Consider the following 57,671-nt stretch of genomic DNA (forward strand, 5'->3'; position numbering starts at 1 on the left):
GCCCCCGGCGCCCCGGCGCAACCCCCCCGGCGGGGGGCGGGGGGGTGTCGGTAGCCGGGACCGGGGCCGGGGGGGGCCCCGGGGGTTTGCCCCGGGGGGCCCCTCGCCGTACCCGGTACCTCAGCCGCGCTGCCGGAGCAACCTGCGGGTGGCGGCGGACCAGCGGACGGAGACCTCGTTGCCGAAGCCCTCCAGCCGGCCGGTCACCCGCGACCAGCGGTCCTGCGCAGCCCAGATCACCCGGACGGACGAGCGCGGCAGCAGCAGCGCCCGCAGATGCTCGCCCCGTGTAGCCAGGGCGGCCAGGCCCGTGCGCACCTGCGTCACCTCACCGGCCGGATCCGGAGCCGGGCGCGGATCGGGCGCGTACAGCACCTGCTCCACGGCCCGGGCCACCCGGTGCACCGCGTCCGCCGGATCGCCCTGCAGATGGCCCAGGCGCACGATCCGCGCCGCCGCCTTGCGCAGGGTCAGCGACTCGTCCGGCGTGATGCCGTAGTCCCACGCCGTGTCGACCAGCTCCCGCCAGGCCGCCAGCGTCCGCCCGGCCGCGTCCCCGGACGTGTCCGCCGGACCGGCGGCCAGCCGCCCGGCCCGTACTCTCGCCCGCCACAGCAGCGGCAGCGCGAGGAGCGCGAGCAGCGCCGCCACCCCCAGCGCGATCCACACCGCCAGGAGCCAGACCGGCGTCCCGCCGTCCGCCGCCCGGTCCGCCTCCGTCTGCTCGGGCCGGCCGCACTCGCCCTGTCGCTGCAGCTGCGGCGAGCAGCCGGCCGAGGCCTTCGGCGGCGCCGGCGCCAGGGCCGACTCGCTCGCCGTCGGCTCCGCGGGCCCGCTCGACGGGCCCGACGGCGTGTCCGGCCGGGTGTACGGCGGCACCGTGCCGCGCTGCGGCGTCGGCTCGAAGCGGGTCCAGCCCACGCCCTCGAAGTACAGCTCCGGCCAGGCGTGCGCGTCCCGAATGCCGACCGAGATCCGCCCGTCCAGCTGCGTGGTGCCCGGCATGAAGCCGACCGCGACCCGCGCCGGGATGCCCAGCGTCCGGGCCATCGCCGCCATGGAGAAGGAGAAGTGGACGCAGAAGCCCTCCTTCCGCTGCAGGAAGCGGGTGATCGCCTCCGCGCCGGTCCCCGAGGAGACCGTCGTGTCGTAGCGGAAGCCGCCGGACCGGGTGAACCACTCCTGCAGCGCCACGGCCTGCTCGTACGCGTTGTCGGCCTTCCCCGCCACCCGCCGGGCCGTCGCGGCCACCTCGGCGGGCAGCGACGCCGGCACCTTCGTGTACTCGCGGCGCAGCGCCTCCGGGGCCTCGGGCGCGTTCGCCAGCTGCCGGGCCGTCGGCTCCACCCGCAGGCTGGAGACCGTGTACCGGACACCCCGGGTGCTCTGCTTCTCGTCGCCGACGAGCATCCGCCCGGTCGGCTCGTACCGCCAGCGCCCGCCGATCTCGACCTGGGTCGCCGGGAACGGCATCGGCAGCCACTTCTGCTCGTACGACTCCGAGGCCACGAAGTTGCCGGTCACCTCGGTGCGGGCGACGGCGTCGCCCAGGCCCTGCGGCTCCGGCAGCCGGTCGGGCACGTCCTGGACCGACCGCTTGGAGGACTTCCACGAGGTGCCGTCGAACTGGTCGAGCGCCACCAGACGCAGATACAGGTCCGAGGTCTCGGTCGCGTTGGTCCGGTAGCTGAGCACCTCGCGGTCCTCGGGCTGGTTCAGGTTGTCCTGCAGCGAGACCAGCGGGTTCACCGCCGAGATCGTCCCGCCGCGGCCGCCGCCCGACCCGGTCCCCGGGCCAGGACCGCCGAACATGCCGCCGCTCATCGCCGGCAGCGCCGCCGGCACGGCGAGCGCCACGCCCATCGCGACCACGCCGATGCGCCGGCCCGTGCGGGTGGGGGAGGACGCGGTGCCGTCGGGCTCGAGGCCGGCCGCCCGGCCGGCGGACCGCGGCACCCCGCCGAACACCCGGCCCCACTGGGACAGCCGGTCGCGGCCCTCCGCGAGCAGGAGCAGCAGATAGCCGGTGGCGGCGAGCAGGAACCACGCCCAGCTCGCGTTGCCGCCGGACAGCCCGGCGGCCACCGAGTACAGCGCCAGCAGCGGCAGGCCCGCCGGGGCGGCGAGGCGGAACGTCACGGCGAGCGCGTCCACCACCAGGCCGATCACCAGCACTCCGCCGACCAGCATCAGCCGGATGCCGTCGGTGGCCGGCGCGGGGCTGGCGTACCGGCCGACGTCCGCCGCGCCCGCCTCGAACAGCGCCGCGAACGCCGTGAACGCCTGCGGCCCCGGCAGGAAGCCGAGCACCGCCTGCTCACGGACGAAGACCAGCGTCAGCGCCAGCAGTGCCGCCAGGGCCTGCGCGCCGATCGTCAGCGGACGCGCCAGCGGCACCCGCCGGGTCAGCGCGCCCACGCCGCTCAGGACCGCCAGCAGCACGGCGGCCGTCACGATCCACGACGACGGCTGGACCAGCGGGATCAGCGCCCCCGCCGCCATCAGCGTCGCGGCGTACGCGCACAGCGTCAGCCTGGCCCGGCCGCTCATGACCGTCCCCCCGGGTGGTTCGTCGTACCGAAGCGCGCGCCGGCCGCAGGGGCGGCGCTCGCGCCCGCGCCGGCGGCCTGCTGCCACAGCGCGGTCAGCGAGGTGCCGGGCCGGACCGGCACCGCGGTCCAGCCGGCGTCGCGCAGCGTGCGGAGCCGGGCGTCGACCGCGCCGGACACGGCGCCGCCGGTCAGCCAGTCCCCGGAGTCCAGCACGAAGGCCACGGCCGCGCCGCCGTGGCGCCGCATCCGGCCCAGAAGCCTCGCCTGCTCCTCGTCCAGGTCGCCGAGGAACGCGATCAGCAGCCCGCTGTCGGTGCCGCGCAGCACGTCGGACGCGCGGGAGAGCCCCGCGCCGTCCGAGTGGTCCACGACCGCGAGGGCGTCCATCAGCAGGCCCGCGGCCTCGGCGGAGTCCGCGGCGGCCGAGGCCGCGAAGCCGTCGCCGCCCTCGCTCGGCACGGCGGTGCCGTCGTCGGTGAGCAGCCGGACCGAGAAGCCCCGCTCCAGCATGTGCACCAGCACGGACGCCGCGCCGGACACCGCCCACTCGAAGGCCGAGTCCGGGCCCGCGCCCTGGAAGGCGCTCCGGCGGGTGTCGAGCAGCACCGTGCAGCGGGCCCGCTGCGGCTGCTCCTCGCGGCGGACCATCAGCTCGCCGTAGCGGGCGGTGGACCGCCAGTGGACCCGGCGCAGGTCGTCGCCGTGCCGGTAGACGCGCGGGATCACGTCGTCGTCGCCGGCCAGCGCCACCGAGCGCTGCAGCCCGTCGCCGTACCCGGCGCCCTCGCCGCCGAGCCGCACCGGCGGCAGCGGCTCGGTCCGCGGGATCACCGTGAGCGTGTCGTACGCGCTGAACGAGCGGGTGAGCTCGCACATCCCGAACGGGTCGCTCAGCCGCAGCTGCAGCGGCCCCAGCGGGAACCGACCGCGCAGATCGGAGCGGACCTTGTACGAGACCTCCCGGCGCCCGCCCGCCTCGACCCGGTCGAGCACGAAGCGGGGCCGCGGGCCGAGCATGTACGGCACGTGGTCCTGGAGCATCAGCAGCCCGGTGGGCAGCCGCGACACGTTGTCCATCCGCAGGTGCACCCGGGCCTCGGAGCCCGCGGGCACCCGAAGCGGCGTCAGCCGGCGGCTGCCCGCGACCCGGTAGCGGGTGCGGTACAGCACGAGCACGCAGATCAGCGGCAGCACGGCGAGCAGCAGCCCGACGCGCAGCAGATCGCCCTGGCCGAGCACGTACGCGCAGACGCCCGCGGCGACCCCGGCGGCGAGGAAGGACCGGCCGCGGGTGGTCAGGCCGGACAGGGCGGCCCGCAGGCCGCCCCGCTCCTCGCCCTGCCGCCCGCCGTCGCGTCGTCCGCCGTCCGGTCCGCCGTCCGGCGCGCCGCTCTGTGCCGCGGCGGGTCCGGCGGCCGCCATCACAGCCGCCGGGCGCCGGGCTGCTGCTGGCCGTACAGCGGGCCGGCAGGCGGCGCGGTCTGCGGCGCGGCCTGCGGGACCGGGGTGCGCTGGAGGATGTCGAGGACGACCTGCTCGGCGCTGCGCCGGTTCAGCTGGGCCTGTGCGGTCGGCAGCAGCCGGTGCGCCAGGACCGGGCCGGCCAGGGCCTGCACGTCGTCGGGGAGCACGTAGTCGCGGCCGCTGAGCGCGGCGGAGGCCTTGGCGGCCCGCAGCAGATGCAGCGTGGCCCGCGGCGAGGCGCCGAGCCGCAGGTCCGGGTGGTTGCGGGTGGCCGAGACGAGCTCGACCGCGTACCGGCGTACCGCCTCGGCGACGTGCACGGTCCGCACCGCGTCGATCAGCTTCAGCACGTCATGGGCGTGCGCGACCGGCTGCAGTTCGTCCAGCGGGGAGACGGAGCCGTGCACGTCCAGCATCGCCAGCTCGGCCTCGGGGCTCGGGTACCCCATGGAGACGCGGGCCATGAAGCGGTCCCGCTGCGCCTCGGGCAGCGGGTAGGTGCCCTCCATCTCCACCGGGTTCTGGGTGGCGACCACCATGAAGGGGCTGGGCAGCTCGTAGCTCTGCCCGTCGATGGTGACCTGTCGCTCCTCCATCGACTCCAGGAGCGCCGACTGCGTCTTCGGCGAGGCGCGGTTGATCTCGTCGCCGATGACGATCTGCGCGAAGATCGCGCCCGGCTTGAACTCGAAGTCCCGCCGCTGCTGGTCGTAGATCGAGACGCCGGTGATGTCCGAGGGGAGCAGGTCCGGCGTGAACTGGATGCGCCGCACCGAGCAGTCGACCGACTGCGCCAGCGTCTTCGCCAGCATCGTCTTGCCGACGCCCGGTACGTCCTCGATCAGCAGATGTCCCTCGGCGAGCAGGACGGTCAGGGCGAGTCGTACGACCTCGGGCTTGCCCTCGATCACGCTCTCCACCGACCGGCGGATCCTGTCCGCCACGGTCGTCAGATCTGAGAGGCTCGCTCGCTCGTCATAGGTCGTCACCCCGGCCCTCCTCGCCGAACAGGACACCGGGTCCCCAGTCGTTCCGAGGGGGTGTCACCCGAGCATTCTTGTCAGGGCCGACGCGTCATGTCACTTGCGCGTGGACAAGAGCCTCGAATATGCCGGGGTTTGCCGGTTTCCGCCCGGGATCCGGGCGGGGTCCGGGCGGCGATCCGGGCGCGGACTCAGGCCGGGTCGATCTCGCGCAGCAGCCCGGAGTGCACGTCGAAGACGAAACCGCGGACGTCGTCGGTGTGCAGCAGGAACGGGGAGGTGCGCACCCGCTGCATCGACTGCCGCACGTCCTGGTCGACGTCGCGGAAGGCCTCGACGGCCCAGGCCGGCCGCTGGCCGACCTCCATCTCCAGCTCGTGCCGGAACTCCTCGGTGAGGGATTCCAGACCGCAGCCGGTGTGGTGGATCAGGACCACGCTGCGCGTGCCCAGGGCCCGCTGGCTGATGGTGAGGGAGCGGATCACGTCGTCGGTGACCACACCGCCCGCGTTGCGGATGGTGTGGCAGTCGCCGAGCTCGAGACCGAGCGCGGCGTGCAGGTCCAGACGGGCGTCCATACAGGCGACGACGGCGACGTTCAGGACGGGGCGGGCGTCCATTCCGGGGTCGGTGAAGCCGGCGGCGTAGCGCTCGTTCGCCTGGACGAGACGGTCGGTGACCGTCCCGACGGTGCGTATGGCGTCGGCGGTGTCGGCAGAGGGGTGCGCGGAGGTCGACATGTCTACGACGGTAGTGGTCACGCCTCTCCTCGGCCCGCTGTGAGAGTGGACAAAGAACGTCAATGCGGCTTGTTGTGAGGTACTCCACAGGGGGCGAAACGCGGCGCTGACCGGTTGATTGACCGGGCCTGCCCGTGGACTAGAGTTGCGCGCAGTTCACGGAGACATTGCGCGATTTCAGTGGTTTCTGTGGTTTCTCCCCGCGTGGGCGGCGGCTGCGTACGGGGGCCCGGCTGTGACCCGACCCGTACGGAGCGCCGCTCCGGATTCTGAGAGGGCGGCATTGAGCAACGACCGACACGTCCCGGTGATGCTCCAGCGGTGCCTGGACATGTTGGCCCCGGCGCTGCGCCGGCCGGGAGCGGTCGTCGTCGACTGCACGCTCGGCCTCGGCGGACACAGCGAGGAACTGCTCAAGCAGTTCCCCGAGGTGCGGCTGATCGCCCTTGACCGGGACACGGAGGCGCTGCGCCTGTCCGGCGAGCGGCTCGCCCCGTACGGCGAGCGCGCCACCCTCGTCCACGCCGTGTACGACGAGCTTCCCGAGGTCCTCGACCGGCTCGGCGTCCCCCGCGTCGACGGCGTCCTGTTCGACCTGGGCGTCTCCTCCATGCAGCTGGACGAGGCCGGCCGCGGCTTCGCCTACGCCCAGGACGCCCCGCTCGACATGCGCATGGACCAGACGACCGGGATCAGCGCCGCCGAGGTGCTCAACACCTACCCGGCCGGCGAGCTGGTGCGGATCCTTCGTGCGTACGGCGAGGAGAAGCAGGCCAAGCGGATCGTCTCGGCGATCGTGCGGGCGCGCGAGAAGGAGCCCTTCAGCAACAGCGCCCGGCTCGTCGAGCTGATCCGCGACGCGCTGCCGCAGGCCGCCAAGCGCACCGGCGGCAACCCGGCCAAGCGCACCTTCCAGGCGCTGCGGATCGAGGTGAACCGCGAGCTGGAGGCGGTCGAGAACGCGATCCCGGCGGCCGTGAAGGCGGTCCGCGTCGGCGGCCGCGTGGTCGTGCTCTCGTACCAGTCGCTGGAGGACCGCATCGTCAAGCAGGTCTTCGCGGCCGGCGCGGCCAACACCGCCCCGGCCGGACTGCCGGTGGTGCCGGAGAAGTACCAGCCGCGGCTGAAGCTGCTGACCCGCGGAGCCGAACTGCCCACCGAGGAGGAGGTCGCGGAGAACCGGCGCGCGGCCCCGGCCCGGCTGCGGGGCGCGGAGCGGATCCGGGAGGACGAGCCTTCGTGAGGAACGGGGACGCACGGTGACGAAGCAGGGGCCGCTGAAGGGCCGCGCCGCCCGCCTGGGACGGCTCATGCCGTCGGGGCCGAGCACGGCCGCCCGCACCCCCTTCGTCCTGCTGGTCGTCGTGCTGCTCGGCGGCGGCCTGATCACCCTGCTGCTGCTGAACTCCGCCCTCAACCAGGGCTCCTTCAAGCTGCGCGACCTCAAGGCCCGGACCACCGAGCTCACCGACGAGGAACAGGCCCTCCAGCGCGACGTGGACGACTACTCGGCCCCGGACGCGCTGGAGCGCCGGGCCCGTGAGCTGGGCATGGTGCCCGGCGGCAGCCCGGCCTTCCTCGACCCGGACGGCAAGGTCCGCGGCGAGCGCTCGGTGGCCTCCGCGCCGCCGGAGCCGTCCCCGAGCCCGACGCCCCCGCGCACCCCCGCCGGCCCCGGGACGAACACCTCTCAGAACCCGCCGCAGAGCACCGCACAGAACGCCCCGCAGCAGAACGCCCAGCAGTCCCCTGCGGCGCCCCCGTCCGCACCCCCGTCCGCGACCGCACCGACGACCTCCGGCAGGTGACGCCGTGCCCCCCAAGGAACCCCCGGGCCGCCGGGTCCCCGGCCCCGCGCGCCCGAGGCCCTCGTCCTCCGCCGCCCCGCGCAAGCCCGCCCCCGCACGTCAGGCCCCCGCGCGCCGCCCGGCCGGTGCCCGGCCCGCCGCCCGGCCGCGCCCCAGGGCCCGCACCATCAAGCTCGGCCGCCCCAAGCCCCGGCTGCGCCTGGTCTCGGTCGGCCTGACCCTCGTCATGCTGGCCTTCGTCGTCCGGCTGCTGCAGGTCCAGGCCGTCGACGCCGCCGCGTACGCGGCCAAGGCCGAGAAGCACCGCTACCAGGAGTACACGCTCTCCGCCGACCGCGGCGAGATCACCGACCGGGCCGGCATCGCGCTGGCCGCCAGCGTCGACGCGTACGACATCACCGCCGACCCGAAGCTCTTCACGCCCGAGGAGAGCAAGCGGACCGACGCCCCCGAGCAGGCCGCCGCCCTTCTCGCGCCGATCCTCGGCAAGCAGCCCGCCGAGCTGGCCAAGAAGCTGCGCACCCCCAAGTCCCGCTACGCGCTGCTGGCCCGCAAGCAGACCCCGCAGGTCTGGAACCAGATCAAGGACCTGAAGAAGGTCTACGCCCAGAAGTCCCGCCCCTCCCAGGGCGGCAACGGGATCAACCTGCTCGGCGGCATCCTGTCCGAGCGCAGCACCAAGCGGGTGTACCCGAACGGCGAACTCGCCGCCGGGATACTGGGCTACGTCAACGCCGAGGGCCGCGGCGCGGGCGGCGTGGAGTCCATGCTCGACAAGGACCTGGCCGGCCAGGACGGCAAGATCCGCTATGCCCAGTCCGGCGGCCGCGAGGTACCGACGGCCGGCTCCCGCGGCACCCCCGCCGTGCCCGGCGCCGACATCGAGCTGACCATCGACCGGGACATCCAGTGGGCCGCCCAGCAGGCCATCACCGAGCAGGTGAAGAAGTCCAGGGCCGACCGCGGCTACGTGATAGTGCAGGACATCAAGACCGGGGAGGTGCTGGCCATGGCCAACGCCCCCGGCTTCGACCCGAACGACCTCAGCCAGGCCAACGCCGCCGCCATGGGCAACGCCGCCCTCCAGGACGCGTACGAGCCCGGCTCCACCAGCAAGGTCATGTCCATGGCCGCGGTGTTGGAGGAGGGCGTGGCCGCCCCCGACACCCATGTCACCGTGCCCAACCGGCTGCACCGCGGCGACCGGCTGTTCAAGGACGACATCGACCACCCCACCTGGTACCTGACGCTCAACGGCGTCCTCGCCAAGTCCAGCAACATCGGCACCATCCTGGCCACCGGCCAGCTCGGGGACACCCAGGCCGAGTCCAACAAGGTCCTCCACTCGTACCTGCGCAAGTTCGGCATCGGCAGCCCGACCGGCCTCGACTACCCCGGCGAGACCCCCGGCATCCTCGCCCCGCCGCAGAAGTGGTCGACCTCGCAGCAGTACACGATCCCCTTCGGCCAGGGCCTGTCCGTCAACGCCATGCAGGCCGCCTCCGTCTACTCGACCATCGCCAACGGCGGTGTACGCATCGAGCCGACGCTGGTCCGCGGCACCAAGGGACCCGACGGCGGCTTCACCCCGGCCGCCGAGCCCGAGCAGACCCGGGTGATCAGCGAGAAGACCGCGAAGACCCTCGCGCGGATGCTGGAGTCCGTGGTCGGCGACGAGGAGGGCACCGGCACCAAGGCGGCCATCCCCGGCTACCGGGTCGCCGGCAAGACCGGCACCGCCAACCGCGTCGACCCCGAACTCGGCCGGTACAAGGGCTACACGGCGTCCTTCGCCGGCTTCGCGCCCGCCGACAAGCCCCGCATCACCGTCTACTGCGCCATCCAGAACCCCACCAAGGGCAGCCACTTCGGCGGACAGATCTGCGGACCCATCTACAAGAAGGTCATGGAGTTCGCCCTCAAGACCCTGCACGTCGCCCCGACCGGCGCCGAACCTCCCCGGATGCCGGTCGCCTTCACCCCCTGAACCGGCGGGAGCACCACCAGTGAGAACGATCACCCCGGAACCCGGGAACCGGACGCCCGACGACCGCACCCCCGCGGGCTCATTTAGCCCTGCGCAGGGTGCGCCCGGTACGCTCACCGCCGTGCCACAAGCTGATCAGTACCGAAGCGCCCCGCCCCGCCCGGCGCAGCCCTCCCCGACCCCGCTCGGCGAGCTCGCCGCCCGGCTGGGTGTCGAGACCCAGGGCCGGGCCGAGGTGACCGGGATCACCCACGACTCGCGGGCGGTACGCCCCGGGGACGTGTACGCGGCCCTGCCCGGCGCCCGGCTGCACGGCGCCGACTTCGCCGCCCAGGCCGCCGGCCTCGGCGCGGTCGCGATCCTCACCGACCCGAGCGGCGCCGAGCGCGCCGCCGCGACCGGACTGCCGGTCCTCGCGGTCGGGGACCCTCGCGGCAGGATGGGCGAACTCGCCGCCGAGATCTACGGCCGGCCCGGCGACGGACTGCTGCAGCTCGGCATCACCGGCACCTCCGGCAAGACGACCACGGCCTACCTCGTGGAAGGGGGCCTGCGCGCAGCGCTGTCGACCAAGGGTGGTGGTGGGCGACGGGAGGGAGGCCTGCGGGCGGCCGGCCGGCGGACCGGGCTGATCGGCACCGTCGAGATGCGGATCGGCGACGAGCGCATCAAGTCCGAGCGCACCACCCCCGAGGCCACCGACCTCCAGGCGCTGTTCGCGGTCATGCGCGAACGCGGCGTCGAGGCGGTCGCCATGGAGGTCTCCAGCCACGCCCTCGTGCTCGGCCGGGTCGACGGCTGCGTCTTCGACGTCGCCGTCTTCAACAACCTCAGCCCGGAACACATGGAGTTCCACTCCGACATGGAGGACTACTTCCGGGCCAAGGCGCAGCTGTTCACGCCGAAACGCAGCAAACAGGGCGTCGTGAACCTGGACGACGCGTACGGCCGCCGGCTGGTGCAGGAGGCCGGCGTCCCGCTGGTCACCTTCTCCGCCGCCGGCGACCCGGCCGCCGACTGGCGCGCCGAGGACGTCGTCCTGGGCGCCGCCGACTCGACGTTCACCGCCGTCGGCCCGAAGGGCGAGCGGATCACCGCCACCGCCCCGCTGCCCGGCCCGTTCAACGTCGCCAACACCCTCGCCGCGATCGTCACCCTGGCCGTCGCCGGGCTCGACCCGCAGACCGCCGCCGACGGCGTGGCCGCCGTGCCCGGCGTGCCCGGCCGCCTGGAGCGCGTCGACGCCGGCCAGCCGTACCTCGCCGTCGTCGACTACGCGCACAAGACCGACGCCGTCGAGTCGGTGCTGCGCTCGCTGCGCGAGGTCACCGAGGGCCGGCTGCACGTCGTCATCGGCTGCGGCGGCGACCGCGACGCCACCAAGCGCGGCCCGATGGGCGCCGCCGCGGCCCGGCTGGCCGACACCGCCGTACTGACCTCCGACAACCCCCGCTCCGAGGACCCGCTGGCGATCCTGCTCGCGATGCTCGCGGGCGCCGCCGGGGTGCCGGCCGGGGAGCGCGGCGACGTCCTGGTCGAGCCCGACCGGGCCGCCGCGATCGCCGCGGCCGTGGCCCGTGCGGAGCCCGGCGACACCGTCCTCGTCGCCGGCAAGGGCCATGAGCAGGGCCAGGACGTCGCCGGCGTGATCCGCCCCTTCGACGACCGCGAGGTCCTGCGCGACGCGATCGACCACCGTCACAAGAACAGTCAGGGATGAAGCAGTGATCGCCCTCTCCCTCGCCGAGATCGCCGAAATCGTCGGCGGGCAGGCGTACGACATACCGGATCCGTCCGTGCGGGTCACCGGTCCCGTCGTCATCGACTCCCGCGAGGTGCAGGCCGGCAGCCTCTTCGCCGCCTTCGCCGGCGAGCAGGTCGACGGCCACGACTACGCGGTGCGCGCGGTCGAGGCGGGCGCGGCAGCCGTTCTGGCCGCCCGCCCCGTCGGCGTGCCCGCGATCGTCGTGGACGACGTCCAGGCGGCGCTCGGCGCGCTCGCCCGCGCCGTCGTCGAACGGCTCGGCACCGACGTCGTCGCGCTCACCGGCTCCGCCGGCAAGACCTCCACCAAGGACCTGATCGCCCAGGTCCTGCAGAAGCACGCGCCGACCGTGTGGACGCCCGGCTCGCTCAACAACGAGATCGGGCTGCCGCTCACCGCGCTGCGCGCCACCGAGGACACCCAGCACCTGGTCCTGGAGATGGGCGCGCGCGGCATCGGCCACATCCGCTACCTCACCGGCCTGACCCCGCCGCGCATCGGTCTGGTCCTCAACGTCGGCACCGCCCACATCGGCGAGTTCGGCGGCCGCGAGCAGATCGCCCAGGCCAAGGGCGAGCTCGTGGAGAACCTGCCCGAGGACGGCGGCGTCGCCGTCCTGAACGCCGACGATCCGCTCGTCCGCGCCATGGCGAGCCGCACCAAGGCGCGCGTCGTCCTCTTCGGAGAGGCCCCGGACGCGGCCGTGCGTGCCGTGAATGTCCGGCTCATGGAGAACGGACAACCCTCTTTCAGTCTTCACACACCCACCGGGTGCAGTGACGTGACCTTGCGCCTGTACGGTGAGCACCACGTGTCGAACGCGCTCGCCGCGGCCGCCGTCGCCCATGAGCTGGGCATGCCTGTCGAGGAGATCGCCACCGCGCTCTCCGAGGCCGGCACCCTGTCGCGCTGGCGCATGGAGGTCACCGAGCGTTCGGACGGCGTCACGATCGTCAACGACGCCTACAACGCGAATCCCGAGTCCATGCGAGCCGCCCTGCGCGCGCTCGCGGCCATGGGCAGGGCCGCTCAGGCCAGGGGGGCGCGGACGTGGGCGGTGCTCGGCAAGATGGCCGAGCTCGGCGACGACTCGCTCGCCGAGCACGACGCGGTCGGGCGGCTCGCCGTCCGGCTCAACGTCAGCAAGCTCGTCGCGGTCGGGGACAGGGAAGCGTCCTGGCTGCAACTGGGCGCATATAACGAGGGTTCGTGGGGTGAGGAGTCGGTGCACGTGTCCGACGCGCAGGCGGCGGTCGACCTGTTGCGCAGAGAACTGCGTCCGGGGGACGTCGTGCTGGTGAAGGCGTCCCGGTCGGTGGGGCTGGAGCAGGTGGCCCTGGCGCTGCTCGACTCGGGGAGCGAGGTCGCCGGCCGATGAGGCAGATCCTCTTCGCGGGAGCCATCGGGCTCTTCCTGACCCTGATCGGCACCCCGCTGCTCATCAAGCTGCTGGCCCGCAAGGGATACGGGCAGTTCATCCGGGACGACGGCCCGCGCACCCACGGCAGCAAGAAGGGCACGCCCACCATGGGCGGTATCTCCTTCATCCTGGCCACGCTCATCGCGTACGCGCTCGCCAAGGTCATCACCGGCGAGGACCCGACGTACTCGGGCGTCCTGGTGCTGTTCCTGATGGCCGGCATGGGCCTGGTCGGCTTCCTCGACGACTACATCAAGATCGTCAAGCAGCGCTCGCTGGGTCTGCGGGCCAAGGCGAAGATGGCCGGCCAGCTGATCGTCGGCATCGCCTTCGCCGTGCTGTCGCTGCAGTTCGCCGATCTGCGCGGACTGACCCCGGCCTCCACCAAGATCTCCTTCATCACCGACTTCGGCTGGGCCATCGGCCCGGTGCTGTTCGTGGTCTGGGCGCTGTTCATGATCCTGGCCATGTCCAACGGCGTGAACCTGACCGACGGTCTGGACGGACTGGCCACCGGCGCCTCGGTGATGGTCTTCGGCGCGTACACCTTCATCGGTCTGTGGCAGTTCCAGGAGTCCTGCGCCAACGCGCTCGAACTCACCAACCCGAACGCCTGCTTCGAGGTCCGCGACCCGCTCGATCTCGCGGTCGTCGCCTCCGCCCTGATGGGCGCCTGCTTCGGCTTCCTGTGGTGGAACACCTCGCCGGCCAAGATCTTCATGGGCGACACCGGTTCGCTGGCCCTCGGCGGCGCGCTCGCCGGTCTCGCGATCTGCTCCCGCACCGAGCTGCTGCTCGCGCTGCTCGGCGGCCTGTTCGTGATGATCACGATGTCCGTGGTCATCCAGGTCGGCTCGTTCAAGATGACTGGTAAGCGGGTCTTCCGGATGGCTCCGCTGCAGCACCACTTCGAGCTCAAGGGCTGGTCCGAGGTGCTCGTCGTGGTCCGTTTCTGGATCATCCAGGGCATGTGCGTCATCGTGGGTCTGGGCCTCTTCTACGCGGGATGGGCATCCGAGAAGTGAGCGAGACGGTGGACTGGAAGGGCAAGCGGGTCACGGTCGCGGGACTCGGCGTCAGCGGAATCCCCGCGGCCCGCGTCCTGCACGGCCTCGGCGCGGTCGTGACCGTCGTCAACGACGGCGACGACGAGCGCGCCCGGGCCCAGGCCGCGGAGCTGGAGGCGGAGGGGATCACCGTTCGGCTCGGCGACGGGGCGACGCTGCCCGAGGGCACCGAGCTGATCGTCACCGCCCCCGGCTGGCGGCCCGACAAGCCGCTCTTCCAGGCCGCCGCCGAGGCGGGCGTCGAGGTCTGGGGCGACGTCGAGCTCGCCTGGCGCCTCCGTGGCCCCGACGCCGCTCCCTGGCTCGCGGTCACCGGCACCAACGGCAAGACCACGACCGTGCGGATGCTCGCCTCCATCCTGGAGGCGGCCGGTCTGAAGACCGCCGCCGTCGGCAACATCGGGGTCTCGCTGCTCGACGCCGTCCTCGGCGACGAGCGGTACGACGTGCTCGCCGTCGAGCTCTCCAGCTACCAGCTGCACTGGGCGCCGTCCCTGCGGGCCCACTCCGCGGCCGTGCTCAACCTCGCGCCGGACCACCTCGACTGGCACGGCTCCATGGAGGCGTACGCCGCCGACAAGGGCCGGATCTACGAGGGCAACCAGGTCGCCTGCGTGTACAACGCCGCCGATCCGGCCACCGAGCGGCTCGTCGAGGACGCCGACGTGGTCGAGGGCTGCCGCGCGATCGGCTTCACCCTCGGCACCCCCGGTCCGTCCCAGCTCGGCGTCGTCGAGGGGATCCTCGTCGACCGGGCCTTCGTCGAGAACCGGCAGAAGAACGCCCAGGAGCTCGCCGAGGTCTCCGACGTCCGGCCGCCGGCCCCGCACAACATCGCCAACGCCCTCGCCGCGGCGGCCCTCGCCCGCGCCTTCGGCGTCGAGCCGAAGGCCGTACGCGACGGGCTGCGGGCCTTCCGCCCCGACGCGCACCGCATCGAGCACGTCCAGGACGTCGACGGCGTCGCGTACGTCGACGACTCCAAGGCCACCAACACCCATGCCGCGGAAGCCTCGTTGGCGGCGTACGAGCCGATCGTCTGGATCGCCGGCGGCCTCGCCAAGGGTGCGACCTTCGACGAGCTCGTGCAGAAGTCGGCGAAGCGGCTGCGCGGCGTGGTGCTGATCGGCCAGGACCGGCGGCTCATCGCCGAAGCCCTCGCGCGACACGCCCCCGAAGTCCCGGTGGTCGACCTCGACCGGACCGACACTGGGGCGATGTCGGCGGCGGTCCAGGAGGCGGCCCGGCTCGCCCGGCCCGGAGACACCGTCCTGCTGGCCCCGGCCTGTGCCTCCATGGACATGTTCGTCAACTACAACAAGCGCGGCGAGGCGTTCGCGGACGCCGTCCGTGCCCTCGCCGGCGCCGGGCCCGTCTGACCTGACCAGCCTCAGGTCCGGCGCGGCCGCGCCGGACTCGACTGGAGGGGACAGCGACTGATGCCGACCAGGATCGCCGGAGCGCGCCGGCCCTCCGCCGTACGCGGCGGGGGGCGGGCCCCCGCATCCCCGCGGCGCCCCCGCGGCGGCCTGCGGCGGAGCTACGAACGGGCCCGGCGGGCCTGGGACCGGCCGCTCACCGCGTACTACGTGATCATGGGCGCCGGCCTGCTGATCACCACGCTCGGCCTGGTGATGGTCTACTCGGCGTCGATGATCACGGCGCTGAAGTACGACCTGCCCGCCTCGTACTTCTTCGGCAAGCAGTTCCTCGCCGCGCTCATCGGCGGCGGACTGCTCCTGCTGGCCTCCCGGATGCCGGTCAAACTGCACCGCGCGCTGGCATACCCGCTGCTGATGGGCACCGTCTTCCTGATGGTGCTGGTGCAGATCCCCGGGATAGGGCACTCCGTCAACGGCAACCAGAACTGGATCTACCTGGGCGGCCCGTTCCAGCTCCAGCCCAGCGAGTTCGGCAAGCTGGCGCTGATCCTGTGGGGCGCGGACCTGCTGGCCCGCAAGCACGACATGAAGCTGCTGACCCAGTGGAAGCACATGCTGGTGCCGCTGGTTCCAGGAACGTTCATGCTGCTGGGGCTGATCATGCTCGGCGGTGACATGGGCACCTCCATCGTGCTCGCCGCGATCCTGTTCGGCCTGCTGTGGACCGCGGGCGCGCCCACCCGGCTGTTCGCCGGAGTGCTCGCGGTCGCCGGGCTGATCGGTCTGATCCTCATCAAGACCAGCCCGAACCGGATGAAGCGGTTCGCCTGCATCGGGGCCAGCGACCCCGGCGGGGAGGGGGACCCGTGCTGGCAGGCCGCGCACGGTATCTATGCTCTGGCATCAGGCGGATGGTTCGGTTCCGGTCTGGGTGCCAGTGTGGAAAAATGGGGCCAACTGCCTGAAGCGCACACCGACTTCATCTTCGCCGTCACCGGGGAGGAACTGGGGCTGGCGGGGACGCTGTCGGTACTCGCCCTGTTCGCGGCTCTAGGCTATGCGGGTATCCGCGTGGCCGGACGCACGGAGGACCCCTTCGTCAGGTTTGCCGCGGGAGGCGTGACCACCTGGATCACGGCGCAGGCCGTGATCAACATCGGTGCGGTGCTCGGTCTGCTGCCGATCGCCGGAGTCCCGCTCCCGCTGTTCTCGTACGGAGGGTCGGCCCTGCTGCCGACCATGTTCGCCGTCGGGTTGCTGATCGCCTTCGCGCGACAGGAGCCCAGCGCGAAAGCGGCCCTGGCCATGCGCCGCCCCGGCTGGGGCAAGCGGGCCGGGGTGAGATGGAAGTCGATGCGACGGCGCGTCAAGAAGCGTCCGTCCGGAGAGCGGTGAATTTCGGTGCATGTCGTACTCGCCGGTGGGGGGACCGCCGGCCACATCGAGCCCGCGCTCGCCCTCGCGGACGCCCTGCGCAGGCAGGACCCCAGCGTGGGGATCACGGCGCTGGGCACGGAGAAGGGTCTGGAGACCCGGCTCGTGCCCGAGCGGGGCTACGAGTTGGCGCTCATCCCCGCCGTGCCGCTGCCGCGCAAACCCACCCCCGAGCTGATCACCGTCCCCGGGCGGCTGCGCGGCACGATCAAGGCCGCCGAGCAGGTCCTGGAGCGCACCAAGGCCGACTGCGTCGTCGGCTTCGGCGGCTATGTGGCCCTGCCCGGCTATCTGGCCGCCAAGCGGCTCGGCGTGCCGATCGTGGTGCACGAGGCCAACGCCCGGCCCGGCCTGGCCAACAAGATCGGCTCGCGGTACGCGGCCGGGGTCGGCGTCTCCACCCCCGACTCCAAGCTCCGGAACGCCCGCTACATCGGCATCCCGCTGCGGCACACCATCGCCACCCTCGACCGCGCCCGGGTGCGTCCCGAGGCGCGCGCCGCCTTCGGCCTCGACCCCAACCTGCCGACCCTGCTGGTCTCCGGCGGTTCGCAGGGCGCGCGCCGGCTCAACGAGGTCGTCCAGCAGATCGCCCCGGTGCTCCAGCGCTCCGGCATCCAGATCCTGCACGCGGTCGGCCCGAAGAACGAACTGCCGCGCGTCGACAACATGCCCGGAATGCCGCCCTACGTGCCGGTACCGTACGTGGACCGGATGGATCTCGCGTACGCCGCGGCCGACATGATGCTCTGCCGCGCGGGCGCGATGACCGTCGCCGAGCTCTCCGCCGTCGGGCTCCCGGCCGCGTACGTGCCGCTGCCCATCGGCAACGGCGAACAGCGGCTCAACGCCCAGCCGGTGGTCAAGGCGGGCGGCGGACTCCTCGTCGACGACGCGGAGCTGACCCCGCAGTGGGTGCAGGGCAACGTCCTGCCCGTACTGTCCGATCCGCACCGGCTGTACGAGATGTCCCGCGCTGCCGCCGAGTTCGGCCGCCGGGACGCCGACGACCTGCTCGTCGGCATGGTGTACGAGGCGATCGCCGCCCACCGTCAGCGGTAGGGCGGCCGGAGGGAGACCCCAGGTGGCAGCCGGACCGACGACCGCAGAGCAGCGCGCCCCGCGCGCACCGAAGGACCCGTCGGCCCGGCCGCCCGGCCCCCCGGGGGGCTCCGGCCCCCTCGCCCGGCTGCGCGGTCCGCGCGGTCTGATCGCCGCGGCGGCCGCCCTCGTCCTCGGCGCCGGCGGGATCTGGGCGTTCTACGGCTCGTCCTGGCTCCGTGCGGAACATGTGAAGACTTCGGGCGCGAAGGTCCTCACCCGGGCCGAAGTGGAAGCCGCCGCGGCGGTCCCGCTGGGCTCCCCGCTCGCCTCCGTGGACACCGCCGCCATCGAGGCCCGGCTGCTCGACCGGCTGCCCCGGATCGACGCGGTGGAGGTCTCCCGGTCCTGGCCGCACGGAATCGATCTGAAAGTGACGGAACGAAAGCCCGTCCTGCTGGTCGAAAAAGGCGGAAAGTTCATCGAAGTGGACTCCGTCGGCTTCCGTTTCGCCACCGTCGACCGGCCGCCGGCCGGCGTCCCCCGGCTCGTCCTGAACGCCTCCCGCTCGCCCAGCCTGCGCCGCTTCGACGCGGACCGGCTGCTCATGGAAGCGGTCCGCGTGACGGGCGAACTCCCGCGGAAAATCGCCCGGGACGTCCGTGTCGTCAAGGTCGCCTCGTACGACTCCGTCACCCTGGAGCTCGGAGGGGGCCGCACCGTGTTCTGGGGGAGCGGCGAGGAGGGTGCCGCGAAGGCCCGGGTGCTCACCGCGCTGATGAAAGCGGAACCCGAAGCGGGACACTTCGACGTCAGCGCTCCCACGGCCCCTGCGGCCTCGCGGAGTTGACGTGCATCACCGCTGGCCAGCACCCTGGTTGGCCAGCGCTACGGGTGATCACATAGGGTGAAAAGAAAAACGGGAGGTTCGGCGTGTTCGTTGAACGTGCGCCACTTGTCGACTTAGTGTCCTGTTCGGAAGAGTCCAGAGAACAGAGACACTGGTAACCCTAAACTTCAACGTTAGGGTTCGGGTCGGCATTTCGGACCGTCCCAATCGGCATCCGTCGTCGTGACGCGACTACCACCGCGCAGCGGCGACACGTAACTCGAGGCGAGAGGCCTTCGACGTGGCAGCACCGCAGAACTACCTCGCAGTCATCAAGGTCATCGGTGTCGGCGGCGGTGGTGTCAATGCCATCAACCGAATGATCGAGGTCGGTCTCAAGGGCGTCGAGTTCATCGCCATCAACACCGACGCACAGGCGCTGTTGATGAGCGACGCCGACGTCAAGCTCGACGTCGGCCGCGAACTCACCCGGGGTCTCGGGGCCGGGGCCAACCCGGCAGTCGGCCGCAAGGCGGCAGAGGACCACCGCGAGGAGATCGAGGAGGTCCTCAAGGGGGCCGACATGGTCTTCGTCACCGCCGGCGAAGGCGGCGGCACCGGCACCGGCGGCGCGCCCGTCGTCGCCAACATCGCGCGCTCGCTGGGCGCCCTCACCATCGGCGTGGTCACCCGCCCGTTCACGTTCGAGGGCCGGCGCCGCGCCAACCAGGCGGAGGACGGCATCGCCGAGCTCCGCGAAGAGGTCGACACCCTCATCGTCATCCCGAACGACCGGCTGCTCTCCATCTCGGACCGCCAGGTCTCGGTGCTGGACGCCTTCAAGTCCGCCGACCAGGTGCTGCTGAGCGGTGTCCAGGGCATCACCGACCTCATCACCACCCCGGGTCTGATCAACCTCGACTTCGCCGACGTCAAGTCGGTCATGTCCGAGGCCGGTTCGGCGCTCATGGGCATCGGCTCGGCGCGCGGCGACGACCGCGCGGTGGCCGCCGCCGAGATGGCGATCTCCTCGCCGCTCCTCGAGGCGTCCATCGACGGCGCCCGCGGCGTGCTGCTCTCCATCTCCGGCGGCTCGGACCTCGGTCTCTTCGAGATCAACGAGGCCGCGCAGCTGGTCAGCGAGGCGGCCCACCCCGAGGCCAACATCATCTTCGGCGCCGTCATCGACGACGCCCTCGGCGACGAGGTCCGGGTCACCGTCATCGCTGCCGGCTTCGACGGCGGTCAGCCGCCGGCCCGGCGCGACAACATCCTCGGCTCGGCCTCGGCCAAGCGCGAGGAGCCGGCCCCCGCGCCCCGCGCCACCGAGACCCCCCGCAGCATCGGCGGCCTCGGCACCGTGAGCCCGCGCGAGGACGCCCCGGCCCAGGCCGAGCCGGTCCCGGCGGCGAGCGAGGCCCCGCTGCAGCCGGCCACCCCGCCGGTGGTCCCGCCGGCCCGCCCGTACCCGGACACCCAGGCCGAAGAGCTGGACGTTCCGGACTTCCTGAAGTGATAGGGCAGCACGACCTGACGAGCGGCGCGCACTTCGCCTTCACCGATCGGTGGGGCGGGGTGAGCGCCGCTCCGTACGAGGAGCTCAACCTCGGCGGCGCCGTGGGCGACGACCCGGACGCGGTCCGGGCCAACCGGGCCCGCGCCGCCGGAGCGCTGGGGCTCGACCCGGCGCATGTGGTGTGGATGAACCAGGTGCACGGCGCGGACGTCGCGGTGATCGGCCCCGACTGGGCGCCGGGCGCCGAGCTTCCCCCGGTGGACGCCCTGGTCACCGACCGGCGGGACGTCGCGCTCGGGGTGCTCACCGCGGACTGCGTCCCGGTCCTGCTCGCCGACCCGGTCGCCGGGGTGGCGGCCGCCGCCCACGCGGGGCGGCCGGGGATGGTCGCCGGAGTCGTCCCCGCCGCGGTCGCGGCGATGGTGGAACTCGGCGCCGAACCCTCCCGGATCACCGCCCGCACGGGCCCGTCCGTCTGCGGCCGGTGCTACGAAGTGCCGGAGCAGATGCGCGACGAGGTCGCGGCGGTACAGCCGGAGGCCCGCGCCGAGACCAGCTGGGGCACCCCGGCGGTCGACGTCGCGGCCGGTGTGCACGCGCAGTTGGCGGCCCTCGGGGTCCGCGACCGGCAGGCGTCCGCGGTCTGCACCCTGGAGTCGGGCGACCACTACTCGTACCGCAGGGACCGCACGACGGGGCGACTCGCGGGATTTGTCTGGTTGGACAGTTAGGCAGAGAGATGACGGACCGCAGAACCCAACTCGCCGAGAACCTGGCCGGGGTGGAGGAACGTATCTCTGCCGCCTGCGCGGCGGCCGGCCGCAAGCGGGAGGACGTGACCCTCATCGTGGTCACCAAGACCTACCCCGCGAGCGACGTGAGGATCCTGCACGGACTCGGTGTGCGCCATGTCGCCGAGAACCGTGACCAGGACGCGGCGCCGAAGGCCGCCGCCTGTGCGGATCTGGATCTGACCTGGCACTTCGTGGGCCAGTTGCAGACCAATAAGGTCCGTTCCGTGGTGGGTTATGCGGATGTGGTGCAGTCCGTCGACCGTTTGAAGCTCGTCTCCTCTCTCTCCGCGGCCGCGGAGAACGCGGGGCGGGAGGTCGGCTGCCTGGTCCAGGTCGCGCTCGACGCCGAGTCGGACCAGCGGGGCGCCCGCGGCGGCGTCGGACCGGACGGCGTCGAGGAGTTGGCCGCCGCGGTCGAGGCGGCGCCGGGTCTGCGGTTCGACGGACTGATGACGGTCGCGCCGCTGGCCGGTCCCTACGAGGGCCGCCCGCGTGCGGCGTTCGATCGGCTGATGGATTTGTCGACTGCCCTGCGCGCGACCCGTCCGGCTGCGAACATGGTGTCCGCTGGGATGAGCGCGGACCTGGAAGAGGCCGTGGCGGCCGGAGCGACACACGTACGCATCGGCAGCGCGGTACTCGGAGACCGCCCCCGGCTCGGGTAACGTCGCGAAGCAAGTCAAACCACAGCAGAAAATATGGTCATTCCCGCAGACAGCGGGCGGACCCCGTGGATCGTTGACGCGCTTGGCGGCGCTGTGACATGCAGGGCAAGGGCGATCCATCACAGAGCGGAGGACTCGGAGAATGGCCGGCGCAATGCGCAAGATGGCGGTCTACCTCGGCCTCGTGGAGGACGATGGGTACGACGGCCGGGGATTCGACCCCGACGACGATTTCGAACCCGAGCTGGAGCCGGAGCCGGAGCGCCGGCACCAGCCGCCCCGCCAGCTGGAGCGCGAGGAACCGGTGAGGATCGCGGCGCCCCCGGCGCAGCGCGAGCCGGTGCACGTGCCTGCGGCGCTGTCCGCCGAGAGCGGCCGGCCGGCGCGCATCGCCCCCGTGTCATCCATCACACCAGAACGCCCGAGCCTGGAGAAGAGCGCACCGGTGATCATGCCAAAGGTCGTGTCCGAGCGGGAGCCGTACCGCATCACCACGCTGCACCCGCGGACCTACAACGAGGCCCGCACCATCGGGGAACACTTCCGCGAGGGCACGCCGGTGATCATGAACCTCACCGAGATGGACGACACGGACGCGAAGCGACTTGTCGACTTTGCCGCCGGTCTCGTCTTCGGGCTCCATGGCAGCATTGAGCGCGTGACGCAGAAGGTGTTCCTGTTGTCGCCTGCTAACGTCGATGTCACGGCGGAGGACAAGGCCCGCATCGCAGAGGGCGGATTCTTCAACCAGAGCTGAGTACACGACCGAGTACGAACCGGCCGCGAGGCCGGTGGGAAAACGCGAGAGCACGGGAAACAGGGGAGAGGGACGCGCGGGATGAGCGTGGCACTACATGTGATCTACATCGCGCTGACGTGCTTCCTCGTCGTGCTGATCTTCCGGCTGGTCATGGACTACGTCTTCCAGTTCGCACGTTCATGGCAACCCGGCAAGGCGATGGTGGTGGTCCTGGAGGCCACCTACACTGTCACCGATCCACCGCTCAAGCTTCTGCGGCGGTTCATCCCGCCGTTGCGTCTCGGGGGCGTGGCACTCGACCTGTCCTTCTTCGTTCTGATGATCATCGTCTACATCCTGATCTCGGTGGTGAGCAGCGCGAGGTGAATGTGGACGATACGGTCTTGCCGACTGCCGACGACTACGTAGAGGTGAAGAAGAGATGCCGCTGACCCCCGAGGACGTGCGGAACAAGCAGTTCACGACCGTCCGCCTTCGAGAAGGCTATGACGAGGACGAGGTCGATGCCTTCCTCGACGAGGTCGAAGCCGAACTGACTCGTCTGCTCCGCGAGAACGAGGACCTGCGCGCCAAGCTGGCCGCGGCGACGCGTGCCGCCGCGCAGAACCAGCAGCAGGGCATGCGCAAGCCCCCGGAACCCCAGGACCGCCCCGGTGGTCCGGGCGCGCCGGTGCCCGCCGCCATATCCGGTCCGCCGGTGCAGCAGCAGCCCCCGATGGGTCCGCCGCAGCTGCCGTCCGGCGCCCCTCAGCTTCCCCCCGGCCCCGGCGGACACGGCCCCATGCAGGGCGGCCCCATGGGCCCCGGCCCGATGCAGGGCGGCCCCATGGGCGGTCCGATGGGCGGCCCCATGGGTCACCCGCAGCAGCAGATGCAGCAGCCCGGTCAGGGCCCCGGCGGCGACAGCGCCGCGCGTGTCCTGTCGCTGGCCCAGCAGACCGCCGACCAGGCGATCGCCGAGGCCCGCTCCGAGGCGAACAAGATCGTCGGCGAGGCGCGCTCCCGCGCCGAGGGCCTGGAGCGGGACGCCCGCGCCAAGGCGGACGCTCTTGAGCGGGACGCGCAGGAGAAGCACCGCGTCGCGATGGGCTCCCTGGAGTCCGCCCGCGCCACGCTGGAGCGCAAGGTCGAGGACCTGCGCGGCTTCGAGCGCGAGTACCGGACCCGTCTGAAGTCGTACCTGGAGTCCCAGCTGCGTCAGCTGGAGACCCAGGCGGACGACTCGCTGGCCCCGCCGCGGACGCCGTCGGCCCCGTCGCTGCCGCCGTCCCCGTCGATGGCCCCGGCCGGCGCGAGCGCGCCGTCGTACGGTGGCAACGGTGGGATGGGCGCAGCCCCGTCGTACGGCGGCCAGCAGCAGATGTCCCCGGCGATGACCCAGCCGATGGCTCCGGTCCGCCCGCAGGCCCCGCAGCCGATGCAGCAGGCTCCGGCGCCGATGCGCGGCTTCCTGATCGACGAGGACGACAACTGAGGCGGCACGCGCTGAGCGCGTAGCCGGGTCGGCAGTCGAGGGCCGGGCCCCTGGTCAAAACCAGGGGCCCGGCCCTTTGCCGTGGGCGTGGGCGGTTGGGGGTGCGCCTGGCGGGGTGGGGAAAGCCAGAAGGCCCGGCCCCCTCGGGGGCCGGGCCTTCTGGTTGTGTCCTACGCCTTGCGGAGGCGGAAGGTGAGGGCGAGGGACTCGTCCTCGAAGGGGGCGCCGTACGTGTCGTCGGCCTCCCCGCTCGCGCAGTCCGTAGCCAGGACCTCGTCCGCGATCAGGGACTCGTGGGCCGTGAGGGCCTCCGTGACCTCCGGGTCCTTGGACGTCCAGCGCAGGGCGATGCGGTCCGCCACGTCCAGGCCGCTGTTCTTGCGGGCCTCCTGGATCAGCCGGATCGCGTCACGGGCCAGGCCCGCCCGCCGCAGCTCCGGCGTGATCTCCAGGTCCAGGGCGACCGTCGCGCCCTGGTCGGAGGCCACCGACCAGCCCTCGCGCGGGGTCTCCGTGATGATGATCTCTTCCGGGGTGACGGTGATCGTCTCGCCGTTCACCTCCAGCTGGGCCTCGCCGCCGCGCAGCGCCAGCGACAGTGCCGCCGCGTCGGCCGCCGCCACCGCCTTCGCCACGTCCTGGACGCCCTTGCCGAAGCGCTTGCCCAGCGCGCGGAAGTTCGCCTTCGCCGTGGTGTCCACGAGGGACCCGCCGACCTCGGAGAGCGAGGCCAGGGAACTGACGTTCAGCTCCTCGGTGATCTGCTGCTGCAGCTCCTCCGACAGCGCCGCGAAGCCCGTCGCCGCCACCAGCGCCCGCGACAGCGGCTGCCGCGTCTTCACGCCCGACTCCGCACGCGTCGCGCGGCCCAGCTCCACCAGGCGCCGGACCAGCAGCATCTGCTCCGACAGCGCCGGGTCGATCAGCGCCGCGTCCGCCTCCGGCCACGTCGACAGGTGCACCGACTCCGGCGCGTCCGGCGTCACCGGGACGACCAGGTCCTGCCACACCCGCTCGGTGATGAACGGGGTCAGCGGGGCCATCAGGCGCGTGACCGTCTCGACGACCTCGTGCAGGGTGCGCAGGGCCGCCTTGTCGCCCTGCCAGAACCGGCGGCGCGACCGGCGCACGTACCAGTTCGACAGGTCGTCGACGAACGCCGAGAGCAGCTTGCCGGCGCGCTGCGTGTCGTACGCCTCCATCGCCTCGGTGACCTGCACCACCAGCGTGTTCAGCTCGCCGAGCAGCCAGCGGTCCAGGACCGTGCGCTCGGCCGGCGCCGGGTCCGCCGCGCTCGGCGCCCAGCCCGACGTACGGGCGTACAGGGCCTGGAAGGCCACCGTGTTCCAGTACGTGAGGAGCGTCTTGCGGACGACCTCCTGGATCGTGCCGTGGCCCACGCGCCGCGCCGCCCACGGCGAACCGCCCGCGGCCATGAACCAGCGCACCGCGTCCGCGCCGTGCTGGTCCATGAGCGGGATCGGCTGCAGGATGTTGCCCAGGTGCTTGGACATCTTGCGGCCGTCCTCGGCGAGGATGTGGCCCAGGCAGACCACGTTCTCGTACGACGACTTGTCGAAGACCAGGGTGCCGACCGCCATCAGCGTGTAGAACCACCCGCGCGTCTGGTCGATCGCCTCGGAGATGAACTGCGCCGGGTAGCGGCTCTCGAACAGTTCCTTGTTCTTGTACGGGTAGCCCCACTGCGCGAACGGCATCGAGCCCGAGTCGTACCAGGCGTCGATGACCTCCGGCACGCGGACGGCCTCCAGCGAGCAGCCCTCGGCGGTGCAGCGGAAGGTCACGTCGTCGATGTACGGGCGGTGCGGGTCAAGGTCCGACTGGTCCGTGCCCGTCAGCTCCGTCAGCTCGGCGCGCGAGCCCACGCACGTCAGGTGGCCGTCATCGCAGCGCCAGATCGGCAGCGGGGTGCCCCAGTACCGGTTGCGGGACAGCGCCCAGTCGATGTTGTTGTTCAGCCAGTCGCCGAAGCGGCCGTGCTTCACCGAGTCCGGGAACCAGTTCGTCTTCTGGTTCTCCTCCAGGAGCCGGTCCTTCACCGCGGTCGTGCGGATGTACCAGGACGGCTGCGCGTAGTACAGCAGCGCCGTGTGGCAGCGCCAGCAGTGCGGGTAGCTGTGCTCGTACGGGATGTGCCGGAACAGCAGGCCGCGTGCCTGGAGGTCCGCGGTGAGCTGCTCGTCGGCCTTCTTGAAGAAGACCCCGCCGACCAGCGGCACGTCCTCCTCGAAGGTGCCGTCGGGGCGGACCGGGTTCACGACCGGCAGGCCGTACGCGCGGCAGACCTTGAGGTCGTCCTCACCGAACGCGGGGGACTGGTGGACCAGACCCGTGCCGTCCTCGGTGGTGACGTACTCCGCGTTGACCACGTAGTGGGCCTCCGCCGGGAACTCCACGAGCTCGAACGGGCGCTGGTACGTCCAGCGCTCCATCTCCGCGCCGGTGAACGACTCGCCCGTGGTCACCCAGCCCTCGCCGAGCGCCTTGTCGACCAGCGGCTCGGCGACGACGAGCTTCTCCTCGCCGTCCGTCGCCACGACGTACGTGACCTCGGGGTGCGCCGCCACCGCCGTGTTCGACACGAGCGTCCACGGGGTCGTCGTCCACACCAGCAGCGCGGCCCGGCCCGCGAGCGGGCCGGAGGTCAGCGGGAAGCGGACGAACACCGACGGGTCGACGACCGTCTCGTAGCCCTGCGCCAGCTCGTGGTCCGACAGGCCGGTGCCGCAGCGCGGGCACCACGGGGCGACGCGGTGGTCCTGGACCAGCAGGCCCTTGTCGAAGATCTGCTTCAGCGACCACCAGACCGACTCGATGTACGCGGGGTCCATCGTCCGGTACGCGTCGTCCAGGTCGACCCAGTAGCCCATCCGGGTCGTGAGCTCGGCGAACGCGTCCGTGTGCCGGGTCACCGACTCGCGGCACTTGTCGTTGAAGGCGGCGATGCCGTACGCCTCGATGTCCTTCTTGCCGGAGAAGCCGAGCTCCTTCTCGACGGCCAGCTCCACCGGGAGGCCGTGGCAGTCCCAGCCGGCCTTGCGGGCGACGTGGTAGCCGCGCATGGTGCGGAAGCGCGGGAAGACGTCCTTGAAGACGCGGGCCTCGATGTGGTGCGCGCCGGGCATGCCGTTCGCGGTGGGCGGGCCCTCGTAGAACACCCACTCGGGGCGGCCCTCGGACTGCTCCAGGGTCTTGGCGAAGACCTTGCTCTCGCGCCAGAAATCGAGCACGGCGTGCTCGAGCGCGGGCAGGTCGACCTGGGCGGGCACCTGGCGGTACTGCGTCATCGATCTTCCTCCGGCGGACTGTTCCTCTTCCGTCCGGAGGGACGAGAGGCCCGCGCGTGCGCGGCTCCCGCGGTACCACCCTCCTTGGCCCCGGGCGCGAACGCCCCGAGCCCCCTCATTGGGGTCGCGATGCCGGTTCTACTGGCCGCGGGGTGTCCACGGCGTTCTTCCGGCGGCTCCGGGGTGATGCTTCACATCGGGCTCGCCCCCGGGCTCTCACCGTCCCCGGGTCGCTCATGGCTGCGTGCGACGCTACTCGTCCCCATCCAAGCCTTTCGCTGGAGCCCAGTGTACGGGGCCTCAGCGGCCCCGGCGGACCGGTTTTCCGCATGCGCTCCGAAGGGGCCGGACGTGACCCGAATGGCCATACGGGGCGGCGCGGACTTCCGGGGGGCCCGCGCGGCGGATTACGGGGCGGGGAGCTGGGCACAACGGATGCAGGCTCGTCGCATGCGCGCACGGGGAGGGTGCGAACGGCGGCGTGCCCCGTTGCCGCGGGGCTGGTGTCGATTTATCGTCCCAGCACGATTCGCGAGCAAGATCACAATATGTGAAGGGGCCGCGACATGGCGCCGAAGAAGACCGCCGAGACCGCCGGGAAGAGGGCGGCGACGGCACGTTCCGCCGCCGCCTCCGAGGCGGCGGCGAAGGACGTGTCAGGGAAGAAGTCGGCGGTCGGGAAGAAGGCGGCGGCCGGCACGGCCACGAAGACAGCCGCGAGGACAGGAGCGAAGAGAGCCACGAAGACGGCAACGAAGGCGGCTGCGAAGACCAACGCGAAGGACGCCGCGGCGAAGGACGCCACGAAGGTCGCCGACAAGGAGACCGCCGCGACCAAGGCCAAGGCGGCCGTCAGGAAGACCGCGGCCAGGAAGACCGCCGCCAAGAAGGCGGCGGCCAGGAAGACCAGGGCCGCGACCGCGGCGGAGCAGACGGGAGTCGGGACGGTGGCAGCGAAGAAGACCGTGGGGAGTACGACGGTGACGGAGGGCGCGGCCGACGCGGGCGCGGTGCCCGCGGCCCGGCCCGGCGAGCTCGCCGTCCGCCCCGGAGAGGACCCCTGGACCGCGGCGGAGGTCTCGGAGGCCCGTACCGAGCTGATGAGCGAGGTGCTCCGGCTCCGGGCGGAGATCCAGTCCTCCGAGGACGCGCTCAGCGGACTCATGCGGGACTCCGGGGACGGCGCCGGCGACGACCAGGCCGACACCGGCACCAAGAACATCACCCGCGAGCACGAGCTGGCCCTCGCCGCCAACGCCCGCGAGATGCTGGAGCAGAGCGAGCACGCCCTGGAGCGTCTCGACGCCGGCACCTACGGTCTGTGCGAGGCGTGCGGCAAGCCCATCGGCAAGGCCAGGATGCAGGCCTTCCCGCGCGCCACGCTCTGTGTGGAGGACAAGCAGAAGCAGGAACGCCGGGGCTGAGCCCGCACGTGTGTGCCGTACCCTCGTGGGCAGTCAGGCACCTAGGGTTGAGGGACTCACGTGGCAGAGGCGGAGCGCATCATCGGTACGCCGGATTCGGAAGGGGCCGAAGGGGCCGACGAGGCTGCGGCGCAGCCCGCCGAGCAGCCCCGCGGCAGGCGGAGGATCCTCGCGCTCTTCCTCGTCGCGCTCTTCGCCTACCTCCTCGACCTCGGCAGCAAGATCCTGGTCGTGGAGAAGCTGGAGGGCCACGAGCCGATCCGGGTCATCGGCGACCTGCTGAAGTTCGAGGCGATCCGGAACCCCGGCGCGGCCTTCGGCATGGGCGAGGCCTTCACGATCATCTTCACCTGCATCGCGACGGTGGTGATCATCGTGATCGTGCGGCTGGCGCGGAAGCTCTACAGCCTGCCGTGGGCGATCGCGCTGGGCCTGCTGCTCGGCGGTGCGCTGGGCAACCTCACCGACCGGATCTTCCGGTCGCCGGGCGTCTTCGAGGGCGCGGTGGTCGACTTCATCGCGCCCGCGCACTTCGCGGTCTTCAACCTCGCGGACTCGGCGATCGTGGTCGGCGGCTTCCTCATCGTGATCCTGTCGTTCCGCGGGCTGGACCCCGACGGCACCGTCCACAAGGACTGACAAGGCATACTCGACGGGTGAGCACGAGTCCCGAGATCCGCACCCTGCCCGTACCCGATGGCCTGGAGGGCGAGCGCGTCGACGCCGCCATCGCCCGTATGTTCGGGTTCTCCCGTACGAAGGCGGCCGAGCTGGCCGCCGCAGGGAAGGTCCTGGTCGACGGCTCCGTCGTCGGCAAGTCCGAGCGGGTCAGCGGCGGTGCGTGGCTCGAGGTCGAGATGCCGGGCGCCCAGGCCCCGGTGCAGATCGTGGCGGAGCCCGTCGAGGGCATGGAGATCGTCCACGACGACGACGACATCGTGGTGATCGTGAAGCCGGTGGGCGTCGCCGCCCACCCCAGCCCCGGCTGGACCGGCACCACCGTGATCGGCGGCCTCGCCGCCGCCGGCTACCGGATCTCGACGTCCGGCGCGGCCGAGCGCCAGGGCATCGTCCACCGGCTCGACGTCGGCACCTCCGGCCTCATGGTCGTGGCCAAGTCGGAGCGGGCGTACACGCTGCTCAAGGCCCAGTTCCGGGAGCGCGTGGTGGACAAGCGCTACCACGCCCTGGTGCAGGGCCACCCGGACCCGCTGAGCGGCACCATCGACGCGCCCATCGGCCGGCACCCGAACCACGACTACAAGTGGGCCGTGACCGCCGACGGCAAGCCCTCGGTGACCCACTACGACCTCCTGGAGGCGTTCCGGGCGGCCTCGCTGCTCGACATCAAGCTGGAGACCGGCCGCACCCACCAGATCCGGGTGCACATGTCCGCGCACCGGCACCCCTGCGTCGGCGACCTCACCTACGGCGCCGACCCCACCCTGGCCAAGCGGCTCAAGATCACCCGGCAGTGGCTGCACGCGGTGCGGCTCGGCTTCGAGCACCCGTCGGACGGCCGCTGGGTCGAGTTCGAGAGCTCGTACCCGGCAGACCTTCAGCACGCCCTGGACACGATCGCGGCGGAGAGCGCGTGACCGCCGAGGCCTACGAGGTCCGCGAGGCGCACGCCCACGACGACCGGGACGCCTGCTTCGCGGTCCGCCACGAGGTCTTCGTCGTCGAGCAGAACGTGCCGCAGGACATCGAGTACGACGCGTACGACGAGACGGCCGTGCACGTCCTCGCGGTGCGCGCGGACGGGCTGCCGCTGGGCACCGGCCGGCTGCTGTTCGGGGACGACGCCCTGGGCAAGACCGGCGGCGACGCCTCCGTCGGCTCGCTGGGCCGGCTCGCGGTCTCGAAGGCGGCCCGCGGTCTCGGCGTCGGCGCGGCGCTGGTCCGGGCCATCGAGGACGCGGCGCGCGAGCGCGGGCTGACCGCCGTCGACCTGCACGCGCAGACCCACGCGCTGGGCTTCTACGAGCGCCTCGGCTACGCGGCCTACGGCCCCGAGTTCCCGGACGCGGGCATTCCGCACCGGGCGATGCGCCGCGTGCTCTGAGGCCCGGAGCACGGTCCGCCCGTACACGTGCACGTGGTGCCTTCCGGGCGAATCGCCGGGCGAGTGGCAGGGTTGAGCCCTCCGTCGACCCACCGGAAGGCACGAGGGGCGCCCCGTGGACCAGTTGGCCCTGCTGTTCCTGCTGTTGCTCGGCGCGCTGCTGACCGTGCCTCTCGGGGACCGCCTCGGACTGCCCGCGCCGGTCCTGATGACCCTCTTCGGGATGGTCCTGGCGCTGCTGCCTCTCGTGCCCGACGTCGAGGTCCCGCCCGAGCTGATCCTGCCGCTGGTGCTGCCCCCGCTGCTGTACGCCACCGTGCAGCGCACCTCCTGGCGGCAGTTCACCGCCAACATCCGGCCCATCCTGCTGCTCGCCGTCGCCCTGGTCTTCGTCACCACGGCCGCCGTCGGCTTCGTCGCCGACTCCATGGTCCCGGGGCTGCCGCTGGCCGCCGCGCTCGCCCTCGGGGCGCTGGTCGCCCCGCCCGACCCGGTCGCCGCGACCGCCGTCGCCGGCTCGCTCGGGCTGCCGCGCCGGCTGGTGTCGATCCTGGAGGGCGAGGGCCTGTTCAACGACGTCACCGCGATCGTGCTGTACCACGTCGCCATCGCGGCCGTGGTCAGCGGCTCCTTCTCCTGGCCCGAGGCGCTGCTCGCCCTGTTCCTCTCGGCGGTCGTCGCCCTCGCCGTCGGGCTGACCATCGGCTGGCTCGCCAACCGGCTCATCGAACTCCTCGGCGACGCCACCCTGCAGACCGGGCTCACCCTCCTCGTGCCGTTCGTCAGCTACCTGCTCGCCGAGGAGCTGCACGGCTCCGGCGTCCTCGCGGTGCTGGTGACCGCGCTGTTCCTCGCCGAGTTCGCCAGCGACGCCGACGACGTGATGGGCCGGCTCGCCGGGCAGACCTTCTGGCAGGTCGTCGACACCCTCGTCACCGGCATCGCCTTCGGGCTCATCGGCCTCGAACTCGTCCATGTCTTCGGGGTGTCGGCCGGACGGGTGGGGACGATGCTCGGCTGGGGCGCGGCGGTGCTCGGCGTCGTGGTCGTCGTCCGGCTGCTGTGGCTGCTGCCCGCCGCCTGGGTGGCGAAGAGACTGCACACGCTGCGGGACGTGGACGAGGAGATCCCGACCAGCTGGCGCGAGTCGGTCGTCATGTGGTGGTCGGGGATGCGTGGGGTGGCCTCGGTGGCGCTGGCGCTCGCCATCCCGCTGCGCACCGACGCGGGCGAGCCGTTCCCCGCGCGGGAGGAGCTCGTGTTCATCGCCTTCTGCGTGATCCTGGGGACCCTCGTCGTCCAGGGGCTGACCCTGCCGTGGCTGGTGAAGCGGCTCGGCGTGGAGGCGGACGCGGACGCCGAGCGCAGTCTGGAGCGGGAGCTGGCGATCCGCGCCGCCAAGGCCGCCAGGCGGCGGCTGACGCAGATCGAGGAGGTCGAGGACCTCCCGGAGGAGGTCCAGGAGCGGCTGCTGCGCGGCGCGTACGACATCGGGGCCCGGATCAGCCCGGACATGCTGGGCGAGGAGCGGCGCGACGCGCTGGTGCGGCGGGCCGAGCGGCTGAAGGAAGTGCACCGGATCCAGCGGGAGATGATGTCGGCCGCCCGGCACGCGGTGCTGGCCGCCCGCAGCGAGCCCGGCGCGGACCCGGAGGTCGTGGACCGGGTGCTGCGCCAGCTGGACGTGCGCAGTATGCGGTAGCGCTTCGCCGGCAGGGGACGGTGGTCACACGGGCGTACGTCGTGGCTGGTCGCGCGGTTCCCGGCGCCCCTGTGGGGCGCTGCCGACCGTGCCCCCGCGGGTGGCAGGATGGCCGTATGGACATCATGCTCTTCCACTCCGTGTACGGACTGCGTCCCGCCGTGGAGGCCGCGGCCGAACGGCTCCGGGAGGCCGGGCACCAGGTGTGGACGCCGGACCTCTTCGACGGCCGGACCGCCGACTCGACCGAGGAGGGCATGGCGCTCAAGGACGGGATCGGCAAGGACGAGCTGCTGAAGCGTGCCGTCCTCGCGGCCGCGCCGTACTCCGACCGCGGACTGGTGTACGCGGGCTTCTCGTTCGGCGCGTCGGTCGCGCAGACGCTGGCGCTCGGCGACGAGAAGGCGCGCGGGCTGCTGCTGCTCCACGGCACCTCGGACCTCGCGCCGAACGTCTCCGTCGACGACCTGCCGGTCCAGCTGCACGTCGCCGAGCCGGACCCGTTCGAGCCGGACGACTGGCTGTCGGCCTGGTACCTCCAGATGCGCAAGGCCGGGGCGGACGTGGAGATCTACCGCTACGCGGGGGCCGGGCACCTGTACACCGACCCGGACCTGCCGGACTACGACGCGGAGGCCGCGGAGCGGACCTGGGCCATCGCGCTGGCCTTCCTGGAGAGCCTGTAACCGCCCGCGCCGCGGCCGGGTACGCGCAAGGGCGCGGCGGGAGCCTCCCGCCGCGCCCTCATCGCGTCATGCGGCTGTTCAGCCGGCGCGGTACGCGGTCCACATGTTGCTCATCCGCGCGACCTGGCCCGCGGTGAACTGGTACATGCAGTTGTCGTACGTGTAGTCCATGAAGTTGTGGATCGGGTCCACGCCCGCCTTGGAGGCGCAGGAGTCACGGCCGGTGGGGCACTCGTACGCCGGGGACTTCTCGGCCGGGGTGTCGGAGACGGAGTCACCGGCTCCGTTGCAGCCGCCCTGGAACGTGTGGTACAGGCCCAGCCAGTGGCCGACCTCGTGGGTGGCGGTGTCGCCCTCGTTGTAGTTGGCGGCGGAGCCGCCCGGCAGCGAGGAGTCGAGCACGACCACGCCGTCCATGGACGGCTGGGAGTTGTACGAGGACGGGAAGGTCGCCCAGCCGAGCAGGCCGCCGCCGAGCTTGGCGGTGTAGAAGTTCAGCGCGCCGGCGCCGCCCTTGCGCAGGGTGGACTTCATGTCCTTCTCGGCCTGGGAGCCGGAGGACAGGTTGTACCAGGTGGCGTTGTCCGTGTAGTCGGTCGAGGCCAGCGTGAACTGGAAGTTGCTGTTCACGTTGCCGGTGCCCTGGCCGCCGTAGGCCGCGTTGAGCACTGCCAGCTGGTTGTTGACGGCCGTGGCGGAAAGCTTGCCCTGGGTGCCGCTGTGGATGACGTGGAAGTAGACCGGGATGTTGACCACGGCGGCAGCGGAGAGGCTGCCCTGGGCGCGGCCGTTCGCACGGACGGCTTCCAGTCTCTTCTGCAGGTCCGCGTCCATGGCCTTGGCCTGGGCGGCGGAGATCTCGTTGGGCTCGGCCGCGTGGTTGGCGTGGCCGGGCTTGGCCTCACGGGCGCCGGAGACGGCGGCGGAGCCGTCCGCGCACTCCTCGGCGGAGGCGAGCGCCGCATCGGTGGAGGCGGCCGCGCCGGTGGGCGCGGAGAGGGGGGCCAGGGCCAGGGTTCCGGCCATGGCGACAGCGCCGAGCAGACGACGTGACATACGCGGCGATATACGAACAAGAGCACGCACTGGTGACTCCTCGCGGGGGGTTGTGGAGAGGTACTTCCTCGCCACTCGCGGGGAGATTACGCGTCCATGTCAGAGGCGGATGAGCGTTGAACAAGCCCATTGTTTCGGTGGGCAATTCAGGACATCGGGAAGAAATTTTCCTGCGGCGCCCGGAGTTTGAGACGTGGACGTAACGAAAGGAGTGCCGACGACGGGTGGTGTGTCCGGATTCGATCTCCGTGACTCACCACCCGTCGCGATGATGTGATCTTCAGTTAACAGAAGCGCGTGTGGCTGAAAATCGACCCTCAGCGGACCGGCGCGTACACCCGCTCGACCTTCTGCGTTCCCGTGCGCGTCCGGTAGGAGCGCGTCCAGGAAGAGACCGCGTCCTGACGGGTCTTGTCGGAGACCGTGTAGTAGTCCATCTGCGACTGCTCGGACGTCACGTCGAGCACGCCGTAGCCGTGGCGGTCCATGTCCACCCACTTCACATGGCGGTTGGCCGCCTTGATCGCTCCGGCCGCGACCAGGGACAGGGTGCCCGGGGCGACCTTGAGGAGGTCGTCGAGGTTGTCCGAGGTCACCGAGGTGACCACGAACTCCGTGGCCGCCGAGGCCGAGAAGGGGTACGTGGAGGCCTTCACCGGCACGTCGTTCGCCCAGGCCATGTGGATGTCACCGGTCAGGAAGACGGTGTTCCGGACGGACTGCTGCGCCAGGTGGTTCAGCAGCTCCTTGCGGTCGTCCGTGTAGCCGTCCCACTGGTCGACGTTGACGGCCAGGCCCTCCTTCGGCAGGCCCATCAGCTCGGCCAGCGGCTCCAGGAGATCCGCGGAGACCGAGCCGAAGGCGACCGGCGAGATCATCACCGACGTGCCGACCAGCTTCCAGGCGGCGTCCGAACCGGACAGGCCGGCCTTCAGCCAGTCGAGCTGGGCGCGGCCGGTGATGGTCCGCTCCGGGTCGTCCACCTTGCCGCTGCCGACGCTCGCCTGCTCGGAGCGGAACGAGCGCAGGTCGAGCAGATGCAGATCGGCCAGCTTGCCGAAGCGCAGCCGGCGGTAGACCGTGCCCTCCGTGGAGGCGCGGACCGGCATCCACTCGAAGTACGCCTGCTTGGCGGCGGCGACCCGGGCCGCCCACTCGCCCTCGGCGCCCGGCGTGTGGTTCTCCGCCCCGCCCGACCAGGCGTCGTTGGCGACCTCGTGGTCGTCCCAGATCGCCACGACCGCGTGCGCCGCGTGCATCGCCTGCAGGTCGGCGTCCGTCTTGTAGTTGCCGTGCCGGGTGCGGTAGTCGGCGAGCGAGACGATCTCGTGGGCCGGCTGGTGGCGGCGCACGACCTGGTCCTCGGCCGGGTAGGCGCCGCTGGCGTACTCGTAGATGTAGTCGCCGAGGTGCAGCACCGCGTCCAGGTCGGCCCGGGCGGCGAGGTGGCGGTACGCGGAGAAGTAGCCGGACTCCCAGTTGGCGCAGGAGACCACGCCGAAGCGGACGTTGGGCGCGGCGGCGTCGACCGCCGGGGTGGTACGGGTCCGGCCGACCGGGGAAACCGTCCCGCCCACGGCGAAGCGGTAGTAGTAGCGGGTCGCCGGGCGCAGGCCGCGGACGTCCGCCTTCACGGTGTGGTCGGCGGCCGCGGTCGCTCTGGCGATGCCGCGGGCCACGGTGCGGGCGAACTCGCGGTCCTCGGCGACCTCCCAGGTCACCGTGGTGTCGGGGCCCTTGCCGGAGCCCGGCACGGCGTCGGGGGTCGGGGTGACGCGCGTCCAGAGCAGGACGCCGTCGGGCAGCGGGTCGCCGGAGGCGACGCCGTGCAGGAAGGCGGGTGCGGAGGAGTCCGCGGATGCGGGGGAGGCGGCGCCCGCGAGTGCGGGGACGGCGACGGCCGTGACGGCGGCGGCCTTGACGACGGAGCGGCGGCTGGGCGCAGAGGATATGAGACTGGTCACGGGGCGTCAGATTACTGACGAGTACGTCACATCCGTAGGCGAAATCCGGAAAGTTCGCCGAATCTTCCGCCCGAAGACGCCCGGCCCCGCCCCCTTCGCGGGGGCGGGGCCGGCAATCGCTTCCGACGGGGTGTCAGCCCTTGAGGGCCTTCTCGACCGCCGCGGTGTACTCGGCAACCGTCATCGGGGCGTTCTCGCTGCCCGCCGCCGTGACCGCCTTGCCGTCCATCTTCAGCGTCGGCGTGCCCTTCACACCGCTCTCGTCGAAGGACGCCGACATCTTCATCGCCCAGGCGTCGAAGGTGCCGTCCTCGACGTTCTTCCGGAACTGCTCGTTGCCCTTCAGGGCCGTCACCGAGTCCGCGACCTCCAGGAGGTACGAGTCCTTGGCGAACTTGTCGTCGTTCTCCTCCGGGTGGAACTTCGCCGAGTACAGCGCCGCCTTGTACTGGAGGAACGCCTCCTGGCTCACGTTCAGCGCCGCGCCCAGCGCCGACAGGGCGTTCTTCGAGCCCTCGCCGCGGGTGGCGTTGTCGATGAAGGTGGCGCCCACGTACCGCACCTTGTACTTGCCGGCGTCGACGTCCTTCTTCAGCGTCTCGCCGACCGCCTGCTCGAAGCTGGCGCAGACCGGGCAGCGGGAGTCCTCGTACAGCTCCAGCGTCTTCTTCGCGGTCGACTTGCCGATGACGACGGTCGTGCCGTTCTCACCGGTCGTGTTCTGCGGCGCGGTGACGTTCTTGGCGTCCTTCGCGGCCTCCCACTGGGTGGGCTTGTTGGCCTGGACGACGGCGTAGCCGATGCCGCCCGCGATCGCCAGGACGGCCACCGCGGACACACCGACGACCACCTGCCGGCGGACCTTGTCCTTCTTGGCCTGGCGCTCGCGCTCCAGACGCAGCCGCTCGCGGGCCGCCGCCTTGTTGGCCTGGCTGTTGCGTGCACTCATGATCGTGATCTCCGTACGGGAAAGAAAAGGGAAAGGGGACTGCGGTGCTCAGGCGAGGACGAAGCCCGGGCACGGCGGTCCACGCCGTCCGACGGAGTGCACGAGAAGACCGGGCACGGACCCGCGCGGCCGGTCCGCCGGACGCGCGCCGCGGCGCGCCGCCCGGCGCGGGACGCGGGCCAGCGCCGCCACCAGCAGCAGCGGCCGGAACGCGGCGGCGGCCGCCGCTCCGACCAGCCGGGCCACCGCCCGCTCGCCGTGCCGCAGCCAGGCCGCCGCGCCGAGCCCGACCGCCACATGGGCGGCCAGCAGCAGCCACGGCAGGGCCGGATCGGAGGAGGTCAGCAGCGCGGCCGCCGCGCCGGTCTCGGGGGCGGCCACGCCCGGCAGCGGCGCGCCCACCGCGCCGCCGCAGAACACGTCCACCCCGACGGCCTTCAGCGAACCGGCGACCGGGCCGCCGGCAGGGCCGTAACAGACGTGCTGGCCCGAGGTGAAGACCGTGTCGGCCGCCAGCTCCAGCGGCACGAGCAGCCCCGCGATCGGGGCGAAGCCCCGCTCCCGGCCGGCCAGCGCGTACGCCACGGCGAACACGCCACCGGCGATCGCGACGAGCGTCAGCAGGGGGAGCGGGACCCGGGACAGCAGCACATGGGAGCCGGCGGACAGCGTCACGACCATCGCCGTGAAGACCGCCGCCCGCAGGCCCCGGAGCCGCGTCCCTGTTTTGTCCATAGCGCAGAGAGTGTGCCATGCCTTCCTGTAAGACCGTCCTAAGAACCCGATGAGAACGGGCCCCGACGCCGGGGGAAGGCCGGAACGGACCCCTTACAGCCCCGGGATCCGGCCGTTGCGGAACAGGTCGACGAAGATCTGGTGGTCCGCCCGCGCCCGCGCCCCGTACGCGTGCGCGAAGTCCACCAGCAGCTCCGCGAAGCCCTCCTCGTCCGCCGCGATGGCCGCGTCGATGGCCCGCTCCGTGGAGAACGGCACCAGCGAGTGGCCGCTCTCGTCGTCCGCCGCCGCGTGCATCGTCGCCGTCGCCCGGCCCAGGTCGGCGACCGTGGCCGCGATGTCCTGCGGGTCGTCGATGTCCGACCAGTCCAGGTCCACCGCGTACGGCGACACCTCGGCCACCAGCTGGCCCGCCCCGTCCAGCTCCGTCCAGCCCAGCCACGGGTCGGCGTGGTCCTGCAGCGCCCGCTGCGAGATCACCGTGCGGTGCCCCTCGTGCCGGAAGTAGCCCCGCACCGCCGGGTCCGTCACATGGCGCGACACCGCCGGCGTCTGCGCCTGCTTCATGTAGATGACGACGTCGTTCTCGAGGGCGTCGCTGTTGCCCTCCAGGAGGATGTTGTACGAGGGCAGGCCCGCCGAGCCGATGCCGATGCCGCGCCGCCCGACCACGTCCTTCACCCGGTACGAGTCCGGGCGGGCCAGCGAGGACTCCGGCAGCGTCTCCAGGTAGCCGTCGAAGGCCGCCAGCACCTTGTACCGCGTCGCCGCGTCCAGCTCGATCGAGCCGCCGCCGGGCGCGAAGCGCCGCTCGAAGTCGCGGATCTCCGTCATCGAGTCGAGCAGCCCGAACCGGGTCAGCGACCGGGCGTCGCGCAGCGCGCCGAGCAGCGCGCCGTCGGCCGTGTCCAGCGTGAAGGGCGGCACCTCCTCGTTCTTCGCGCCGGAGGCCAGGGCGTGGATCCGCTCCCGGTAGGAGGCGGCGTAGATCCGGACCAGATGGGAGATCTGCTCGTCGCTGAGCGCCTTGGTGTAGCCGATCAGGGCGAGCGAGGCGGAGAGCCGCTTCAGGTCCCAGGTGAAGGGGCCGACGTACGCCTCGTCGAAGTCGTTGACGTTGAAGATCAGCCGGCCGGTGGCGTCCATGTACGTGCCGAAGTTCTCGGCGTGCAGATCGCCGTGGATCCAGACCCGGCCGGTCCGCTCGTCCAGGAACGGGCCGCTCGAGGCCTCCTCCTCCAGGTCCTTGTAGAACAGGCACGCCGTGCCCCGGTAGAAGGCGAAGGCGGAGCCGGCCATCTTGCGGAACTTGACCCGGAAGGCCGCCGGGTCCGCGGCCAGGAGCTGCCCGAAGGCGGTGTCGAAGACGGTGAGGATCTGCTCACCACGCTCGGCGGCGGTGGGCTGCGGGACCGACATCGAAGGTGCCTCCTGGTGCATGACAAATGGGACGGGTCGTCCGCTCTCTCAACGCGCGACGGTACTCCCGAGTGCCCGCCCGCCCGTCACCCGACCACCACCCCCCAACGAGGGGCTTCGCCCCGCAGTATCCATCCCGGTGTCAGTCCGGAGACGTAGACTTCCACGCTGTCCCCCCAGGAATTCATCGGAGGCCTCCCACCGTGACCAAGCCGCCCTTCACGCACCTCCACGTCCACACCCAGTACTCGCTGCTGGACGGTGCCGCGCGGCTGAAGGACATGTTCAACGCGTGCAACGAGATGGGCATGACCCATATCGCGATGTCCGACCACGGCAACCTGCACGGCGCCTACGACTTCTTCCACACGGCCAAGAAGGCCGGCGTCACCCCGATCATCGGCATCGAGGCGTACGTGGCGCCCGAGTCCCGGCGGAACAAGCGGAAGATCCAGTGGGGCCAGCCGCACCAGAAGCGGGACGACGTCTCCGGCTCCGGCGGTTACACCCACAAGACCATCTGGGCGGCGAACTCCACCGGACTGCACAACCTCTTCCGGCTCTCCTCCGACGCCTACGCCGAGGGCTGGCTGCAGAAGTGGCCCCGGATGGACAAGGAGACCATCTCGCAGTGGTCGGAGGGCCTGATCGCCTCCACCGGCTGCCCCTCCGGCGAGCTGCAGACCCGGCTGCGCCTCGGCCAGTTCGACGAGGCCCTGAAGGCCGCCTCCGAGTACCAGGACATCTTCGGCAAGGACCGGTACTTCCTGGAGCTGATGGACCACGGCATCGAGATCGAGCGCCGGGTCCGCGACGGGCTCCTGGAGATCGGCAAGAAGCTCGGCATCCCGCCGCTGGTCACCAACGACTCGCACTACACGTACGCGCACGAGGCCACCGCCCACGACGCCCTGCTGTGCATCCAGACCGGCAAGAACCTCTCCGACCCGGACCGCTTCAAGTTCGACGGCACCGGCTACTACCTGAAGTCCACGGACGAGATGTACGCCGTCGACTCCTCGGACGCCTGGCAGGAGGGCTGCCGCAACACCCTCCTGGTGGCCGAGCAGATCGACACCACCGGCATGTTCGAGCCGCGCGACCTCATGCCGAAGTTCGACATCCCGGAAGAGGGCTACACCAACACCACCTGGTTCAAGGAGGAAGTGCGGCGCGGCATGATCCGCCGCTACCCGGACGGCGTCCCCGAGGACCGGCAGAAGCAGGCCGAGTACGAGATGGACGTCATCATCCAGATGGGGTTCCCGGGCTACTTCCTCGTCGTCGCCGACTTCATCATGTGGGCCAAGAAGCAGGGCATCGCGGTCGGCCCCGGCCGAGGCTCCGCGGCCGGCTCGATCGTCGCGTACGCCATGGGCATCACCGACCTCGACCCCATCCCGCACGGACTGATCTTCGAGCGCTTCCTCAACCCCGAGCGCGTCTCCATGCCCGATGTCGACATCGACTTCGACGAGCGTCGGCGCGTCGAGGTGATCCGGTATGTGACCGAGAAGTACGGCGCCGACAAGGTCGCCATGATCGGCACGTACGGCAAGATCAAGGCCAAGAACGCGATCAAGGACTCCGCCCGCGTGCTCGGCTACCCGTACGCGATGGGCGACCGGCTCACCAAGGCCATGCCCGCCGACGTCCTCGGCAAGGGCATCGACCTCAACGGCATCACCGACCCCTCGCACCCGCGCTACAGCGAGGCGGGCGAGATCCGGGCGATGTACGAGAACGAGCCCGACGTGAAGAAGGTCATCGACACCGCCAAGGGCGTCGAGGGCCTGGTCCGGCAGATGGGCGTGCACGCGGCCGGCGTGATCATGTCCAGCGAGCCCATCGTCGACCACGCCCCCGTCTGGGTGCGGCACACGGACAACGTCACCATCACGCAGTGGGACTACCCCCAGTGCGAGTCGCTCGGCCTGATCAAGATGGACTTCCTGGGCCTCAGGAACCTCACGATCATGGACGACGCCGTCAAGATGGTGAAGGCCAACAAGGGCATCGACCTCGACCTGCTCGCCCTGCCGCTGGACGACCCGACGACCTTCGAACTGCTCCAGCGCGGCGACACCCTCGGCGTCTTCCAGTTCGACGGCGGCCCCATGCGGTCCCTGCTGCGGCTGATGAAGCCCGACAACTTCGAAGACATCTCCGCCGTGTCCGCGCTCTACCGCCCGGGCCCGATGGGCATGAACTCGCACACGAACTACGCCCTGCGCAAGAACAAGCAGCAGGAGATCACGCCGATCCACCCGGAGCTGGAGGAGCCCCTCCGGGAGGTCCTCGACGTCACCTACGGCCTGATCGTGTACCAGGAGCAGGTGCAGAAGGCCGCCCAGATCATCGCCGGCTACTCGCTCGGCGAGGCCGACATCCTCCGCCGCGTGATGGGCAAGAAGAAGCCCGACGAGCTGGCGAAGAACTTCACCATCTTCCAGACCGGCGCCAAGAAGAAGGGCTTCAGCGACGAGGCCATCCAGGCCCTGTGGGACGTGCTGGTCCCCTTCGCCGGCTACGCCTTCAACAAGGCGCACTCCGCCGCGTACGGACTGGTCTCCTACTGGACCGCCTACCTCAAGGCGAACTACCCCGCCGAGTACATGGCGGGCCTGCTGACCTCGGTCAAGGACGACAAGGACAAGTCCGCGGTCTACCTGAACGAGTGCCGCCGCATGGGCATCAAGGTGCTCCCGCCGAACGTGAACGAGTCGCAGTCGAACTTCGCCGCGCAGGGCGACGACGTGATCCTCTTCGGCCTCACCGCCGTCCGCAACGTGGGCTCCAACGTCGTCGAGTCGATCATCAAGAGCCGCAAGAGCAAGGGGAAGTACAGCTCCTTCCCCGACTTCCTGGACAAGGTCGAGGCGGTCGTCTGCAACAAGCGCACCGTCGAGTCGCTGATCAAGGCCGGTGCCTTCGACACCATGGGCCACACCCGCAAGGGCCTGGTCGCCCAGCACGAGCCGATGATCGACAACGTGGTGGCGGTCAAGCGCAAGGAGGCCGAGGGACAGTTCGACCTGTTCGGCGGCATGGGCGAGGAGGAGACCAGCGAGCCCGGCTTCGGTCTCGACGTCACCTTCACCGAGGACGAGTGGGAGAAGTCCTACCTGCTCGCGCAGGAGCGCGAGATGCTCGGCCTGTACGTCTCCGACCACCCGCTCTTCGGCCTGGAGCACGTGCTCTCCGACAAGACGGACGCCGGCATCCAGCAGCTCACCGGCGGCGAGCACGCGGACGGCGCGGTCGTCACCATCGGCGGCATCATCTCCGGCCTCCAGCGCAAGATGACCAAGCAGGGCAACGCCTGGGCCATCGCCACCGTGGAGGACCTCGCCGGCTCGATCGAGTGCATGTTCTTCCCGGCCACCTACCAGCTGGTCTCCACCCAGCTCGTCGAGGACGCGGTCGTCTTCGTCAAGGGCCGCCTGGACAAGCGGGAGGACGTGCCCCGGCTCGTCGCCATGGAGCTGATGGTCCCCGACCTGTCGAACGCCGGGACCAACGCGCCGGTGATCCTCACCATCCCCGCCCTGAAGGTCACCCCACCGATGGTCAGCCGCCTCGGCGAGATCCTCAGCCACCACAAGGGCAACACCGAGGTGCGGATCAAGCTCCAGGGCCCCCGGAGCACCACCGTGCTCCGGCTCGACCGGCACCGCGTCCAGCCGGACCCGGCGCTGTTCGGCGACCTGAAGGTGCTGCTCGGCCCGTCCTGCCTGGCCGGCTGAGCCCCCTCGCCCGTACGCGGGAGGCACGCGGGAGGCACGCGGTACACACGCGTTAGGGGCGCGCCCGTCGTCACGGGCGCGCCCCTTTTGCCTACGGCTTCAGGCCACGTCAGTTGTGGCCGAAGCGCTTCTGCCGGCCCTTGCGGGCGATGTCGCTCGGCGTGACCTGCGAGGCGCGGTTCTGCGCCTCGGACTCCAGCGACATCTGCTGGGCCTGCTGGGCGCCGCGCTCGGCCGGCGAAGCGGACTGCTGACTGCGGTTCTGCTTGCGGTTCTTGGCCATGGGAGTGATGCCTCCTCGAAGGGGTCTGGGGGCCAGGGCCGCTGTCAGACTCACACAGGGGGAGAAGCGTCGCATTTTGGATCATTACGGACCGTAATCGCGGCACGCCGGGAAAACCGAGTGACTTCCGCCACGCCGATGATCCAGTTCCCGCTGTCTGCGCAGCGACGGTCGGGCAGACTCGAAGGAACCCGAAGCACTTCCGATCCCGAGGTTCCCGAAAGAGGGTGGAACACGTGGACCGCTGCGTCGTTCTGGTGGACGCCGGCTATCTGCTGGGCGCCGCCGCGAGCCTGCTCGCCGGGGAACCGGCCCGCTCCCGCATCACGGTCGACCACGCCGCCCTCATCCAGGGCCTGCGCGAACGCGCCGAGGCCGACACCGCCCAGCCGCTGCTGCGCATCTACTGGTTCGACGGCGCCCCCGACCGGGTCCCCCAGCCGGAGCACCGCCGGCTGCGCGTGATGCCCCGGGTCACCGTGCGGCTGGGCGCGCTGACCCGCAGCGACGGCCGCTGGGCGCAGAAGGGCGTCGACGCGGCCATGCACGCCGAGCTCACCGAACTGGCCAGAAACCGCGCCTGCTCGGACGTCGTCCTGGTCACCGGCGACGGCGATCTGCTGCCCGGCCTGATGTCCGCCAAGGAACACGGCGTCGCCGTCCACCTCTGGGCCGTCCAGGCCGCCGACGGCGACTACAACCAGTCCGAGGACCTCGTCGCCGAGGCCGACGAACGCCGGGTCCTGGACCGCGAGTGGATCACCCGGGCCGTCCGCGCCAAGGACCTCACCGGCGTCTGCGCCCCGCCGCCCGCCCCGCGCCCCGAGATCGCCGCCATCCTCTCCGCCCCGCTGCCCGAGGCCGCGCTCGCCGCCTCCGCCGAACGGGCCGCCGAAGCCGCCGCCGCGGCAGCGGCCGCGGCGGCCGCCAACGGTGCGGAGGCCCCCGCGGCCGACAGCCCGGCCGCCCCGCCCACCGGAACCGAAGAGCCGGCCGCCCCCGCCCCCGGCGGCAAGTCCGTGCCCACCCCCAAGGACCTCGCCGGACTGCGCGGCCCCGGCAGCCACCCTCCCGCCCCTCCCGTCGGCGCGACCCTGCGCTGGTCCTCCGACCGCGGCTGGATCGACCGCTCCGGCGGCCCGCTCGGCGAGCCCGCCGAGACCGCCTCGCTGCCCACCCTCGCCCAGCTCACCAGCGCCGAGCAGCGCTGGGCCGACCGCGAGGAGGACATCACCACGGTCGGCGGCGACCCCTTCGAGGTCGGCCAGGTGTTCGCCCGCCGCTGGATGGAGCGGCTCCCGGAGCAGAGTCACGTCCAGCGCCTCGCCGGCATGTACCCGCGCGTCCCGCACCGCATCGACGGCGAACTGCTGAGGTACGCGGCCCGGTTCGGCCTGCTCGCGCACAAGGACGACCAGATCGACGAGCACGACAGGTACGCGATCCGGGCCGGCTTCTGGCGCGAGATCGACGTGCGCGCGGCCGCAGAACACGCCCCCGCGCCCGAGCAGAGCCGGGGACCGGCGTAGGCTCCTCCCTCGTGAGTACGGTGTGCGTGGTGCGGGATCTGGTCAAGACGTACCCCGCCACGCGCGGCAGCCGGGGGACCCCGGCAACGCCCGAGGTGCGCGCCACCGACGGCATCAGCCTCGACGTGCGCGGCGGCGAGATCTTCGGCCTGCTCGGACCCAACGGCGCCGGCAAGTCCACCCTGGTCCGCCAGCTCACCGGTCTGATGCGCCCCGACTCCGGCACCGTCCGGCTGCTCGGCCACGACCTCGTACGCCACCCCGAGCGCGCCGCCCGGCTCGTCGGCTACCTCGGCCAGGAGTCCACCGCCCTCGACGAGCTGACCGTCTCCCTCGCCGGCGAGACCACCGGCCGGCTGCGCGGACTGACCGCCCCCGCCGCCCGCGCCGAGCGGGACGCCGTCCTCGACGAGCTCGGGCTGACCGAACTGGCCGGGCGGCCGCTGAAGAAGCTCTCCGGCGGCCAGCGTCGGCTCGCCTGCTTCGCCGCCGCCCTCGTCGGCGAGCGGCCGGTGCTCGTCCTCGACGAGCCCACCACCGGCATGGACCCGGTCGCCCGCCGCGCCGTCTGGGCCGCCGTCGACCGCCGCCGCGCCGAGCACGGCGCCACCGTCCTGCTCGTCACCCACAACGTCATCGAGGCGGAGACCGTCCTCGACCGGGTCGCCGTCCTCGACCGCGGCCGGGTGATCGCCTGCGACACGCCCGCCGGACTCAAGGAACGCGTCGCCGGCGAGGTCCGCGTCGAACTGGTCTGGCGCGACCGGCCCCCGCTGGACGTCCCCGAGGTCGCCGCGCTGCAGCCCTCCGCCGCCGAGTCCGGCCGGCGCTGGGTGCTCCGGCTGGCCCCCGAGGAGGCCCGGGCGGCCGTCGCCGCGGTCACCGGCGGGGCGGCCTTCGCCGCCCTCGACGACTTCACCCTCGCCACCCCCAGCCTGGAGGACGTCTACCTCTCCCTCGGCGGGGCGACGAAGGGCCTGGTGAAGGCGTGAGTCCCAGCGGCACGCGGAACGCAGGCAGTGGAATCGGACAGGAGCAGCGTCAGGTGAGCATCGTGCCCGCGGAGGCCACGTCCACGACGGGCCGCGCCCCCGCGTGGGACGAGACGGGGGACCCCGTTCCGCTCGCCCCACGCGCCCGGCTGCTGCCGGCGCTCGCCGCGGTCTACCGGGCCCAGCTGTCGAGGGCCCGGGTGGCCCGGATCCCGCTGCTGTTCGTGGCGACCTTCCAGTCCGTCGGGATCATGGTCCTGATGCGTGGGGTCGTCGACGGCGGCCCGGAGGCCCGCGCCGTCGTGGCCGGCTCCGCCGTCCTCGTCGTCGCGTTCGTCGCGCTCAACCTGCTCGCCCAGTACTTCGGGCAGCTGCGGGCCGGCGGCGGACTCGACCACTACGCCACGCTGCCGGTGCCGCCCGCCTCGGTCGTGCTCGGCGCGGCGGCCGCGTACGCCTCCTTCACCGTGCCCGGCACGGTCGTCACCGCGGTGGCCGGCTCCCTGCTCTACGGGCTGCCGCTGACCCACCTGTGGATCCTCGCCGCCGTGGTGCCGCTGGCCGGCGCGGCGCTCTCCGGGCTCGGCGCGGCCCTCGGCCTGCTCGCGCCCCGGCAGGAGCTGGCCACCCTGCTCGGCCAGCTCGGCATGTCGGCCGCGCTGCTGCTCGGCGTGCTGCCGGCGGAGCGGCTGCCCGGCGTGATCGGGTACGCCCGGGACCTGCTGCCGTCCACGTACGGCGTCGAGGCCCTGGCCCGTACCTTCGACCCGCACCCGGACTGGGCCGCCGTGGGGCTGGACCTCGCCGTGTGCGGGGCCGTCGGCGTGGTCTCGCTGGCCCTGGCGACCTGGGCGTACCGGCGGGCCGCCGTCCGCTGAGACCACCCTCCGATGAGGCGGGCCGTCGCCCCGCCTGGCACGATGGCGGGGTGACCGCTCCTCTGACGCCGCCTCACCAGCCGCCCTCGCAGCCCCACGGCGCGCCGTGGCCCTCGCCGTACCCCGAGCCCACCCCGGACCCCGGGCCGGCGCGCGACGTGCGCGGCGTGTTCGCGGTGCTCGGGCTCTCGCTGCCGCTCGGCGTGGTGTTCGGGCTGATGTGGCTGTGGCTGGCGCCGCGGATCCCGCTGATCTCGGACGGCAAGGCGGTCTTCCTGGAGAACAGCGAGGGCGAGTCGGCCATCGGCGCCGACGGCACTTTCGCGCTGCTCGGCCTCGGCTTCGGCGCGCTCGCCGCGCTGCTGGTCTTCCTGTGGCGCCGTCAGGGCGGCGTCGCACTGGTCCTCGCGCTGGCCGTGGGCGGCATCCTCGGCTCGGCGGTCGCCTGGGGCGTCGGCACGTTCCTCGGCCCCACGGACGACGTGGTCGCGCACGCCCGCGCCGTCGGCAAGGGCGTGCCCTTCGACGCGCCGCTGGAGCTGAACACCCTGGGCGCGCTGCTGGCCTGGCCCATAGCGGCGATGGCCCTCCACCTCGCCCTGACCGCCCTCTTCGGCCCCCGTGACCCGGAGCCGGAATGGGGCCCCTGGGACCAGCCCCCGCCGCGGCGCAGCGAGGGGTAGCGGCGGAACGGGGGGTCTCGCGGGCCCTGGGCCCGGCCCGGCTGCGTCAGCCGCGCCCGATCGGGGCCAGGACCGCCGAGGTCAGGGCCGCCAGGTCGGCCGGGGCCAGTTCGACCTCCAGGCCGCGGCGGCCCGCCGAGACGCAGATCGTGTCGTGCGCGGAGGCCGACTCGTCCAGGACCGTGCGGAGCTTCTTGCGCTGACCCAGCGGGGAGATCCCGCCCCGCACATAGCCGGTGGTGCGTTCGGCCGCCGCCGGGTCCGCCATCGCGGCGCGCTTGCCGCCGACCGCCGAGGCCAGCGCCTTCAGGTCCAGCTGGCCGGCCACCGGCACCACGGCCACCGTCAGCTCGCCGTCCACGTCCGCGACCAGCGTCTTGAAGACCCGATCCGGCGACACGCCGAGCGCCTCCGCCGCCTCCCCGCCGTACGAGGGCGTCGCCGGGTCGTGGTCGTACGCGTGCACCGTGAACGCGGTGCCCGCCGCCGCCAGCGCGACGGTCGCCGGGGTGCCCCCGGCGCCCTGCTTCTTCTGCTTCTTCGCCACGAAGGGTTCCTCGGTCAGTTCGGGCTGCTCGGCGCGTGCGTGAGGTCCACCGCGGGCAGCGAGGGCAGATGCCGCAGCACCGCCGTCTCGCGGCGCAGCACCGCCAGTTCCTCGCGCAGCCGGGTCGCCGTGTCCGGCGCCTGCAGCAGCCGCTGCTTCGCCGGCGTGTCGAGCACCGCGGCCGCGGCCACCAGGTACGACACCACCGACGGGTCGTCGGGCAGCTCGGCGGTGGTCAGCGAGCGCTCCCGCGCTCCGGCCAGCCGCTTCTGATACGCGCGGAACGCCCGCAGCACGCCCTCCGCGAGCGCCCCGGCCCCCTCGCCCCGGTCCTCGGCCACTTCCTCCACCTCGGCCGTCAGGTACGGCCCCGTCGAGTCCACCGACAGCAGCTTCACCCGGGTCGTGCCGGTGCACATCACCTCGAAGCTGCCGTCCGCGCGTTCGCGGATCGAGGCCGCGTCGGCGACGCAGCCGACCCGGTGGAACGCCTGGATCGGGTCCGGGCCGAACCCGGCGGCCGGCCCCTTCTCGGGCAGGGCGGTCTGGTCGGGCAGTCCCGGAGCGGAGGGGGCGACCTCGCGGCCGTCGCGGATGGCGACGACGGCGAAGCGGCGCGGCTCGTCCTCGGCGGTCTTCAGAAGCTCGCGCATCATGGCGCGATAACGCTCCTCGAAGACGTTCAGGGGCAGCACGAGACCCGGGAACAGCACCCCGTTGAGGGGGAACAGAGGCAGACGAGCGGTGGTCACAGCGGTCAAGCGTAATGGCCGTGGGCGCGGCTGTGACCGGCCCGTCCGAACCGCCCGTCCGCGGCCCCCGCGAACCGCCGCACCCCGTCCCTGGCCTCCAGGAACCGGGCCAGCGGATCGTCGGTCACGGACGACCACGGGAACGAGGTGGCGTACGGGCCGATCCGGCGGAACTGCTCCAGCGCCTCCGCCCGGCGGCCGCGCTCCACCAGCACGTACACCAGCAGGTTCCGCACCTCCGCGGGCCACGGATCGCCGGCCGGGTACGCCGCGGACAGCGCGATCGCCCGGTCCGCCGCCGCGTCGATCCGGGCCTGGGGCAGCGCCCCGGCCGGCCGGCCGCTCAGCAGCAGGGCGAGCGCGGCCCGCACCGGCAGCGCCCGGACGAGCGAGCCGGGCGGGGCGTCGTCGGCGGCCTGCTCGGCGAAGTCGAAACAGGCGCCGTGCGAGCCGTGCCAGGGTGCGGAGAGGTACTTCAGGGCGGCGACATGGCAGCCGTAGTGGTGCGGGGAACGCCGCACGGCCTGCTCCCAGACGCGCTCGAAGACCAGGTCGCCGGAGTGCGCCCCGCGGGCGTGGTCCAGGGCGAGCCGCCAGGGCACCGGGTCCGCCGGGTCGGCGGTCGCGACCGCGTCGACCAGCGGGGCGAGTTCGTGCAGCCGCTCCGCGCGGGCCGGCGACTGCCAGGCCCGGCGCACCGCCAGCTCCGCCTCCACGAGCCGGGCGTCCGGATCGCCGGGGGAGACGGCCAGCCAGTGCGCCAGCCACTCGCCGCGGCTCTGCGCGAAGGTCGCGAGCCGGGCCGTGTACCGGTCCCGGTTCTCCCACTCGCCGGCCTCGCGGGTGGTGGCGAGCAGTTTGGCGGCCGGCCCGGGGTCCCCGAGGGCGGCCGCGACCAGCGCCGGGCCGAGCCGCGCGTCCGGCGCGTCGAGCAGCACCTCGCCGTCCGGCGGCAGCCCCGGGCCCGGCGGCGGGGCGGGCCGGACCCTGCGGGGAGCGCGGAACAGCGCACGGAGCGATGACATGGTGCGGACCATTGAAAACCGCAGGTCGCGGCCGCGCCAGTGGCTGACTGTGAAGAGTTGGTAGCGCCGGAATGGTTGTATTCCGGAACGTCAAGAACATGTAAAGGACGGGGGCAGGAAGGGGCGATTGCGCCCACGGCGCGCGCCCCGCGCACACCTCCGCACGCGCCCGACACGCCGCCCGCGGCCGTCCCGCCGAACCCGCCCGACACGCCGTCCGCAGCCGCCCCGCCGCCCGCCCGACACGCCGCCGGACACGTCCGTCCGTCAGCCGCGCCTCAGGAGCCGCGACGCGCCGGCCGCCACCGTCGTCGCCAGGATCCAGCCGGTCAGGATCAGCCCCGTCGCGACCCACTGCCAGGGTCCCGACAGCCGCCAGTACCCCTCCTGCCCGAGGTTGATCACCGGCAGCAGCAGGTCCAGCGCGTACAGCGGCGCGTTCCACATGGGCGCCTCGCCCGCCTTCAGCGGCACCGGTTCGTACCGCGCGAACGCCAGCGCCCCCACCGCCCACAGCACCGCCATCCAGAGCGCTGCCCGGCCCGGCCGGTAGCCGTACGCCACCGTCCAGTCCTGCAGATGGCCCCAGAGCTTGCCCGCCACCGGCAGCGTCTCGCGCCGCCGCCGCTGCTTGGCCAGCAGCACCTCCCGCGCCTCCGCGTCCTCGCCGCTGTTGCGCAGCACCGTCGCCAGGCGTTCGTACGGCTCCGGGGCGTACTCCGGCGTCGCCGCCGCCACCCACTCCAGCCTCCGGGCCAGCGGGAAATGTCCGTACGGCACCAGGTTCTCGTAGGCGAAGCCGTTGATCGCCAGGCCCCCGGGCCCCGGCCAGGACGTCGACAGATCGATCAGCGTCACCACCTTCGCCCCGTTCAGGACCACCCGGCCCTCCTCCGGCCGCTCCCCGTTGAACCGCAGCTCGGGCGTGACGATCCGGCGCAGCGACACCTCCTCGCGGCGCGCCCCGTTCAGCACGAACCGCGCGTAGTGCAGGTCCACCGAGTCCCCGAACCGGCCGTCGTCGAGCCGCACTCCGCCGTGGCACTCCACCGGCCGGCGCCGCGCCCCCTGCGCCGGCGTGGTCGCCACGCCGTACGGGGGAGTGGCGCCCGGGTTCCCCGTCTCGTACACCCAGGCCGCGTTCAGGTACAGCGAGCGCTCCACCGTCAGCTGCGGCGCGTTCAGCGCGCGTCTCTCCCGCGCGCCGCGCAGCCGGCTGCCGCGCAGGCTCAGCGACACGCCGACCTTCGCGCCACGCAGACTGACCTCGCCGTACGTCTCGATCAGCTCGGCCTGCAGGTCCTGCGCCACGGACAGGCCGTCCGCGGTGATCGCCCGGCCCCGCCGGTCCGGCCACACCCTGATCTGGTTGATCAGCAGATCCGTGCCGATCTGCGCGTCCGTCAGCCGGATCCCCCGCTCCACCCGGCACCGCGGCAGATGCAGATCGCCCTGCGTGTGCAGCCGGGCCGCCTCGATCCGCGGGATCGCGCACTCCACCATCCGCAGCGTGCGGAAGTGCGACTCCGGCAGCACCAGCTCGTGCTCGAACCGGCAGCCGTGCAGCTCCACGTACGGGTCTATGGTCCCGCCCGCCAGATTCAGCGTCCCCGTGATCTGCGCCCCGCGCAGTTTCAGCGCCGACACCCGCCCGGACCGGGCCGGCGGTCCGTGGAGCAGCAGCAGCGCCACCACCTCCGCACGGACCATGCGCTCCTCGGGCCAGTCCCGTCCCGAGAACGGATCGTCGAGCAGTGGACTGCCCTGTCTCAGATCGCAGGTCGCCCCGATCCGGAACGCCTGCCACATGGTCAGCTCCGCGCCGGTGAGATCGTCCGGCGGGCTGTCGTCGCGCGGCTCGGTCACTGCCGCCCCCTCGCTTCCGGATTCGTACGGCCGTTCTTCCCTCTGAGTGACGAACTGAACGCTAACGGTCAGCTGTGACAGTCCGTATGTCGTGTGGCTTGTATCAGCCAGTGATACGGGCGTCCGGCGGTGAAAACGGTCTGCGAGAATTGACCCGTGATCTCTCGAATCGACCTGCGCGGCGACACCCTTCCGCAGGGTGGCGCGCTGCGTGACCTGCTGCCCCGTGCCGAGTTCGACGTGGAAGCCGCCCTGGAGACGGTGCGGCCCATCTGCGAGGACGTCCGGCATCATGGCGCCGCAGCGGTGATCGACTACGGAGAGAAATTCGACGGCGTGCGGCTCACGAGCCTGCGCGTCCCCGCCGAGGCGATCGCCCGCGCCCTCGAGGAGCTGGACCCGGCCGTCCGCGCCGCCCTCGAGGAGTCCATCCGCCGGGCCCGCCTGGTCCACCGCGAGCAGCGCCGCACCGACCACACCACCCAGGTCGTGCCCGGTGGCACGGTCACCGAGAAGTGGATCCCCGTCGAGCGCGTCGGGCTCTACGTGCCGGGCGGCCGGGCCGTGTACCCGTCCTCCGTCGTGATGAACGTCGTCCCGGCGCAGGAGGCCGGAGTCGAGAGCGTGGCCGTCGCCTCGCCGCCGCAGAAGGACTTCGGCGGCCTGCCGCACCCCACGATCCTCGCCGCCTGCGCCCTGCTCGGCGTCGACGAGGTCTACGCCGCCGGCGGCGCGCAGGCCATCGCCATGTTCGCGTACGGCACCGAGGGCCCGGAGGGCTGCGCCCCGGTCAACCTGGTCACCGGCCCCGGCAACATCTACGTCGCCGCCGCCAAGCGCCTCCTCAAGGGCCGCATCGGCATCGACGCCGAGGCGGGCCCGACGGAGATCGCGGTCCTCGCGGACTCCACCGCCGACCCGGTGCACGTCGCCGCCGACCTGATCAGCCAGGCCGAGCACGACCCGATGGCCGCCTCCGTCCTGGTCACCGACTCCGAGGAGCTGGCCGAGGCCACCGAGGCCGAGCTGAAGACCCAGGTCGCCGCGTCCAAGCACGTCGACGACCGGATCGTCCCGGCGCTGTCCGGCAAGCAGTCCGCGATCGTGCTGGTCCGCGACCTGGAGGACGGTCTCAAGGTCGTCGACGCGTACGGCGCCGAGCACCTGGAGATCCAGACCGCCGACGCCGCCGCCCTGGCCGCCCGGGTCCGCAACGCCGGAGCGATCTTCGTCGGCCCGTGGGCCCCGGTCTCGCTCGGCGACTACTGCGCGGGCTCCAACCACGTCCTGCCCACCGGCGGCTGCGCCTGCCACTCCTCCGGCCTGTCCGTGCAGTCCTTCCTGCGCGGCGTCCACATCGTGGACTACACCCGGGACGCGCTCGCCGACGTCGCCCACCACGTGGTGACGCTGGCCGAGGCCGAGGACCTCCCGGCGCACGGCGCTGCTCTCAAGGCGAGGTTCGGATGGAAGGTCCCCGGCAAGTGAGCGACACCCGCACCCTCGGCATCGACGACCTCCCCATCCGCGACGAACTGCGCGGCAAGTCCCCCTACGGCGCGCCGCAGCTCGACGTGCCCGTCCAGCTGAACACCAACGAGAACCCGTACCCGCTGCCCGAGCCGCTGGTCCGGCGCATCGCCGAGCGGGTGGCCGAGGCCGCCCGCAGCCTCAACCGCTACCCCGACCGGGACGCGATCGAACTGCGCACCGAGCTGGCCGCGTACCTCACCAAGACCGCCAAGCACGCGGTCGCGGTCGGCAACGTCTGGGCGGCCAACGGCTCCAACGAGGTCCTCCAGCAGCTGCTGCAGACCTTCGGCGGGCCCGGCCGTACGGCCATCGGCTTCGAGCCCTCGTACTCGATGCACGCGCTGATCGCGCGCGGCACCGGCACCGGCTGGATCTCCGGCCCGCGCAACGACGACTTCACGATCGATGTGACGGCGGCCGAGCAGGCCATCGCCGAGAACGCGCCGGACGTCGTGTTCATCACCTCGCCCAACAACCCCACCGGCACGGCGGTCGAGGCGGAGACCGTGCTCGCCCTGTACGAGGCCGCGCAGGCCGCCAAACCCTCCCTGGTCGTCGTGGACGAGGCGTACGTGGAATTCAGCCACCGCGACTCGCTGCTGCCGCTCATCGAGGGCCGGCCGAACCTGGTGATCTCCCGCACCATGTCCAAGGCCTTCGGCGCCGCCGGGCTTCGCCTCGGCTATCTGGCGGCCCACCCGGCCGTCGTCGACGCCGTCCAGCTGGTCCGGCTGCCGTACCACCTGTCCGCCGTCACCCAGGCCACCGCACTGGCCGCCCTGGAGCACACCGACACACTGCTCGGCTACGTCGAGCAGCTGAAGGCCGAACGGGACCGGCTGGTCGACGAGCTGCGCGCGATCGGCTACGAGGTCACCGCGTCCGACGCGAACTTCGTGCAGTTCGGCCGCTTCGACGGAGCCGAGGGCTCCCACGAGGCCTGGCAGAAGATCCTCGACCGGGGCGTCCTGGTCCGGGACAACGGCGTACCGGGCTGGCTGCGGGTCACCGCCGGCACCCCGGAAGAGAACGACGCGTTCCTGGACGCGGTCCGTGAGTTGAAGAAGGAGCAGGCATGAGCCGCGTAGGACGGGTGGAACGCACCACCAAGGAGACCTCCGTCGTCGTCGAGATCGACCTGGACGGCACCGGAAAGGTCGATGTGTCGACCGGCGTCGGCTTCTACGACCACATGCTCGACCAGCTCGGCCGGCACGGTCTGTTCGACCTCACCGTGAAGACCGACGGCGACCTGCACATCGACTCGCACCACACCATCGAGGACACCGCCCTCGCGCTCGGCGCCGCGTTCAAGCAGGCCCTCGGCGACAAGGTCGGCATCTACCGCTTCGGCAACTGCACCGTGCCGCTGGACGAGTCGCTCGCCCAGGTCACCGTCGACCTCTCCGGCCGCCCGTACCTCGTGCACACCGAGCCCGAGAACATGGCGCCGATGATCGGCGCGTACGACACGACCATGACCCGGCACATCCTGGAGTCCTTCGTCGCGCAGGCGCAGATAGCGCTGCACGTCCACGTGCCGTACGGGCGCAACGCCCACCACATCGTCGAGTGCCAGTTCAAGGCCCTCGCCCGCGCCCTGCGCTACGCCTCCGAGCGCGACCCGCGCGCGGCCGGAATCCTCCCCTCCACGAAGGGCGCCCTGTGAACAGCCTCTCCACCCTCCTGATCGTGGTCGGACTGTTCCTGCTCGGCGGTGTGTACTCGTTCGTCAAGCAGAAGCAGTCCCGCGGCGTCATCACCGTGCTCGCCATCGCCTCGGCGCTCTCGCTCGCCGCGGGCGTGCTGCGGCTGGACGTGTGGTCATGACCACGACGCCCGCCAAGAAGGTCGTCGTCTTCGACTACGGCTTCGGCAACGTCCGCTCCGCCGAGCGGGCCCTCGCCCGGGTCGGCGCGGACGTGGAGATCACCCGCGACTACGAGCGCGCCATGAACGCCGACGGACTCCTCGTCCCCGGCGTCGGCGCCTTCGCCGCCTGCATGAAGGGCCTCAAGGACGCCCGCGGCGACTGGATCGTCGGCCGCCGGCTCTCCGGCGGCCGCCCCGTCATGGGCATCTGCGTCGGCATGCAGATCCTGTTCGAGCGCGGCATCGAGCACGGCGTGGAGACCGAGGGCCTCGACGAGTGGCCCGGCACGGTCGGGCCGCTGCAGGCCCCCGTCGTCCCGCACATGGGCTGGAACACCGTCGACGCGCCCGCCGACAGCGAGGCGTTCGCCGGCCTCGACGCCGACGCCCGGTTCTACTTCGTGCACTCCTACGCGGTGCGCGAGTGGACCCTGGAGACCGCCAACCCGCACATCCCCGCGCCCAAGGTCACCTGGGCCACGCACGGCGAGCCCTTCGTCGCCGCGGTCGAGAACGGCGCCCTGTGGGCGACGCAGTTCCACCCCGAGAAGTCCGGCGACGCCGGCGCGCAGCTGCTCACCAACTGGATCGGAACGCTCTGATGTCCCGCACGCTTGAACTGCTTCCCGCCGTGGACGTACGCGACGGCCAGGCCGTCCGGCTGGTCCACGGCGAGTCCGGCACCGAGACCTCGTACGGCTCCCCGCTCCAGGCCGCGCTCGCCTGGCAGGCCGCGGGCGCCGAGTGGCTCCACCTGGTCGACCTGGACGCCGCGTTCGGCACCGGCGACAACCGGGCCCTGGTCGCCGAGGTGACCCGCGCCATGGACATCAAGGTCGAGCTGTCCGGCGGCATCCGCGACGACGCCACGCTCGCCGCGGCCCTCGCCACCGGCTGCACCCGCGTCAACCTGGGCACCGCGGCCCTGGAGACCCCCGAGTGGGTCGCCAAGGTCATCGCCGAGCACGGCGACAAGATCGCCGTCGGCCTGGACGTCCGCGGCACGACGCTGCGCGGCCGCGGCTGGACCCGCGACGGCGGCGACCTGTACGAGACGCTGGCCCGCCTCGACTCAGAGGGCTGCGCCCGCTACGTCGTCACCGACATCGCCAAGGACGGCACGCTGCAGGGCCCCAACCTGGAGCTCCTGAAGAACGTCTGCGCCGCCACCGACAAGCCGGTCGTCGCCTCCGGCGGCGTGTCGTCCCTGGACGACCTGCGCGCGCTGGCCGGACTGGTGGGCGAGGGCGTCGAGGGCGCGATCGTCGGCAAGGCGCTGTACGCCAAGGCGTTCACCCTCGAAGAGGCGCTGGAGGCGGTGGCCGCCGTATGACCGAGTCCGTACGCAAGGTGGTGACCGGCGCTCCCTGGGAGGAGCAGTTCGGCTACTCCCGCGCGGTGGAACTGCCGAACGGCACGGTCCTGGTGGCCGGCTGCACCTCCGTGGTCGGCGGCACGATCGCCGACGGCGGTCCGTACGAGCAGACCGTCAACTCCTTCAACGTGGCATTCGAGGCCCTGAAGCAGCTGGGTCTCGGCCCCGAGTCCGTCGTCCGGACCCGGATGTACATCACCCACGCACGGGACGTGGACGAGGTGGGCCGGGCGCACAAGGAGCTGTTCGACGAGGTCCGCCCGGCCGCGTCGATGATCATCGTCTCCGGCTTCGTCGACCCGCGCCTCGTCGTCGAGGTCGAGGTCGAGGCGTACCGAGGGGAGGGCTCGGCATGAGTCTCGCCGTACGTGTGATCCCCTGCCTGGACGTGGACAACGGCCGGGTCGTCAAGGGCGTCAACTTCCAGAACCTGCGCGACGCGGGCGACCCCGTCGAGATGGCCAAGCTGTACGACGCCGAGGGTGCCGACGAGCTGACCTTCCTCGACATCACCGCCTCCTCCGGCAACCGGGAGACCACCTACGACGTGGTGCGCCGCACCGCCGAGCAGGTCTTCATCCCGCTCACCGTGGGCGGCGGCGTCCGCTCGGCGGAGGACGTCGACAAGCTGCTGCGGGCCGGCGCGGACAAGGTGGGTGTGAACACGGCCGCCATCGCCCGCCCGGAGCTGATCCGGGAGATCGCGGAGCGCTTCGGCCGCCAGGTCCTGGTCCTGTCCGTGGACGCGCGCCGGACCGAGTCGGGCTCCTTCGAGGTGACGACCCACGGCGGCCGCCAGGGCACCGGCATCGACGCCGTCGAGTGGGCGCACCGGGCCGCCGAGCTGGGCGCGGGCGAGATCCTGCTCAACTCGATGGACGCGGACGGCACCAAGGACGGCTACGACATCGAGATGATCGCGGCTGTGCGCAAGCACGTCACCGTCCCGGTCATCGCGAGCGGCGGCGCGGGCAGGCTGGCCGACTTCCCGCCGGCGGTCGAGGCGGGCGCGGACGCGGTCCTCGCGGCCTCGGTCTTCCACTTCGGCGATCTGCGGATCGGCGAGGTCAAGGAGACGCTGCGGTCGGCGGGCCACCCGGTCCGCTAGCGGGCGTTACGAGCACGGCTGAAGGGCCTCCGGAAGGGGGCCCTTCTGCTTGGCCGGATACGAAAGGAAACTTGCGCAAATTCTGTTGCGCAGTTTTCCTTTCGCATCTACCGTCGTGGACATGACCTCACCGGAGAACCGCCGGATCACCGATCTGGGCACGCTCAAGGCCATCGCCCACCCCCTGCGCATGCAGCTCTACAGGGCCCTCTCCATCGCCCGCACCGCCACCGCCTCACAGCTCGCCGAACAGGTCGACGAGGCGGTCTCCCTGGTCAGCTACCACCTGCGCAAGCTGGCCGAGCACGGCCTCATCGAGGAGGCCGAAGCCCAGTCCACCGACGGCCGCGAGCGCTGGTGGCAGCCCAGCAGCCGGGGCGTGACGGTCCGCGACGAGGACTTCAGCGACGGCCCTGAGCAGGTCGCCGCGAGCCTGGCGCTGAGCCGGACCGTCCTCGAGCAGCGCACCGCGCTGCACCGCCGCTTCCTGGAC

51 protein-coding genes (1 of these 51 running past the window's edge) are annotated in these 57,671 nt (G+C 72.1%); 36 read left to right on the forward strand and 15 right to left on the reverse strand.

Annotation, left to right across the window (positions count from 1 at the left end; translation table 11 throughout):
* Window positions 1–120 precede the first annotated feature (120 nt).
* The 4 genes from ACGFMM_RS16170 to ACGFMM_RS16185 all read right to left on the reverse strand — a co-directional run bounded on the left by ACGFMM_RS16170 (window position 121) and on the right by ACGFMM_RS16185 (window position 5,739).
* Window positions 121–2,550 (reverse strand): DUF3488 and DUF4129 domain-containing transglutaminase family protein, encoded by a 2,430-nt coding sequence (locus tag ACGFMM_RS16170; RefSeq protein ID WP_393646962.1) that lies wholly within the window; start codon window positions 2,548–2,550, stop codon window positions 121–123.
* Window positions 2,547–3,974 carry a DUF58 domain-containing protein gene (locus ACGFMM_RS16175; RefSeq protein ID WP_393646963.1) on the reverse strand — a complete coding sequence of 476 codons (1,428 nt, stop codon included), beginning with the start codon at window positions 3,972–3,974 and terminating at the stop codon, window positions 2,547–2,549. Before ACGFMM_RS16175 ends, ACGFMM_RS16170 begins: the two co-directional genes overlap by 4 nt.
* Window positions 3,974–5,005, reverse strand: a complete 1,032-nt coding sequence (locus ACGFMM_RS16180; RefSeq protein WP_393646964.1) for an AAA family ATPase — start codon at window positions 5,003–5,005, stop codon at window positions 3,974–3,976. Before ACGFMM_RS16180 ends, ACGFMM_RS16175 begins: the two co-directional genes overlap by 1 nt.
* A gap of 185 nt (window positions 5,006–5,190) precedes the next feature.
* Window positions 5,191–5,739, reverse strand: coding sequence for a beta-class carbonic anhydrase (locus ACGFMM_RS16185; RefSeq protein WP_393646965.1), 549 nt, complete (start codon window positions 5,737–5,739; stop codon window positions 5,191–5,193).
* Window positions 5,740–6,022: 283 nt separating this feature from the next.
* Here ACGFMM_RS16185 and rsmH point away from each other — a divergent pair, with 283 nt between their 5' ends.
* The 16 genes from rsmH (at window position 6,023) to ACGFMM_RS16265 (ending at window position 23,681) form a co-directional block, all read left to right on the forward strand.
* The gene (gene rsmH / locus ACGFMM_RS16190; RefSeq protein ID WP_393646966.1) at window positions 6,023–6,982 is read left to right on the forward strand and encodes a 16S rRNA (cytosine(1402)-N(4))-methyltransferase RsmH; all 960 of its coding nucleotides are present in this window, start codon (window positions 6,023–6,025) and stop codon (window positions 6,980–6,982) included.
* Window positions 6,983–7,049: 67 nt separating this feature from the next.
* A complete protein-coding gene (locus ACGFMM_RS16195) occupies window positions 7,050–7,547 on the forward strand; it encodes a septum formation initiator family protein (RefSeq protein WP_393647266.1) in 498 nt (165 codons plus the stop codon).
* A gap of 4 nt (window positions 7,548–7,551) precedes the next feature.
* Window positions 7,552–9,534, forward strand: a complete 1,983-nt coding sequence (locus ACGFMM_RS16200; RefSeq protein WP_393646967.1) for a peptidoglycan D,D-transpeptidase FtsI family protein — start codon at window positions 7,552–7,554, stop codon at window positions 9,532–9,534.
* Between the two features lie 19 nt (window positions 9,535–9,553).
* Window positions 9,554–11,254, forward strand: coding sequence for a UDP-N-acetylmuramoyl-L-alanyl-D-glutamate--2,6-diaminopimelate ligase (locus ACGFMM_RS16205; RefSeq protein ID WP_393646968.1), 1,701 nt, complete (start codon window positions 9,554–9,556; stop codon window positions 11,252–11,254).
* 4 nt (window positions 11,255–11,258) lie between these two features.
* On the forward strand, window positions 11,259–12,677 hold the full coding sequence (gene murF, locus ACGFMM_RS16210; RefSeq protein ID WP_393646969.1) for a UDP-N-acetylmuramoyl-tripeptide--D-alanyl-D-alanine ligase: 1,419 nt from the start codon (window positions 11,259–11,261) through the stop codon (window positions 12,675–12,677).
* A complete protein-coding gene (gene mraY / locus ACGFMM_RS16215; RefSeq protein WP_393646970.1) occupies window positions 12,674–13,744 on the forward strand; it encodes a phospho-N-acetylmuramoyl-pentapeptide-transferase in 1,071 nt (356 codons plus the stop codon). Before murF ends, mraY begins: the two co-directional genes overlap by 4 nt.
* The gene (gene murD, locus ACGFMM_RS16220) at window positions 13,726–15,165 is read left to right on the forward strand and encodes a UDP-N-acetylmuramoyl-L-alanine--D-glutamate ligase (protein WP_393646971.1); all 1,440 of its coding nucleotides are present in this window, start codon (window positions 13,726–13,728) and stop codon (window positions 15,163–15,165) included. Before mraY ends, murD begins: the two co-directional genes overlap by 19 nt.
* 60 nt (window positions 15,166–15,225) lie before the next feature.
* Window positions 15,226–16,563: a putative lipid II flippase FtsW gene (ftsW, locus tag ACGFMM_RS16225; protein ID WP_393646972.1), complete on the forward strand. Its 1,338-nt coding sequence runs from the start codon at window positions 15,226–15,228 to the stop codon at window positions 16,561–16,563.
* Between the two features lie 6 nt (window positions 16,564–16,569).
* Window positions 16,570–17,664 carry an undecaprenyldiphospho-muramoylpentapeptide beta-N-acetylglucosaminyltransferase gene (gene murG / locus ACGFMM_RS16230; RefSeq protein ID WP_393646973.1) on the forward strand — a complete coding sequence of 365 codons (1,095 nt, stop codon included), beginning with the start codon at window positions 16,570–16,572 and terminating at the stop codon, window positions 17,662–17,664.
* A gap of 22 nt (window positions 17,665–17,686) precedes the next feature.
* Window positions 17,687–18,493, forward strand: coding sequence for a cell division protein FtsQ/DivIB (locus tag ACGFMM_RS16235; protein ID WP_393646974.1), 807 nt, complete (start codon window positions 17,687–17,689; stop codon window positions 18,491–18,493).
* 280 nt (window positions 18,494–18,773) lie between these two features.
* On the forward strand, window positions 18,774–19,988 hold the full coding sequence (ftsZ, locus tag ACGFMM_RS16240; RefSeq protein WP_393646975.1) for a cell division protein FtsZ: 1,215 nt from the start codon (window positions 18,774–18,776) through the stop codon (window positions 19,986–19,988).
* The gene (gene pgeF, locus ACGFMM_RS16245) at window positions 19,985–20,719 is read left to right on the forward strand and encodes a peptidoglycan editing factor PgeF (RefSeq protein WP_393646976.1); all 735 of its coding nucleotides are present in this window, start codon (window positions 19,985–19,987) and stop codon (window positions 20,717–20,719) included. Before ftsZ ends, pgeF begins: the two co-directional genes overlap by 4 nt.
* An 8-nt stretch (window positions 20,720–20,727) precedes the next feature.
* The gene (locus ACGFMM_RS16250; protein WP_393646977.1) at window positions 20,728–21,447 is read left to right on the forward strand and encodes a YggS family pyridoxal phosphate-dependent enzyme; all 720 of its coding nucleotides are present in this window, start codon (window positions 20,728–20,730) and stop codon (window positions 21,445–21,447) included.
* 142 nt (window positions 21,448–21,589) lie between these two features.
* Window positions 21,590–22,204, forward strand: coding sequence for a cell division protein SepF (locus tag ACGFMM_RS16255; protein WP_393646978.1), 615 nt, complete (start codon window positions 21,590–21,592; stop codon window positions 22,202–22,204).
* An 81-nt stretch (window positions 22,205–22,285) separates the two neighbouring features.
* A complete protein-coding gene (locus ACGFMM_RS16260; RefSeq protein ID WP_393646979.1) occupies window positions 22,286–22,573 on the forward strand; it encodes a YggT family protein in 288 nt (95 codons plus the stop codon).
* 55 nt (window positions 22,574–22,628) lie between these two features.
* Window positions 22,629–23,681 carry a DivIVA domain-containing protein gene (locus ACGFMM_RS16265; RefSeq protein WP_393646980.1) on the forward strand — a complete coding sequence of 351 codons (1,053 nt, stop codon included), beginning with the start codon at window positions 22,629–22,631 and terminating at the stop codon, window positions 23,679–23,681.
* 170 nt (window positions 23,682–23,851) lie between these two features.
* Here ACGFMM_RS16265 and ileS read toward each other — a convergent pair whose 3' ends face one another.
* Window positions 23,852–26,989 (reverse strand): isoleucine--tRNA ligase, encoded by a 3,138-nt coding sequence (gene ileS, locus ACGFMM_RS16270; RefSeq protein ID WP_393646981.1) that lies wholly within the window; start codon window positions 26,987–26,989, stop codon window positions 23,852–23,854.
* A gap of 566 nt (window positions 26,990–27,555) precedes the next feature.
* On the opposite strand from ileS, the gene ACGFMM_RS16275 reads away from it, so the two are divergent.
* The 6 genes from ACGFMM_RS16275 to ACGFMM_RS16300 all read left to right on the forward strand — a co-directional run bounded on the left by ACGFMM_RS16275 (window position 27,556) and on the right by ACGFMM_RS16300 (window position 32,866).
* Window positions 27,556–28,413 (forward strand): TraR/DksA family transcriptional regulator, encoded by an 858-nt coding sequence (locus ACGFMM_RS16275; RefSeq protein WP_393646982.1) that lies wholly within the window; start codon window positions 27,556–27,558, stop codon window positions 28,411–28,413.
* A 60-nt stretch (window positions 28,414–28,473) separates the two neighbouring features.
* A complete protein-coding gene (gene lspA, locus ACGFMM_RS16280; protein ID WP_393646983.1) occupies window positions 28,474–29,052 on the forward strand; it encodes a signal peptidase II in 579 nt (192 codons plus the stop codon).
* A 17-nt stretch (window positions 29,053–29,069) separates the two neighbouring features.
* Window positions 29,070–30,011: an RluA family pseudouridine synthase gene (locus tag ACGFMM_RS16285; protein ID WP_393646984.1), complete on the forward strand. Its 942-nt coding sequence runs from the start codon at window positions 29,070–29,072 to the stop codon at window positions 30,009–30,011.
* Entirely contained in the window at window positions 30,008–30,478 is a 471-nt protein-coding gene (locus ACGFMM_RS16290; protein ID WP_393646985.1) for a GNAT family N-acetyltransferase, read from the forward strand. The genes ACGFMM_RS16285 and ACGFMM_RS16290 overlap by 4 nt, the downstream gene beginning before the upstream one ends.
* Before the next feature lie 115 nt (window positions 30,479–30,593).
* Window positions 30,594–32,180 (forward strand): Na+/H+ antiporter, encoded by a 1,587-nt coding sequence (locus tag ACGFMM_RS16295; RefSeq protein ID WP_393646986.1) that lies wholly within the window; start codon window positions 30,594–30,596, stop codon window positions 32,178–32,180.
* 116 nt (window positions 32,181–32,296) lie between these two features.
* Window positions 32,297–32,866 carry a dienelactone hydrolase family protein gene (locus tag ACGFMM_RS16300; RefSeq protein ID WP_393646987.1) on the forward strand — a complete coding sequence of 190 codons (570 nt, stop codon included), beginning with the start codon at window positions 32,297–32,299 and terminating at the stop codon, window positions 32,864–32,866.
* A gap of 78 nt (window positions 32,867–32,944) precedes the next feature.
* On the opposite strand, the gene ACGFMM_RS16305 is transcribed toward ACGFMM_RS16300, so the two are convergent.
* From ACGFMM_RS16305 to ACGFMM_RS16325, 5 genes are all read right to left on the reverse strand, one after another.
* Window positions 32,945–33,922: a zinc metalloprotease gene (locus ACGFMM_RS16305; protein ID WP_393646988.1), complete on the reverse strand. Its 978-nt coding sequence runs from the start codon at window positions 33,920–33,922 to the stop codon at window positions 32,945–32,947.
* A 317-nt stretch (window positions 33,923–34,239) separates the two neighbouring features.
* On the reverse strand, window positions 34,240–35,886 hold the full coding sequence (locus ACGFMM_RS16310) for an alkaline phosphatase D family protein (protein WP_393646989.1): 1,647 nt from the start codon (window positions 35,884–35,886) through the stop codon (window positions 34,240–34,242).
* 133 nt (window positions 35,887–36,019) lie between these two features.
* Window positions 36,020–36,835: a DsbA family protein gene (locus ACGFMM_RS16315; RefSeq protein WP_393646990.1), complete on the reverse strand. Its 816-nt coding sequence runs from the start codon at window positions 36,833–36,835 to the stop codon at window positions 36,020–36,022.
* Between the two features lie 48 nt (window positions 36,836–36,883).
* Complete coding sequence (locus ACGFMM_RS16320; protein ID WP_393646991.1) at window positions 36,884–37,570, reverse strand: hypothetical protein; 687 nt, start codon at window positions 37,568–37,570, stop codon at window positions 36,884–36,886.
* 93 nt (window positions 37,571–37,663) lie between these two features.
* Window positions 37,664–38,989: a DUF2252 domain-containing protein gene (locus ACGFMM_RS16325; protein WP_393646992.1), complete on the reverse strand. Its 1,326-nt coding sequence runs from the start codon at window positions 38,987–38,989 to the stop codon at window positions 37,664–37,666.
* Between the two features lie 203 nt (window positions 38,990–39,192).
* On the opposite strand from ACGFMM_RS16325, the gene dnaE reads away from it, so the two are divergent.
* Complete coding sequence (dnaE, locus tag ACGFMM_RS16330) at window positions 39,193–42,735, forward strand: DNA polymerase III subunit alpha (RefSeq protein WP_393646993.1); 3,543 nt, start codon at window positions 39,193–39,195, stop codon at window positions 42,733–42,735.
* Between the two features lie 109 nt (window positions 42,736–42,844).
* On the opposite strand, the gene ACGFMM_RS16335 is transcribed toward dnaE, so the two are convergent.
* Window positions 42,845–43,018: a hypothetical protein gene (locus ACGFMM_RS16335; RefSeq protein WP_393646994.1), complete on the reverse strand. Its 174-nt coding sequence runs from the start codon at window positions 43,016–43,018 to the stop codon at window positions 42,845–42,847.
* Between the two features lie 236 nt (window positions 43,019–43,254).
* On the opposite strand from ACGFMM_RS16335, the gene ACGFMM_RS16340 reads away from it, so the two are divergent.
* Genes ACGFMM_RS16340 through ACGFMM_RS16355 form a run of 4 tightly spaced genes read left to right on the forward strand, consistent with a single transcriptional unit; the run spans window position 43,255 to window position 47,100 of the window.
* Entirely contained in the window at window positions 43,255–44,547 is a 1,293-nt protein-coding gene (locus tag ACGFMM_RS16340) for an NYN domain-containing protein (protein WP_393646995.1), read from the forward strand.
* 20 nt (window positions 44,548–44,567) lie between these two features.
* Window positions 44,568–45,539, forward strand: a complete 972-nt coding sequence (locus ACGFMM_RS16345) for an ABC transporter ATP-binding protein (protein ID WP_393647267.1) — start codon at window positions 44,568–44,570, stop codon at window positions 45,537–45,539.
* A gap of 53 nt (window positions 45,540–45,592) precedes the next feature.
* Window positions 45,593–46,417: an ABC transporter permease gene (locus tag ACGFMM_RS16350; protein ID WP_393646996.1), complete on the forward strand. Its 825-nt coding sequence runs from the start codon at window positions 45,593–45,595 to the stop codon at window positions 46,415–46,417.
* A gap of 50 nt (window positions 46,418–46,467) precedes the next feature.
* Entirely contained in the window at window positions 46,468–47,100 is a 633-nt protein-coding gene (locus tag ACGFMM_RS16355; protein ID WP_393646997.1) for a DUF2567 domain-containing protein, read from the forward strand.
* A 46-nt stretch (window positions 47,101–47,146) separates the two neighbouring features.
* On the opposite strand, the gene ybaK is transcribed toward ACGFMM_RS16355, so the two are convergent.
* The 4 genes from ybaK to ACGFMM_RS16375 form a co-directional block, all read right to left on the reverse strand.
* Window positions 47,147–47,647, reverse strand: a complete 501-nt coding sequence (ybaK, locus tag ACGFMM_RS16360) for a Cys-tRNA(Pro) deacylase (protein ID WP_393646998.1) — start codon at window positions 47,645–47,647, stop codon at window positions 47,147–47,149.
* A 14-nt stretch (window positions 47,648–47,661) separates the two neighbouring features.
* The gene (locus tag ACGFMM_RS16365; protein WP_393646999.1) at window positions 47,662–48,399 is read right to left on the reverse strand and encodes an LON peptidase substrate-binding domain-containing protein; all 738 of its coding nucleotides are present in this window, start codon (window positions 48,397–48,399) and stop codon (window positions 47,662–47,664) included.
* A 5-nt stretch (window positions 48,400–48,404) separates the two neighbouring features.
* Entirely contained in the window at window positions 48,405–49,436 is a 1,032-nt protein-coding gene (locus tag ACGFMM_RS16370) for a hypothetical protein (RefSeq protein WP_393647000.1), read from the reverse strand.
* A 255-nt stretch (window positions 49,437–49,691) separates the two neighbouring features.
* Window positions 49,692–51,290, reverse strand: coding sequence for an oxidoreductase (locus ACGFMM_RS16375; protein ID WP_393647001.1), 1,599 nt, complete (start codon window positions 51,288–51,290; stop codon window positions 49,692–49,694).
* A 156-nt stretch (window positions 51,291–51,446) separates the two neighbouring features.
* Here ACGFMM_RS16375 and hisD point away from each other — a divergent pair, with 156 nt between their 5' ends.
* The 9 genes from hisD to ACGFMM_RS16420 form a co-directional block, all read left to right on the forward strand.
* Complete coding sequence (gene hisD, locus ACGFMM_RS16380) at window positions 51,447–52,778, forward strand: histidinol dehydrogenase (RefSeq protein ID WP_393647002.1); 1,332 nt, start codon at window positions 51,447–51,449, stop codon at window positions 52,776–52,778.
* Window positions 52,775–53,902, forward strand: a complete 1,128-nt coding sequence (locus ACGFMM_RS16385; protein WP_393647003.1) for a histidinol-phosphate transaminase — start codon at window positions 52,775–52,777, stop codon at window positions 53,900–53,902. Before hisD ends, ACGFMM_RS16385 begins: the two co-directional genes overlap by 4 nt.
* On the forward strand, window positions 53,899–54,492 hold the full coding sequence (gene hisB, locus ACGFMM_RS16390; protein WP_023589163.1) for an imidazoleglycerol-phosphate dehydratase HisB: 594 nt from the start codon (window positions 53,899–53,901) through the stop codon (window positions 54,490–54,492). The genes ACGFMM_RS16385 and hisB overlap by 4 nt, the downstream gene beginning before the upstream one ends.
* Window positions 54,489–54,653: a hypothetical protein gene (locus ACGFMM_RS16395; protein WP_393647004.1), complete on the forward strand. Its 165-nt coding sequence runs from the start codon at window positions 54,489–54,491 to the stop codon at window positions 54,651–54,653. The genes hisB and ACGFMM_RS16395 overlap by 4 nt, the downstream gene beginning before the upstream one ends.
* Window positions 54,650–55,297 carry an imidazole glycerol phosphate synthase subunit HisH gene (hisH, locus tag ACGFMM_RS16400; RefSeq protein WP_393647005.1) on the forward strand — a complete coding sequence of 216 codons (648 nt, stop codon included), beginning with the start codon at window positions 54,650–54,652 and terminating at the stop codon, window positions 55,295–55,297. Before ACGFMM_RS16395 ends, hisH begins: the two co-directional genes overlap by 4 nt.
* Window positions 55,297–56,028, forward strand: a complete 732-nt coding sequence (gene priA / locus ACGFMM_RS16405) for a bifunctional 1-(5-phosphoribosyl)-5-((5-phosphoribosylamino)methylideneamino)imidazole-4-carboxamide isomerase/phosphoribosylanthranilate isomerase PriA (RefSeq protein ID WP_393647006.1) — start codon at window positions 55,297–55,299, stop codon at window positions 56,026–56,028. Before hisH ends, priA begins: the two co-directional genes overlap by 1 nt.
* Window positions 56,025–56,426, forward strand: coding sequence for a RidA family protein (locus ACGFMM_RS16410; protein WP_393647007.1), 402 nt, complete (start codon window positions 56,025–56,027; stop codon window positions 56,424–56,426). The genes priA and ACGFMM_RS16410 overlap by 4 nt, the downstream gene beginning before the upstream one ends.
* Entirely contained in the window at window positions 56,423–57,178 is a 756-nt protein-coding gene (gene hisF, locus ACGFMM_RS16415; protein WP_393647008.1) for an imidazole glycerol phosphate synthase subunit HisF, read from the forward strand. Before ACGFMM_RS16410 ends, hisF begins: the two co-directional genes overlap by 4 nt.
* A gap of 121 nt (window positions 57,179–57,299) precedes the next feature.
* Window positions 57,300–57,671, forward strand: the 5' portion of a protein-coding gene (locus ACGFMM_RS16420; protein WP_393647009.1) for an ArsR/SmtB family transcription factor. Its footprint extends 216 nt past the window's final position; only the first 372 of its 588 coding nucleotides appear in the window; its start codon is at window positions 57,300–57,302; its stop codon lies off the right edge, out of view.

Source organism: Streptomyces sp. NPDC048604 (assembly GCF_043199435.1).
Classification (GTDB): domain Bacteria; phylum Actinomycetota; class Actinomycetes; order Streptomycetales; family Streptomycetaceae; genus Streptomyces.

Bases quoted from the DNA above. Each gene is read 5' to 3' on its own strand.
- ACGFMM_RS16305 (WP_393646988.1), bottom strand. From the start codon at position 33,922: ATGTCACGTCGTCTGCTCGGCGCTGTCGCCATGGCCGGAACCCTGGCC.
- murD (WP_393646971.1), top strand. From the start codon at position 13,726: ATGGGCATCCGAGAAGTGAGCGAGACGGTGGACTGGAAGGGCAAGCGG.
- ACGFMM_RS16410 (WP_393647007.1), top strand. From the start codon at position 56,025: ATGACCGAGTCCGTACGCAAGGTGGTGACCGGCGCTCCCTGGGAGGAG.
- ACGFMM_RS16170 (WP_393646962.1), bottom strand. From the start codon at position 2,550: ATGAGCGGCCGGGCCAGGCTGACGCTGTGCGCGTACGCCGCGACGCTG.
- ACGFMM_RS16175 (WP_393646963.1), bottom strand. From the start codon at position 3,974: ATGGCGGCCGCCGGACCCGCCGCGGCACAGAGCGGCGCGCCGGACGGC.
- hisB (WP_023589163.1), top strand. From the start codon at position 53,899: ATGAGCCGCGTAGGACGGGTGGAACGCACCACCAAGGAGACCTCCGTC.
- ACGFMM_RS16260 (WP_393646979.1), top strand. From the start codon at position 22,286: ATGAGCGTGGCACTACATGTGATCTACATCGCGCTGACGTGCTTCCTC.
- ACGFMM_RS16265 (WP_393646980.1), top strand. From the start codon at position 22,629: ATGCCGCTGACCCCCGAGGACGTGCGGAACAAGCAGTTCACGACCGTC.
- ACGFMM_RS16370 (WP_393647000.1), bottom strand. From the start codon at position 49,436: ATGGTCCGCACCATGTCATCGCTCCGTGCGCTGTTCCGCGCTCCCCGC.
- hisF (WP_393647008.1), top strand. From the start codon at position 56,423: ATGAGTCTCGCCGTACGTGTGATCCCCTGCCTGGACGTGGACAACGGC.
- mraY (WP_393646970.1), top strand. From the start codon at position 12,674: ATGAGGCAGATCCTCTTCGCGGGAGCCATCGGGCTCTTCCTGACCCTG.
- ACGFMM_RS16275 (WP_393646982.1), top strand. From the start codon at position 27,556: ATGGCGCCGAAGAAGACCGCCGAGACCGCCGGGAAGAGGGCGGCGACG.
- ACGFMM_RS16255 (WP_393646978.1), top strand. From the start codon at position 21,590: ATGGCCGGCGCAATGCGCAAGATGGCGGTCTACCTCGGCCTCGTGGAG.
- ileS (WP_393646981.1), bottom strand. From the start codon at position 26,989: ATGACGCAGTACCGCCAGGTGCCCGCCCAGGTCGACCTGCCCGCGCTC.
- ACGFMM_RS16250 (WP_393646977.1), top strand. From the start codon at position 20,728: ATGACGGACCGCAGAACCCAACTCGCCGAGAACCTGGCCGGGGTGGAG.
- ACGFMM_RS16195 (WP_393647266.1), top strand. From the start codon at position 7,050: ATGCCGTCGGGGCCGAGCACGGCCGCCCGCACCCCCTTCGTCCTGCTG.
- hisH (WP_393647005.1), top strand. From the start codon at position 54,650: ATGACCACGACGCCCGCCAAGAAGGTCGTCGTCTTCGACTACGGCTTC.
- ACGFMM_RS16315 (WP_393646990.1), bottom strand. From the start codon at position 36,835: ATGAGTGCACGCAACAGCCAGGCCAACAAGGCGGCGGCCCGCGAGCGG.
- ACGFMM_RS16335 (WP_393646994.1), bottom strand. From the start codon at position 43,018: ATGGCCAAGAACCGCAAGCAGAACCGCAGTCAGCAGTCCGCTTCGCCG.
- ACGFMM_RS16185 (WP_393646965.1), bottom strand. From the start codon at position 5,739: ATGTCGACCTCCGCGCACCCCTCTGCCGACACCGCCGACGCCATACGC.
- ACGFMM_RS16325 (WP_393646992.1), bottom strand. From the start codon at position 38,989: ATGTCGGTCCCGCAGCCCACCGCCGCCGAGCGTGGTGAGCAGATCCTC.
- priA (WP_393647006.1), top strand. From the start codon at position 55,297: ATGTCCCGCACGCTTGAACTGCTTCCCGCCGTGGACGTACGCGACGGC.
- ACGFMM_RS16320 (WP_393646991.1), bottom strand. From the start codon at position 37,570: ATGGACAAAACAGGGACGCGGCTCCGGGGCCTGCGGGCGGCGGTCTTC.
- ftsW (WP_393646972.1), top strand. From the start codon at position 15,226: ATGCCGACCAGGATCGCCGGAGCGCGCCGGCCCTCCGCCGTACGCGGC.
- ACGFMM_RS16300 (WP_393646987.1), top strand. From the start codon at position 32,297: ATGGACATCATGCTCTTCCACTCCGTGTACGGACTGCGTCCCGCCGTG.